The organism is Streptomyces sp. NBC_00273 (genome assembly GCF_036178145.1).
In the GTDB taxonomy this organism is placed as follows: Bacteria; Actinomycetota; Actinomycetes; order Streptomycetales; family Streptomycetaceae; genus Streptomyces.
The window spans coordinates 6426736-6484406 of record NZ_CP108067.1; the positions used below are offsets into that span (position 1 = coordinate 6426736).

The window sequence follows — 57671 nt, forward strand, 5'->3', positions numbered from 1 at the left end:
CCGGCGGGCCGACGGCGGGTGTGCGTCGTAGAGCGTGGTCATCTCGTACGGCAGACCCTGCGGCAGCTTCTGCCGGATGTCGTCGGCGACCGGGGCGATGCCCACGATGTGCACCCGGTGGCCGCGGTCGGTGAACTGCCGGGCCATCTGGTGCGACCAGGTGGTCACGCCGCCGATCTCGTCGACGTTGTTGGAGACGATGAAGATGTCACGGCCGCCCGGGGTGGCGGTCTGCTGGCTCACTTGCCGCTCCTGGTGAAGAACTTCTCTACGATCTGGCGGGCTGCGTCCCCGCGGTCGTACTCGCCGAACTCGGCGAGGAAACGCTGCCGGGCCTGGGCGTACTTGACGTCGGCCTCCTCGAAGGCGGCGAGCGCCTGGAGGAGCTCGTCCGCCGTGGCCACCACCGGGCCCGGGGCCTTCTCCTTCAGGTCGAAGTACGTGCCGCGGATGTCCGTCGCGTACTTCTCGTAGTCGTACGCGAAGAACAGCATCGGCCGGTCCAGGACCGCGTAGTCGAACATCACGGACGAGTAGTCGGTGATCAGACCGTCGGCGAGGGCCAGCAGCGGGGTGATGTCGTGGTGCCGGGACACGTCGATGACGCGGCCCGCGACGGACGGCGGCAGCGAGACGCTGTTGAGGTAGTGGGTCCGCACCAGCAGCGTGAAGCGGTCGCCGAGCCGGTCCGCGAACTCCTCCACGTCGAAGGGGAAGGTGAAGCCCTCCACCGCGCCGTCCGCGCCCGCCCGGAAGGTCGGCGCGTACAGCAGCACCTTCTTGTCCGGGTCGATGCCGAGCTCGCCCGCGAGGGGCCCGCGCACCCGCTCACCGCTGTGCGATTCGGTCCGGTGCGCCTCGACGAGGGCGTCGTTGCGCGGGTAGCCCGTGCGCAGCAGCACCTCGTCACGCAGCCGGAAGCCCTTGGCGAGGGTGCGGGTGTCGTGCTCGGAGCGGATCAGGAAGTGGTCGAAGCGGTCGACGGCCGCCTGGAAACGGGCCTGGCCGGCCCGGCCCTGCGCCTTGGTCCGCGGCTCGTGGAAGCCCATCCGCTTGAGCGCCGAGCCGTGCCAGGTCTGGATGTACGTGGTCCCCGGGCGCTTGGCCAGCGCCAGCGGGAAGCCCTGGTTGTCGACCCAGTATTCGGCCTGGGCGAGGGCGCGCAGGTACGGCCAGCTCCAGCGCTTGACCAAGGTGGCCTCCTTGGGGAAGCCGGTGGGCTTGGCGCCCGCGTACGACCAGATCGCCTCGAACGGCGCGCCCTGGCGGACCAGCTCCTCGTAGATCGCCTTGGGGCTGTCGCTGTACTGCTTGCCCATGTGGCTCTCGAAGACGACCGTGCCCTTCTTGATCGGCAGCTTCGAGAAGACCTCGTGGTAGACCTTCACCTTCTGCTCGCCGGAGCCCATGTTGCGGCGGGCCCGCAGTGCCTTGCGCAGGCCCCGCTTGACCACGTTGGCCGCCTTGCCCTGTATGGCGTTGTTGATCAGCGACTGGGTGCGGACGGCGGCGGCGCCCTCGGCGCTCAGCACGTAGCTGAGGTTGCCCTTCTTGGTCATCTGGGGCCCGAAGCGGTCGGAGACCAGCCGGGTCAGCCGCGGGCGCACGCGCAGCCGGGCCGCCGACTCGAGGTCGACCCCGCCGATCGCGACCCGGGTGGTGATCCGATCGCCGCCCGCGGTCAGCTTGAGGCGGACGTCCCAGACGGCGTCGATGATGCCGAGCGGGCGGACCGTGCTCGCGACGTCGGCGGTGCCGGTCCACTCGATCGTGTCACCGGCGTGGCGGACGGTTTCCACCGGGAAGCTGAAGGAGCGCACGCCGATCTGGCGGCGGGCCCGGAACTCCAGCGTGGCCTTCAGCGCCGCGTCGGCCGGGATCCGGCCCAGCGGGTTCACGACGGAGCCGGACATGGTGACCGTGCCGCGGCCGTCGTCCTCGTAGGAGGTGAGCCGGTTGCCCAGCGTGAGGGAGGTGAGCGGCGTGGTGTGGAAGGCCTGCTCGGTGACGTCCAGTATCCGGCGGGCCTCGGCGCCGTCGGGACCGTCGATGTGCTGCGCACACCAGTAGACGCGCCCGTCGCGCTCGGCGAGGGGGGAGGTGAGCCGGCCCTTGTTGGTCATGGCGTCGGCGGCCGGGAGCAGGTTGTCCCAGTCCTCCTTGCCCAGCAGGTAGGCGCAGATCGCCTGGAGGTAGGTGACGTTCTCGTACGCCGCCGGGTCGATCCCCTCCAGGTAGCCGTTGGCGAGGCGGGCGAACTCCTGGCGGTACTCGTCGCTCAGCAGCGGCAGGTCGCGCAGGTGCAGCACGAGGTCGTGCTTGAGGAACTTGGCGTCCTTCGCGGACTTGATGTCCGTGTGGCCCTTCTCGGCCAGCAGGCGGTCGACGCGGCGGTGGATCTCCATCCGGTGGACGAAGTTCGCGATCTCGTGGCGCCGGTTGCTGATCGAAAGGGCCGCGGCCTTCTCGACCACGTTCCAGAAGTAGACGTGGTTCGGGATCAGCGTGATGCGGCGGGCGGCCACGTAGGCCTGCGCGGAGAACAGCAGGTCCTCGTAGTGGATGCCGACCGGGAACTCCAGGCCCTGCTCCAGCAGGAACGCGCGCCGGTAGCACTTGTTCGTGGAGAGGGTGTCGTAGACCAGTAGGTCGGGGTACTCGGTGATCGATTCCAGGGTGCGGGTGCGCGAGTAGATCCAGGGGTACCACTCGGTGGTCTTGCCCCACCGGTTGTCGAGGTGCACGCGTACGCACATGCCCGCGACCAGGTCGGATCCGGTCCGCTCGGCGGCGTCCAGCATGTTCCGACAGGCGTTGCGCTCCAGCACGTCGTCGCTGTCGAGGAACATCACGTACGTTCCGGTGGCCTGCTGGATGCCGTGGTTGCGCGGCGCACCGCAGCCGCCGCTGTTCTCCGGCAGCTGGAAGGCGCGCACTCTCCCTGGATGCGCAGATTCCAGTTCCTGGGCGACCGCGTACGAGCGGTCCTTGCTGCAGTCGTCGACGATCACGACTTCGACGCTGTGCAGGGTCTGGTCCAGAACCGACTGGACTGCTGTCGGCAGACGCTCTGCGTCGTTGTAGACGATGACGACCACGGAGACGTCGGGCACGTGCACCTCGATCCCTTCGTTTCGTTACGTTCAGCTGATTCCGCTTATCTCGTCCACGCTACCGTGTGCCGCCCTCGACTCCCGCAGCCCGACTCCCGCCCGACCCTCGCCGTGCATACTTCTAAGGAAGAGGTGAGAGGCGGGTCCGGCCGCCGACAATCACCCGTTCGGATCCAGCAGGAAGTGTTCATGACGAAGCTGTCCGTAGTTGTCCCCTGCTTCAACGAAGAAGCCGTCATCGACAGCTTCGATGTGGAGATCCGGAGGGTCCTGGACGCCCTCCCCGTCGACTACGAGGTCTGTTACGTCGACGACGGAAGCCGCGACGGCACCCTCGACAAGCTCCGGAAGATCGCCGCCGAACACGGCGAGGAGACCCGCTACGTCTCCTTCAGCCGGAACTTCGGCAAGGAGGCCGGCATGCTCGCGGGCCTGCGCGAGGCCACGGGCGACGCCGTAGTGATCATGGATGCTGACCTCCAGCACCCGCCGGAGCTCATCGCGACCATGCTGGAGCACTACCGGCAGGGGCACGACCAGATCATCGCCCGCCGCACGCGCGAGGGCGACAAGAAGCTCCGCTCCGCCCTCAGCAGCCTCTACTACCGGGGCGTCAACCGCTGGGTCGACGTGGAGCTCACCGACGGCGTCGGCGACTTCCGCATGCTCTCGCGCCCGGCCGTGGACGCCCTGCTGTCGCTGCCGGAGTACAACCGCTTCTCCAAGGGGCTGTTCTCCTGGATCGGCTTCGACACCGTCCACTTCGACTACCGCAACGCGCAGCGCGAGGCCGGCGAGACGAAGTGGAAGTTCGGCGCCCTGCTGAACTACGGCATGGACGGCCTGATCTCCTTCAACAACAGGCCGCTGCGGATCGGGATCTGGTTCGGCGTGTCGCTGGTCGCCCTGACCGGCCTGTACGCCCTGTGGATCACGATCATGGCGATCACCAACGGCGTCGAGTCCCCGGGGTACGTCACCCTCGTGGCGATCATCACGGGCCTGGGCGGCGTACAGTTGATCATGCTGGGCCTGATCGGTGAGTACATCGGCCGCATCTACTACGAGGCCAAGCGCAGGCCGCACTTCCTGGTGAAGGAATCGCACGGAGCACAGCCGCTCCCGCGGACCGATGACCGGCCGGCGGCCCCGGTCGCAGAGCCTACGATCGTGGAGCGCAGCGCCCGATGAGCCGCAAGGACCAGCTCGGCCAGGTGTTCAGATTCGCCCTCGTGGGCGGCGTGAACACCGGCACCTTCTTCGTCATCTACCTGCTCCTGCACCCGTGGATGCCGTACTTCGCCGCCTACTCCCTCGCCTTCGTCCTGGCGATGGTCGGCTCGTTCTTCATGAACACCTACTTCACCTACCGGACCCGGCCGACCTGGAAGAAGTTCTTCCTCTTCCCGCTGACGAACATCACCAACTTCGTCATCCAGTCCGTCGGCCTCTACGCGCTGGTGACCTGGGCCGGGATGGACACCCGGATCGCCCCGCTGGTCGCGGCGGTCGTCGCCATCCCGTTCACCTTCCTGCTCTCCCGCAAGATCCTCGTCCCGGGTGCCGCCCGGGCCGAGGAGGCCCCTGTCGTGGAGGCGGGGTCCTCGTCCAGGGTCTGAAACCCCCGAGCAGCCCCGCGCGCCCACCCCGTAGATTGAGACGGCAGGCATCTCGGCGACGTGCGTTTCGCCGACAGGCATTTCGGCAAGGGGCAAGGGGACAGACGTGTCAGCGGCTAGGCAAGGTGTCGTGGACGCCCGCAGGATCGTGGTCAAGGTCGGCTCCTCCTCCCTGACCACCGCGGCCGGCGGACTCGACGCAGACCGGGTGGACGCGCTCGTCGACGTCCTCGCCAAGGCCCGCAGCGGAGGCGAGAAGGAGATCGTCCTCGTCTCCAGCGGAGCCATCGCCGCCGGGCTCTCCCCGCTCGGCCTGCGGCGCCGGCCCAAGGACCTGGCCCGGCAGCAGGCCGCCGCGAGCGTCGGCCAGGGCCTGCTCGTCGCCCGCTACACCGCTTCCTTCGCCCGGTACGGCGTCCGCGTCGGCCAGGTGCTCCTCACCACCGACGACACCAGCCGCCGGGCCCACTACCGCAACGCCTACCGCACCCTCGACCAGCTGCTCGCCATGGGCGCCCTCCCCGTCGTCAACGAGAACGACACCGTCGCCACGGACGAGATCCGCTTCGGCGACAACGACCGGCTGGCGGCCCTCGTCGCCCACCTCGTCCGCGCCGACCTCCTCGTCCTCCTCTCGGACGTGGACGGCCTCTACGACGGCGACCCCTCCCAGCCCGGCACCACCCGCATCGAAGAGGTCCACGGGCCCGAGGACATCGCGCACGTCTCCATCGGCAGCGCCGGCAAGGCGGGCGTGGGCACCGGCGGCATGGTCACCAAGGTCGAGGCGGCCCGGATCGCGGCCGCCGCCGGGATCCCGGTGGTGCTGACCTCCGCGAGCCAGGCCGCCGACGCCCTCGCCGGACGGGGAACCGGCACGCTGTTCCACGCCACCGGGCGCCGCTCGGCGGACCGGCTGCTCTGGCTCCAGCACGCGTCGACCCCGCAGGGGCACCTGGTCCTGGACGACGGCGCCGTCCGCGCGGTCACCGAGCGCGGGAGCTCGCTACTGCCCGCCGGGATCGCGGCGGTCGAAGGCGACTTCGTCGCCGGGGACCCGGTGGAACTGCGCTCCGCGGACGGCCGCGCCGTGGCACGGGGCCTGGTCAACTTCGACGCCAAGGAACTCCCGCAGCTCCTCGGCCGCTCCACTCGCGAGCTCGCGCGGGAACTCGGACCCGCGTACGAGCGGGAGGTCGTCCACCGGGACGATCTGGTCCTGCTGGAGGGCTGAGGTTCGGTAAAAGCGGAGCGCGGCGGCCCGTGGACTGGTCAACTGTGAGGGGCGGGCGGACCCGCGTGGCGGAGACAGGAGGCGACTGGTGAGACGAGCGCTGACCAGCGTCGGCACGGGGGACGGTGACGGCGGCGGTGGCGGGGAGGAGCAGGATCACGCATCGCGCCTGTGGCACGTGACCCTGAGCGTCTCCGGCAAGCCGGCCCCGCTGTCCGAGGTCCGGCGCGGGCTGGAGCAACTGGCCCACGACCATCCCTTCCTGCTGACCAGCCGGTACGCCGAGGACCACGCGGAGATCCGCTACTGGGAAGAGGCCCGGGACCTCCACGACGCGGCGGCCGTCGCCCTGCGGCTGTGGGGCGAGCACCGCTCCTCGGCGCAGCTCCCGCCCTGGGAGATCGTCGGCCTGGAGGTCATCGACCGCGCCACCTACCACCAGCGCGTGGCGGAGGGCTACGGCCCGCCCCCGGCCCACCCGGTGGGTGTGCACCCGTACTAGCCCCGGTCCGGGACCATTCCAGCCGGTCCGCGGCCACCCAGCCCCTGGGACCATCCAGCCGGTCCGGGACCGTTCAGCCCCTCCGGCGTTTGAGGAGCGGGGTCCGGGGCGGAGCCCCGGGTCTTTCAGCCCGTCCGGCGATCGAGGACCGGGTCCGGGCGGAGCCCGGCTGAAGGCCCCGGACGGAGTCTGGGGGACGGCGAAGGGGCGGGGCGGGGACAAGGCCCCGCGGACGGCCGGCGCCCGCCGTCTCGGGGGGTGGAACCCCGGCGGCGGGGTACCGCCGGGGGATTACCCTGGGCGGCATGACCTCGCTCGATGCCGCCACCGCCAGCGCCACCTCGCCCGTCCTCGCCACCGCGCAGCGGTCCCGTACCGCCGCCGCGGCGATCGCCCCACTCCCGCGGTCCGCCAAGGACACCGCCCTGCTGGCGATCGCGGACGCGCTGGAGGCCCGTACGGCCGAGATCATCGCCGCCAACGCCGTGGACACGGACAAGGCCCGCGCCGCCGGCACCAGCGAGACCGTCATCGACCGCCTCACCCTGACCCGGGAGCGGGTCGCCGCCATCGCCTCCGACGTCCGCGACGTCGCCGCCCTCCCCGACCCCGTCGGCGAGGTCGTCCGCGGCAACACCCTCCCCAACGGCATCGACCTCCGGCAGATCCGCGTCCCGCTCGGCGTCGTCGGCATCATCTACGAGGCCCGCCCCAACGTCACCGTCGACGCCGCCGCCCTCTGTCTCAAGTCCGGCAACGCGGTCCTGCTGCGCGGCAGTTCCTCCGCCTACTCCTCCAACACCGCCCTCGTCGCCATCCTGCGGGACGCCGTCGTGAGCGTCGGCCTGCCCGCCGACGCGATCCAGCTCGTCCCCGGCGAGTCCCGAGACTCCGTCCGCGAGCTGATGCGCGCCCGCGGCCTCGTCGACGTGCTCATCCCGCGCGGCGGCGCCTCCCTCATCAAGACCGTGGTCGAGGAATCCACCGTCCCGGTCATCGAGACCGGTACCGGCAACTGCCACGTCTACGTCGACGCGCAGGCCGACCTGGACATGGCGGTGGACATCCTCATCAACTCCAAGGCCCAGCGGCCCTCCGTCTGCAACTCCGCCGAGACCCTCCTCGTCCACCGCGACATCGCCGACGCCTTCCTGCCGCGCGCCCTCGACGCGCTCGCCGACGCCGGCGTCACCGTGCACGGCGACGCCCGGGTCCTCGCCGCCGCCGAGGGCGGCAAGGTCACCGCCCTGCCCGCCACGGACGAGGACTGGGCCGCCGAGTACCTGTCCTACGACATCGCCGCCGCGGTCGTGGACTCCCTCGACGACGCCGTCACCCACATCCGCCGCTGGACCTCCGGTCACACCGAGGCGATCGTCACCACCTCGCAGGCCGCCGCGCGCCGCTTCACCCAGCTGGTCGACTCGACCACGGTCGCCGTGAATGCATCCACTCGGTTCACGGACGGTGGCCAGTTCGGCTTCGGTGCGGAGATCGGCATTTCCACCCAGAAGCTGCACGCCAGGGGCCCGATGGGCCTTCCCGAGCTGACCTCCACCAAGTACATCGTCACCGGCGACGGTCACGTTCGGTAGTGACGCCTCGAGCACGGTGTGGCCGGAATTCGGCGCACACCCTGCCCAAGGCGGCCCCCCAGGTCTAGGCTGTTGCTGTGCCGGACGACGTGGGGGGCAAGCCGTTCCCGGACGACGGGGAGCCCGACGACGACCGCGGAGGCGCGGATTTCGACTTCGCCTCCGTGGTGTTCGACGAGGACTTCGTCCGGAACGCCGAGATCCAAGAACCGAGCGCCGCCGAGCGCCAACGGGCGGCCGATCGAGCGCGCGCGGAGGCCGAGGCCGCCCGTGCCGTGGCCGGCGGCTGGACGGTCGACGACGACTACGACAGCTACGGATACGGCCACCCCGACGGGTACGACGACGACCACGGCTGGGACCACGACCGCGGCTACGGGTACCCGGACGGCCCGTACGGTGCCTACGGCGGCAGTCTGCGCCCCTACCGCGGCCGCGCACCGTGGCTGCGCCCCGTCGCCTGGGTGCTCGCCTTCGTGATGGGCCTCGGCATGGTCGCGCTCGCCTTCAGCGCCGTGTACCGCAGTGCCGCGGGCGAGGCGGACCCCGCTCCGGCTCCCGCCAGCACCCCCAGGGGTGAAGTCACCGGCGTAGGCGCGTTTACGTACCCCTCCGTTCGCCAACCCTGAAGGTACGACCCCACTCGCATACGCCGGAGCCGGGGGCTTCTCTGAAGCGGGGACAGCGGGGAGAAGCGATGGCCGTGCCAGGAGATCCACCCAACAGCACCCCCGAGGGCATGGGCGGGGGCGACGACGACTTCCGGCCGGACGACTTCCGGCAGGACGAGTACCGGTCGGTGGTGTTCGACGAGGACTTCGTGCGGGCCGCCCGGCTCCAGGAGTACTCCGCGCAGGAACGCATGGGCGAACACGCCCGTGCCGTGCGCAGCCGATCCATCTGGTCCGGCGGCGGCTCCACGTCGTCCCGGACCAGCGCCCCCGGCCGGGGCGCACGGCAGGGCATGCTGCTCGTGCTGCTCATCGCCACGGCCTTCGCCTTCGCCGTCTACATGGGGCTGCGCAACCCCTACGTACCTCCGCCCGGGGGACCCGCACAGGCGCTCAGCAGCACCGTGGTCCCGCTCGCGCCGACCACCCACGTGCCCGGCGGGCGCCCCACCGAGCTGTACGCGAAGAGCCCCGCCGCCGACTACCGGGTCGGAGCGGCCGGCATCACCCTGCCCGCCGTGCGCCGCACGCACCACTTCACCGACGCCCAGGTCGTCGCCGCGCTGTCCATCGCCAAGGACTACCTGGTGCAGTCCTCGTTGGACCCCGACATCCTCGCCGGAGCGGCCACCCGCCCGGTGCGCGTCCTGCTCGACCCCGACCAGTTGGCGCAGTTCGACCGCAGCATGACTTCGCCCTCCGGCGACGGCCGCCACGCGGCCACCGGCTGGCTGGTCCGCTTCGACCAGGACACCGCCGTCGTGGCCGACTCCCGGGTACGGGTGAGCGGCACGCTCGCCTTCGAGGAGGTGGCCCCCGACACGCTGGAGGTCACCACCGACCACACCTTCGTCTACGCCGTACGGCCCGCCACCGGATCCCCGGCCGCGGCCGACGGCGCCTCGCTCTTCACCGTCCGGCGCGAGTTGCGGCTGCGCTTCGACCGGGAGGACCTGACGACCCGCCGGCTGGAGCTGGCCTCGGCCTATGTGATGGCCGGGCCGCAGGACTGCTCCGCCGACCCGGCCGGAGCCTTTCGCCCGCTCCTGGCCGGAGCCGGCCCGACCACGGTGGGCCCGGCCGCGAGCGACCCGTACGCCAGCGGCCAACCGCGGCGCACGGCCGGGCTGTGCGGCGTCCTGGCCTCGCCCACGACCCCGGCCGTGAGCCCGCCCGCGACACCGCCCCCGCCCCCGCAGGCCGCTCCCGTCAGCCCTGCTCCGTAGGTCCTGCCTTGTCCTGCGCAGCAGTGCCGGCTCCGGCTCCGGAGCCCGTGAACTTGTCGCGGAGCTTGCCGCCCACGTCGGCCGCGCCGCCCGCGATGTCACCGACCAGCTTGAACAGCGGGTCCTTGCTGGTGCGCACCGCATCGGCGTAGTGCGCGGCGGACTGGCGGAAGGAGTCGGTCACCGAGGTGTCCTTGTCCTCGTCCCGCCGCGGGTAGTGGCCGTCCATGATCCGCTGGTGGTCGCGGCTCTCGGCCCACTTCTTCAGCTCGGCCGCCCGCACCGTGGTGAAGGGGTGCGTCCGGGGCAGCAGGTTCAGGATCTTCAGCACGGAGTCGCGCAGATCGCCGCTCGACTCGTACTCCTCGGCCTGGGCCAGGAAGGCGTCCACGTTCATCTCGTGGAGGTGGTTGCCGCCCGCGATCTTCATCAGGCCCCGCATCGAGGCCTGCACGTCCTGTCCCACCAGCAGCCCGGCCCGGTCGGCCGAGAGCTCCGACTTGCGGAACCACTCCCGCAGCGCGGTCACGATCGTCATGATCGCCACATTGCCCAGCGGGATCCACGCGATCTTCAGCGCCAGGTTGGTCAGGAACAGCAGGATCGTGCGGTAGACGGCGTGCCCCGACAGCGCGTGGCCCACCTCGTGGCCCACCACCGCACGCATCTCCTCCTCGTCGAGCAGTTCGACGAGGCCCGTGGTCACCACGATGATCGGCTCGTCCAGCCCGATGCACATGGCGTTGGGGTTCGGGTCCTGCTGCACGTACATCTGCGGGACCTTCTCCAGGTCCAGGATGTAGCAGGCGTCGCGCAGCATCCCGTGCAGGTGCGGGAACTGCGTCTCGCCCACGCGCACCGACTCCGACAGGAACAGCAGCCGCAGGCTCCGCTCCGGAAGCAGCCCGCTCAGCGCCTTGAACACCGTGTCGAAGCCGCTCAGTTTGCGCAGTGCCACCAGCGCCGAGCGGTCCGCCGGATGCTCGTACGCCCGCGACGAGATGCCGGGGAACCGCCTGCGATCCCGCGCCGGCACCTTCTCGAACCCTGTTTCCGTCATTGCGCCCTCCCCTGTATGGACCTGTTCGTCCCTGCGTCTATCCTCTCCAACGCCTGAGTCGGCGTGAGCGTGCCCCAGGCCCCCGCATACGATGTGAGCGAAGTCTCCGCCCGCTCCCCGACTCGATAGGTATCTGCCTGATGAGCCTCTCCACCACCGCCCACAACCTGGTCGTCCTCGCCTCGGAGGGGGCCGAGCAGCACGGCGGCAACCACGACAGCCTGAACCCGTACCTGACCGGCGGCGGTGCCTTCCTGATCCTGATGCTGATGCTCTGGGTCACCACGCGCCTGAACCGCGACCGCTGAACCGGCCGAACCGGCTGAACCCGCCGAGAACGACGCGTCCCCCGGGCCAGTAGGCTCTGCGCTCATGGGAGAGCAGGAGATGCCTACCGGTCCGGTCAAGCGCCGGCTCGGCGTGATGGGCGGGACATTCGACCCGATCCATCACGGACACCTGGTGGCCGCCAGCGAGGTGGCCGCCCTTTTCCACCTCGACGAGGTGATGTTCGTGCCGACCGGCGAGCCGTGGCAGAAGTCGCAGCGGGCCGTTTCGCCGGCCGAGGACCGCTACCTGATGACGGTCATCGCCACGGCCTCGAACCCGCAGTTCTCGGTGAGCCGCATCGACATCGACCGCGGCGGGCCGACGTACACCATCGACACCCTGCGGGACCTGAAGGCGCAGAACGACGACGCCGACCTGTTCTTCATCACCGGTGCCGACGCGCTCGCGCAGATCCTGACCTGGCGCAACGCCGAAGAGCTCTTCTCGCTCTCCCACTTCATCGGAGTCACCCGGCCGGGTCACGTGCTCACCGACGACGGGCTCCCCAAGGGCGGCGTTTCCCTGGTGGAGGTGCCCGCGCTCGCGATCTCGTCCACCGACTGCCGTGCGAGGGTGGCCCAGGGGGATCCTGTCTGGTATTTGGTGCCGGACGGCGTCGTGCGCTACATCGACAAGCGTGAGCTGTACCGGGGAGCCTGAGCTTCCGGAGAGAGGGGCCCCGCGGTGAACGACCGACAGGATCCGTACGACCCGTATGCCGCCCAGGAGCAGCAGCTCGTCGGCTACGACGCGTACGGGCGGCCGGTGTACGGCCAGGGGCCCGCGCAGCCCGCCCAGCCCGCTCCGCAGCAGTACGGGCAGCAGTACGAGCAGCAGCAGTACGGCTACGACTACCAGGGCTACGGCCAGCAGCAGCCGCAACAGCAGCAGTACTACCCGCAGCAGCCGGCCGCCCAGGAGTACGGGCAGCAGGAGTACACCCAGGCGCCCGCCTACGGGTACGACACGCAGCAGACCCAGCAGTGGATCCCGCAGCAGACCGCCCCGGAGCCCCCGGCCCCCGCCGAGCGGCCGGCCGCCCAGGTCCCCGAGCCGCGCCGGCCGGACGCCGAAGAGGGCGGTGCGCGGGGCGACGACCGCGAGCGCGACGGCGACCGCGAGCGCGACGGCGAGCCCCGGGCGGACCGGGACTACCGCACCGAGATGTTCGCCTTCATCGACCAGCCGGACGAGGACTCCGAGGACGTCATCGACTGGCTCAAGTTCACCGAGAGCCGCACCGAACGCCGCGAGGAGGCCCGCCGCCGCGGCCGCAACCGGGTGGTGGCGCTGATCGTCGTCCTCGCCCTGTTCGTCGTCGGCGGACTCGGCTACCTCTGGTACGCGGGCAAGCTGCCCCTCCTCGACGGCCCCGGCGAGAAGAAGACCGGCGCGAGTGCCGACGCCGGCGCGCAGAAGCGGGACATCATCGTCGTCCACCTGCACAACACCAAGAAGGGCGGCACCTCCTCGGCGCTGCTCGTCGACAACGTCACCACCAAGAAGGGCGCCACCGTCCTGCTCCCGAACACCCTGGCCGTCACCGGCCAGGACGGGACGGCCACGGGGCTCGGCAAGTCGGTCGAGGAAGGCGGTCTCGGCACCCGCGAGGCCCTCGACTCCGTGCTGGGCACCCGCATCGGCGGCACCTGGCGCCTGGACACCCCCTTCCTGGAGAGCCTGGTCGACCTGGTCGGCGGCATCGAGGTCGACACCGACACCGCGGTCCCGGCCGACGACGCGGCCAAGACCCCGGCCGTGGCCCAGGGCCAGAAGCAGAGCCTGAGCGGCTCGATGGCCGTCGCGTACGCCACGTTCCGCGGGCAGGGCGAACCGGAGGCCAAGCAGCTGGAACGCGTGGGCAAGGTGCTCCAGGCGGTGCTGCGCAAGATCCCGAGCGACCCGAAGGCGGCGGCCGTGACCGTCGAGAGCATCGGTCAGATCCTCGACCCGGCCCTGAACGCGCAGACCCTCGGTGCCCTGCTGTCCCGGCTCGGCGCGCACGCCAAGGTGGGCGCGTGGCGCACCGACGTCCTCGCGGTGAAGGCGGACGGCACGCTCACGGACGACGCGAACAAGTCGGTCGTCAAGGAGGTGCTGGGCGGCTCCGGCGCCGCGGCGCAGCCCGGTGCGGCCCCGCGCGTCGGCCTCAAGGACGCCAGCGGCGACGAGAAGACGCAGGTCGCGGCGAAGGCGGCGCTGGTGAACGGCGGCTACACCTTCGTCGACGGCGGCAAGGCCGACAAGACGGCGGCCACCTCGCAGATCACCTACCAGGACGATGCGCAGCGGGACCGCGCGATCGAGGTCGCCAAGACGCTGGGACTGCCCGAGACGGCCGTGAAGAAGGCCGAGAACGCGGTGAACGCGGAGGTCGTGGTGATCCTGGGCAAGGACTACAAGGCGTTCTGACCAGGCTCCGGAGCGGCCCCGAGGGAGGCTTTCGCCCGCGCGCGACGCTGCGCGCGGGCGGTGTCGGCGGTACATGAGACCCTTGTAAGGATCTGCCCGCCAACCCGAAAGCATGGCCAGTGACCGCCACGGACCGCTCCATCGAGCTCATCACCGCCGCCGCCCAGGCCGCGGCCGACCGGCTCGCGCACGACATCATCGCGTACGACGTCAGCGACGTGCTGTCGATCACCGACGCCTTCCTGCTCGCCTCGGCGCCCAACGACCGCCAGGTCAAGTCGATCGTCGACGAGATCGAGGAGCGCCTGCTCAAGGAGCTCGGCGCCAAGCCGGTGCGCCGCGAGGGGGACCGCGACGCCCGCTGGATCCTGCTCGACTACGTCGACATCGTCGTCCACGTCCAGCACAGCGAGGAGCGTGTCTTCTACGCGCTGGAGCGCCTGTGGAAGGACTGCCCCGAGATCGAGCTCCCCGAGGACGCCAAGCTCACCATCGGCAAGGCCGAGGAGCACGCCAAGCTGCGCGAGGCGGCGGGCGACGACGAACTGGACGGTGATCTGTTCTGAGCGCGACCACCTCGGGCAAGTCCGGCAGGAAGATCGTCCTCTGGCGGCACGGCCAGACCTCGTGGAACCTGGAGCGCCGCTTCCAGGGCTCCACGGACATCGAGCTGACCGAGGCGGGTGTGGCGCAGGCGCGCCGCTCCGCGCGGTTGCTCGCCTCGCTGAAGCCGGATGCCATCGTGGCCTCCGACCTGCAGCGCGCCTCCGCCACGGCTGCCGAGCTGGCCGCCCTCACGGGGCTGACGGTGTCGCACGACGCGGCGCTGCGCGAGACGTACGCCGGCGAGTGGCAGGGCCTCACGCACGACGAGATCCTCGAGAAGTACGGCGAGCAGTACGCGGCGTGGAAGCGCGGCGAACCGGTCCGCCGCGGCGGCGGCGAGCTGGAGACCGAGGTCGCCGACCGTGCCGCGCCGGTGGTGCTGGAACACGTCGGACGGCTGCCGCGGTCCGGCACCCTCGTCGTGGTCAGCCACGGCGGCACTATCCGTACGACGATCGGGCGCCTGCTGGGCCTGAACGCGTACGACTGGGAGGGCCTCGGCGGGCTCTCCAACTGCTGCTGGTCCGTCCTCGGCGAGGGCGCGCGCGGCTGGCGCCTGCTGGAGCACAACGCCGGCACGCTGCCGGAACCGGTGCTCGGCGACGACGACTGAGCTGCCCTCTGCCGCTCCCCGGCGGGGCTGCCACCCGGATTTCACTTTCCGGCTGGTCACAGGCTAGAGTTCTTCTTGTTCGCAGCGCAGAACACCGGAGACGGGGGAGCGCGGCGGAGAGCGGGGCTATAGCTCAGTTGGTAGAGCGCCTGCATGGCATGCAGGAGGTCAGGAGTTCAATTCTCCTTAGCTCCACAATCAGGATCCCGTCCCCAACAGGGGGCGGGATCCTTGCTTTTGTACCCTTTCGCGTTTGCTGACCTGGCCCGCACCGGCATGGCAGAATCGTGACCGCCGGAGGGGGAGACGACGGCCCGATGCGGGAGGGAGTCGCTGACGGATGGGTGCACACCGGCGCCGGTGCGACTGGTGCAACAACGGCACGCCGATCGTGCGGGACATGGACCCGGTCAACCCCGATTACCAGTACTGGTGCGAGGAATGCGCTCGGGCGCTGATCATAAAAGGCGACCCGATCGAGACGTACCGCGAGCTGGAAGGGGAGCCGATCTACGGGCGGCTGCTCGACGAGCACTGCACGCTCAAGCGGTTCTATCAGTTCGCGAGAGCGTGACAAGTTGACTCAAATCGGACATGGCTTCTGGTCGGTGGAAACCGATTTTTGGACCAGGGCCATGACCGTGTAATGTTTGGGACGTCGCCAAGGGGAACCGGCAAGGGAAACCGAAGCGGCAAGCACAACAAGGGGCTATAGCTCAGTTGGTAGAGCGCCTGCATGGCATGCAGGAGGTCAGGAGTTCAATTCTCCTTAGCTCCACAGTGAAGAAGCGGGCCACCCGGATCGGGTGGCCCGCTTCTCGTTGTGCCCCCCCGTGTCCCGATGTCCGCGTGTCGGGGTGTCCGCCTGTCCTCGTGTCCTCGGGTTCCCGTGCGTCGTGTCGACGGGTGGAACGGCCGAGCGTCGGAAGGGGCCGCTGCGGTACCCTGACGCCATGCGTGCCGTACGCCTTCTGCTTACCGAGCCGCGCTGATCAGTACCGACCCTTCGAGATGGTCGGACCCGGCGCGGCGTCCCCTCCTGTGCGAGGGGTTTTTTCGTTTGGGCAGGCAGAGACGGCAGAGACGATCGATGGAGCTTCAGAAATCATGAGCGAGACGAACACCCCGGCCCCCGAGGCGGCCGAGGCGCACCGCTACACGGCTGCCATGGCCGCCGACATCGAGGCACGCTGGCAGGACGTCTGGGACGCGCAGGGCACGTACGAGGCCCCGAACCCGACCGGTGACCTGGCCGGGGACCCCGCAGTGGTCGCACGGCCCAAGAAGTTCATCATGGACATGTTCCCGTACCCCTCCGGTGCCGGCCTGCACGTCGGACACCCGCTCGGGTACATCGCCACCGACGTCTTCGCCCGCCACCAGCGGATGACCGGCCACAACGTCCTGCACACCCTGGGCTTCGACGCCTTCGGCCTGCCGGCGGAGCAGTACGCCGTGCAGACCGGCACGCACCCGCGCGTCTCGACCGAGGCCAACATCGAGAACATGAAGGTCCAGCTGCGCCGGCTGGGCCTGGGCCACGACAAGCGCCGGTCGTTCGCCACGATCGACCCGGACTACTACAAGTGGACCCAGTGGATCTTCCTGCAGATCTACAACTCCTGGTACGACGCCGACGCGAAGAAGGCCCGGCCGATCACCGAGCTGGTCGCCGCCTTCGAGGACGGCTCCCGTGAGGTCCCCGGCGGCCGCGCCTGGGCCGCTCTGACCGCGGCCGAGCGGGCCGACGTGCTGAACGAGTACCGGCTGGCGTACTCCTCGGACGCGCCGGTGAACTGGTGCCCCGGGCTGGGCACCGTACTGGCCAACGAGGAGGTCACCGCCGACGGCCGGTCCGAGCGCGGCAACTTCCCCGTCTTCAAGTCCCGGCTGAGCCAGTGGAACATGCGGATCACCGCCTACGCCGACCGGCTGATCGACGACCTGGACGCGCTGGACTGGCCCGAGGCCATCAAGCTGCAGCAGCGGAACTGGATCGGCCGCAGCGAGGGCGCGCGCGTCGACTTCGCGCTGGGCGACGAGGCCATCACCGTCTTCACCACCCGTCCGGACACCCTGTTCGGCGCCACCTACATGGTGCTGGCGCCCGAGCACCCGCTGGTGGAGGAGTTCATCCCGGCCGCCTGGCCCGAGGGCACCCACGAGGTGTGGACCGGCGGGCACGCCACGCCGGCGGAGGCCGTCAGCGCCTACCGCAAGCAGGCCGCCGCGAAGTCGGACGTCGAGCGGCAGGCCGAGGCCAAGGACAAGACCGGTGTCTTCACCGGCGAGTACGCGATCAACCCGGTCAGCGGCGACAAGGTCCCGGTCTTCATCGCCGACTACGTGCTGATGGGCTACGGCACCGGCGCGATCATGGCCGTCCCGGCGCACGACAGCCGCGACTTCGAGTTCGCGCGCGCCTTCGAGCTGCCGATGCGCTGCGTCGTGGAGCCGTCGGACGGGCGCGGCACCGACCCGGCCGCGTGGGACGACGCCTTCGTCTCCTACGACGCGAAGCTGGTCAACTCGACGGGCGAGGGCATCGCCCTGGACGGCCTGGACGTCGCCCGGGCGAAGGCCGCGATCACCGACTGGCTGACCGAGCGCGGCATCGGCGAGGGTACGGTCAACTTCCGGCTGCGCGACTGGCTGTTCAGCCGTCAGCGCTACTGGGGCGAGCCCTTCCCGATCGTCTACGACGAGGACGGCGTCGCGCACCCGCTGCCCGAGTCGATGCTGCCCCTGGAGCTGCCGGAGGTCGAGGACTACTCCCCGCGCACCTTCGAGCCGGACGACGCCACGTCCAAGCCGGAGACCCCGCTGTCGCGCAACGGCGAGTGGGTGAACGTGGAGCTGGACCTGGGCGACGGCCGTGGCCTGCGCTCCTTCCGCCGCGAGACCAACACCATGCCCAACTGGGCCGGTTCCTGCTGGTACGAGCTGCGCTACCTGGACCCGAACAACGCCTCGGCCCTGGTGGACCCGGAGATCGAGCAGTACTGGATGGGCCCGCGCGAGGGCGCACCGCACGGCGGCGTCGACCTGTACGTGGGCGGCGCCGAGCACGCGGTGCTGCACCTGCTGTACGCCCGCTTCTGGTCGAAGGTGCTGTTCGACCTGGGTCACGTCTCCTCGGCGGAGCCGTTCCACAAGCTCTTCAACCAGGGCATGATCCAGGCGTACGCGTACACCGACGCGCGCGGCGTCTACGTGCCCGCGGCCGAGGTCGAGGAGCGCGACGGCGGCTACTTCTACCAGGGCCAGCCGGTCAAGCGTGAGCACGGCAAGATGGGCAAGTCCCTGAAGAACGCCGTCACGCCGGACGAGATCTGCGAGGAGTACGGCGCGGACACGCTGCGCCTGTACGAGATGGCGATGGGCCCGCTGGACGTCTCCCGTCCGTGGGACACCCGGGCCGTGGTGGGCCAGTACCGGCTGCTGCAGCGCCTGTGGCGCAACATCGTGGACGAGGAGACCGGCGCGGTCACCGTCGTGGACGGTGAGCCGGACGAGGCGACCCTGCGCGCGCTGCACAAGGCGATCGACGGGGCCGGCTCGGACCTGACCGGGCTGCGCTTCAACACCGCCATCGCGAAGATCACCGAGCTGAACAACGCCCTGACGAAGGCGGGCCGCCCGCTGGAGCGCTCGGTCGCCGAGGCCCTGGTGCTGCTGGTCGCCCCGCTGGCCCCGCACATCGCGGAGGAGCTGTGGCACCGCCTGGGCCACAGCGAGTCGGTGGTCCACCAGGACTTCCCGGTGGCGGACCCGGCGTACGTCGTGGACGAGAGCGTGACGTGCGTGGTGCAGGTCAAGGGCAAGGTCAAGGCGCGGCTGGAGGTGTCGCCGACGATCTCCGACGCGGAGCTGGAGCAGCTGGCCGTGACCGATGAGGGCGTCGTGGCGGCGCTGGGCGGCGCGGAGATCCGCAAGGTGATCGTGCGCGCGCCGAAGCTGGTGAACATCGTCATCTGAGGGCGCAACCCCGCATAGGGGGGATCCCGTACGGGCAGGTTGGGGGTTCGATTGGAACCCCTGGCCTGCCCGTGGCGTTTACCGTGGAGGGGACGGAAAAGAGCCGTCGGGTACTGGGGAAGGGATGCTCATGGAGGCCGCGTTGATCATCTTCGCGCTGATGGTGCTTTTCACCTTCCTGGGGTTGGGCGTGTACGCGACCGTCAAGGTGGTGCAGGCGACCAAGCGCGGTGTGGACCGGACCATCACGCAGGCGCGACGGACCGTGGAGGACACCACCCTGCGCGCCAAGAGCTTCGGCCAGGTCGGGGTCACGGGGGCGCTGGCGCAGCTGCGCCTCGACCTGCGGACCTCGATGCGCGCCACGGAGCAGGCGCTGCAGGACGGGGTCCGCGTGGACGCCTCGCTGCACGAGTCGATCGCGCTGTTCGAGCGGCTGAGCGCGCACGGGCGCGAACTCGACGACGAGCTGAAGCGGCTCGAGCAGGACCCGGACCGCGGGCGGATCGCGGAGCGCCTGCCGGACCTGCGGGAGCGGACGGCCAAGATCAAGCAGGCCGCGGACTCGCTGCGGTGGGCCGCGCGGGACCGGGCCCAGCGCTTCGCGCAGGACGACCTGTCCACGCTGTCGGCACAGATCGAGGTCGAGTCCGACGCGCTGCGAGACTGGTCGCGGGAGCCGGTGGACGACCTCGCGGCGGCGGCCGCGGCGTGGGACGCGGCGCAGGCGAACGGGGCCGCGCCGGGTCAGGCGCAGGCTCCGGGGAGCGCTCCGGGGCAGCCTGCGGCGGCGGCGAGCCCGGCTTGGGGCGCGGATCAACCGCAGGCCCTGAATCCGGCCGCTCCGACGCCCCAGTACCCCTGGCAGAAGGCGCGCCGACCGGAGAGCACCACCTGAGGCGGGGCGTGCGGAGGCTCGTACCGTAGGCTCTCGCCGCGCCCAGGGGGTGCCGTGTCGGTCAAGGCCGGGCTCGCGGCGTCCGGCACGTACGCCCGTTACGTCCGGCACGCCCGCCCGCTGCGTTCTCGTCGGGCGCCGACGCTCCGCGTCGACCCCCTCCTCGGCCTTGCGGTGCACGGCACCGGACGCCGCGGGCCTGACCGATGCCACGGTGACGACAGGACCCAGCCGCCCCCGCCGACGGTCGCGTCGTGGGGCCAGGCTGCCGTCACGCCCCGGCGGGCGGTAACCTCCGGCTCATGTCCCGCCATGTCGCCATCGTCACCGATTCCACGGCCTACCTGCCCCGACCGGCCATGGCGCGGCACGGAATCACCGCCGTCCCGCTCACCGTGGTGCTCGGCGGCGAGGCACTTGAGGAAGGCACCGAGATCTCGGCGCGCAGCCTGGCCCTGGCCCTGCAGAAGCGCCGCTCGGTCACCACCTCGCGCCCGAGCCCGGAGGAGTTCGTCCGGGCCTACCGGGCGGCCGCGGACGCCGGGGCGACCGGCATCGTCAGCCTGCACCTGTCCGCCGAGCTGTCCGGCACCTACGACGCTGCCGTGCTCGCCGCGAAGACCGCACCCGTGCCGGTGCGGGTCGTGGACACCGGCATGATCGCGATGGCCCTCGGTTTCTGCGCGCTCGCGGCCGCCGAGGTCGCCGAGGCGGGCGGATCCGTCGACGAGGCCGTGGCGGCCGCCGAGAAGCGCGCGGCGGACATGGCCGCGTACTTCTACGTCGACACCCTCGACTACCTCCGCCGCGGCGGCCGGATCGGGGCCGCGCAGGCCCTCCTCGGCTCCGCCCTGGCGGTGAAGCCCCTGCTGACGCTGGACGGCGGTCGGATCGAGATGCTGGAGAAGGTCCGTACGTCGGCCAAGGCCATCGCGCGTCTGGAAGAGCTGGCCGTCGAGCGCGCCGGGTCCGCCGACGTCGACGTGGCGGTGCACCACCTGGCGGCTCCGGAGCGGGCGGAGAAGCTCGCCGAGAGGCTCCGCGAACGCATCCCCGGGCTGGTCGAGCTGCACGTCAGCGAGGTCGGCGCGGTGATCGGGGCGCACACCGGCCCGGGGCTGTTGGCGGCGGTCGTCTCGCCCCGCTGATCACCGGAACGGGTGGCTCGGTCATCCACAACGGAGCATTTTTCCACCGGAATTGAGTGATCCGAACCGGAGGCGGGATCGGCCTCTACGGTCGTGGCATGACTCTTCGAACGCGTGCTTCGCATCCGTCGGGCGCCACCAGTGGCCCGGGCCGCCCCCGTCTCTCCGACGGCCGACTTTCCGACGGCCGGCTCTCCGGCAGTCGCTTGCGGCACCGGCGTACGGCGCGTCGTGGCCGGCGGGTTCCTCATCCGGAGCCGGGCGCGGTGCGCCGACGGGCCGAGGCCTTGCTGGGCGGCAGCAGCCCGCCGCATGCCCCGCCCCCGCCCCCGCCCCCGCCCCCGTCGCTCCGGGCGCTCCAGGCGCCGTCCGGGGCCCCGGACGGAGTGGATGTCCAGGCACCGCCCGATGGGGCGTCCGGGCTGCCCTCAGGGGCTGCGTGGAGGCTGGCCGTGCGGGAGCGGCTGCCGCTGTGGCTACAGGACCGCTGCGAGATGCGGCCGCGTGCGGTGGCTGCGGTCGGAGTGGTGCTGCTCGCCGCGGTCGGCTTCGCCGGGCAGCAGTACTGGTCGGCCAGGCCGCGGGCGGTGACCGTGCCCGCGGTGGTCGCCCCGGGGGCCGTACCGGCGGCGGCCACGGCACCGGCCGGGGCCCCGGCCGCGGGAGCGGGGGCCGGTGGAGCCGGTGGGACCGGTGGGACCGCGCGGATCGTCGTCGACGTCAGCGGCAAGGTCCGGGATCCCGGGGTGCGACGGCTGCCCGCCGGTTCGCGGGTGGAAGACGCGTTGGCCGCCGCCGGGGGAGTGCGTCCCGGCACCGACACGACCGGGCTGAACCGGGCCCGCGTGCTGGTCGACGGAGAACAGGTGGTCGTCGGCGCACCGGCGCAGCCGCCGCCGCCCGCCGGGGCGGGCGGCGGTGCCGGCTCGGGTCCTGGCGCCGTCCCCGGATCCGGCCTCGGGCCCGGGCCGCTGAGCCTGGGCTCGGCCACGGTCGCCCAGCTCGACGGCCTGCCGGGGGTGGGGCCGGTGCTGGCGCAGCACATCGTCGACTTCCGTACCGCCCGCGGCGGCTTCCGCTCCGTGGAGGAGCTCCGCCAGGTCGACGGCATCGGTGAGCGCCGCTTCGCCGACCTGCGCACGCTGGTGCGGCCGTGAACCGCCCGGCGGGGCCGGTCCCGCCGGACCTCCGCCTCGCGGTGCCCGCCGTGGCCGCCTGGGCGGCGGCTGCCGTCGCCCTGGACATGCCCGTCCACCAGACCGCCCTCGGGGTGGGCCTGGCGATGGTCTGCGCGGGCCTGCTGATGCTGGGCGCGTGCCGGCGTCCGGGTCGGCTGTGGCGGCTCGCGCCGGTCGCTGCGGCGGCCCTGCTGTGCGGGGCCGCCGGCGCGGGGGTGGCAGGGCTCCAGCGGGCCGAAGCACGGGCCGGGCCGGTGACCGGTCTGGCACGGGAGCACGCCCGCGTTCACGCGGAGCTCACCGTCGGCTCCGACCCGAGAGCCGCCCGGAGCGCGAGCGGTCCGCCGGTGATGGTGCTGGACGCGGTGGTGACCCGGGTGACCGGCCCCGACGGGGCGAGCACCCGGGTCGAAACCCCGGTGAGGGTGCTGGCCGGGCATCCGGGATGGGCCCGGCTGCAGCCTTCCACCCGGGTGGGGGTGGTCGCCCGGCTGGACCCCGCGCAGGGCGGGGAGCGGGCCGTGGCGCTGCTCCGCCCGGCGCGTGACACCCCGCCCGGGGTGACCGGCGGCCCGGACACCGTCCAGCGGATCGCGGGGCGGCTGCGGGCCGGGCTGCGCGAGGCCACCGACGGGCTCGCACCGGACGCCAGAGCCCTGCTGCCGGGGCTGGTCGTCGGGGACACGTCCAGGGTTCCGCCCGATCTGCACGAGGCCTTCCGGGCCACCGACCTGCTGCACCTGCTGGCCGTCTCCGGTTCCAACCTGACCGTGGTGCTGTTCCTGCTCATCGGGCCCCCGGCCCGGGCGCAGCGGGCCGAACGGCGCGGGCTGGCGCCCCGACTCGGCCTCTCGCTGCGGGTCACCGCCCTGTGCGGGGCGGCCCTGACACTGGCCTTCGTGGTGGTGTGCCGGCCGGAACCGAGCGTGCTGCGGGCCGCCGCCTGCGGGGCGGTCACCCTGCTGGCCATCGCCACCGGACGGCGCAGGTCATTGATCCCGGCCCTGGGCGCGGCCGTGCTGCTGCTCGTGCTCTACGACCCGTGGCTGGCCCGCAGTCACGGCTTCCTGCTCTCCGTGCTGGCCACCGGGGCACTGCTCACCCTCGCTCCTCGGTGGAGCGAAGCCCTGCGGCGCCGTGGGGCGGGGCCACGGCTCGCCGAGGCGCTGGGGGCCGCAGCGGCCGCGCAGGCCGTGTGCGCGCCCGTGGTGGCCGTACTGGCCGCCCGGGTCAGCCTGGTGGCGGTGCCGTGCAACCTGCTGGCCGAGCTGGCAGCCGGTCCCGCGACGGTTGTCGGCTTCGGCGCGCTCGCGGTGGCTCCGGTGTGGATGCCCGCCGCGGAGCTGCTCGCCCGTGGTGCGGGGGTGCCGGCGGGGTGGATCGCGGGCGTCGCCCGGGCCGGGGCCCGGTTTCCGGGCGCGGAGCTGGCGTGGCCGGGCGGGCTCACCGGCGGCGTTCTGCTGGCCGCCGCCACTGTGGCCGTCGCCGTGGTCGTCGGTGCCCGGTTCCGCGGGCGCGGGTTGCTCTGCTCCGCCCTGGCGGCACTGCTGCTCCTGGCCGTACTGCGGCCGCCGCAGCTCACCCGTTCGCTCTCGGGCTGGCCGCCGCCCGACTGGAGCTACGTCCAGTGCGCCGTGGGGCAGGGGGACGCCGCTGCGCTCTCCATCGGCCCGGGAGAGGCCCTGGTGGTGGACGCCGGCCCGGAGCCCGGACCGGTGGACGAGTGTCTGCGCGCCCTGGGCGTGCACCGCGTCCCGCTGCTCCTGCTGACGCACTTTCACGCCGACCACGTAGGAGGTCTGTCGGGGGTGCTGCGGGGCCGGTCCGTGGGTGTGATCCAGGCCACCGCACTCGAAGATCCGCCGGGGCAGGCCGAGTTCGTCCGGCGGACCGCGGCGGCTGCCGGTGTGCCGATCGTCGAGGCGGTGCAGGGCGAGCGGCGCCGGGCCGGGGCGTTCGAGTGGCAGGTGCTCTGGCCGCCACCGGCCGGACCCCCGCCCGAGGGGCCCAACGACGCGAGCGTCACCCTGCTGGTGCGCGGCGCGGGGCTGACCCTGCTCCTGCTCGGCGACCTCGAACCTCCCGCCCAGCAAGCCCTCTTGAGAGCCCATCCGGACCTCGGTCCGGTGGACGTCCTCAAGGTCGCCCATCACGGTTCCGCGCACCAGGACCCGGAGCTGTACGCCCGGATCCGGCCACGGCTTGCGCTCGTTCCCGTCGGCGTGGCCAACCGCTACGGACACCCCGCGCCGAGTACGCTCGCCCGGCTGCGGGAGTTGGGGGCGACCGTGCTGCGCACCGACACAGACGGCTCGATCGCAGTCGCCGGAAGCGGAGTTCGGCTACGTTCATTTCCGGCCAATCGGCGGCGGAATCGGCGCGGCCATACCGGGCGCGACCACTCTGTTTGCCCACAACCCGACAGCATGATCGAATGCGTCTTCGCCAGAACGGTCCAAGTCCACACAGCACGGGGGTGCATCAGTCATGTTCGGTCGCCGACGGGGGATGGAGACGGCCGGAAGTTCCAGCCCGCCCACATCCGCGACACTGACGCTGCCGCCGACGGCGCGTCTGCTCAGCTGCCGGGTTCTCGACACGGTCCACCGGCCGGTCCGGCAGGCCGCGTTCGAGGTGACCGACCCGATCGGCCGCCGCATCGTCAGCGGCGAGACCGACCCGTACGGTGGCTTTGCCGTGGCCGTACCGGAGGGGGAGTACCGCCTCTCCGTGACCGCGGAGGGGTACGCGGCCTTCCACGGGGTGACGATCGTGGGGGACCCGGGGCAGCCCGGCACCGCGGAGATCATCCTCGACACGGTGGAGCCGCCGCTGCTGCCGCAGCCCGGCCACTGGGAGCTCGACCCGACGCACTCGTCCATCGGTTTCACGGCCCGCCACATCGGCCTGGCCCGGATCCGCGGTCGGTTCAGCACGTTCGCGGGGGCGGTGCGGATAGCCGAGCGCATGGAGGACTCCTCCATGCACGTGATCATCGATGCGGCGAGCATCGACACCGGGTTGCGGCTGCGCGACGACCACCTGAGGTCGGGGGACTTCCTGGACGCGGTCCGCCATCCCACGGTGGAGTTCTACAGCGAGCGTTTCATCCACCGCAGCGGCGGCCGGTGGACCGTCGCCGGCGCGCTGACCCTGCACGGGGTCAGCCGGTCCGTGACCCTGGACACCGAGTACCTCGGTCTGGGCACCGGCATGGAGGGCGAGCTCCGGGCGGCCTGCCGGGCCACCACCGAGCTGCACCGCGAGGACTTCACCCTGAACTGGCAGTCGATCCTGGCGCACGGGATCGCGGCCATCGGTTCGAGCGTGGAAGTGACGCTGGACGTCCAGGCCGTGCGCAAGGCCTGACGCGCAGTCCTCTACGGGGCTTCCAGCCAGCCCTCGTACTCGGCGGCGAGGTCGTCCAGCGAGGTGGTGTCGAGGCGTTCCCGCGGGTCCTCGACGATCACCAGCCACTGGGCGTCCTCGGCGTCGTCCTCGCCGGCCAGCGCGTCGCGGACCAACTGCGGCTCCTCCGGGAGGCCGAAGCGGTCGACGGCCTCCTGGGCCACCTCCTCGGCGGCGTCGCGGTCGGGCAGGACGAGTACATGTCGCACATTCACGCGACCATTCTCGGGCACGCGGGGCGGGGGGCTGTCAGTGCGGCGTGGGATGCTGGAGCCGATGGCCACCAGGAAGAACTCCACCGACGATCCGCTTGCCCCGCTCACCCTCGCGGTGGGGCAGGAGGAGCTGCTGCTCGACCGTGCCGTGCGCGAGGTGGTGACGGCCGCCCGCGCCGCCGACGCCGACACGGACGTCCGCGACCTCGCCTCCGATCAGCTCCAGCCCGGCACGCTCGCCGAGCTGACGAGCCCCTCGCTCTTCTCCGAGCGCAAGGTGCTGGTCGTGCGCAACGCGCAGGACCTGTCCGCCGACTCGGTCAAGGAGGTCAAGGCCTACCTCGCCGCGCCCTACGAGGAGATCATCCTGGTCCTCCTCCACGCGGGCGGGGTCAAGGGCAAGGGCCTGCTGGACGCCGCGCGCAAGGCGGGCGCGCGCGAGATCGCCTGCCCGAAGATGACGAAGGCCGCGGACCGGCTGTCCTTCGTGCGGGGCGAATTCCGCACGCTCGGCCGGTCGGCGACCCCGGAAGCCTGCCAGAACCTGGTGGACGCGATCGGCAGCGACCTGCGGGAGCTGGCGAGCGCCGCCGCGCAGCTGTGCGCCGACGTCGAGGGCACCATCGACGAGGCCGTCGTCGCCCGCTACTACACCGGCCGGGCCGAGGCCTCTAGCTTCACGGTCGCCGACCGGGCGGTCGAAGGGCGCGCGGCCGAGGCGCTCGAAGCCCTGCGCTGGTCCCTGTCCACCGGGGTGGCGCCGGTCCTGATCACCAGCGCCCTGGCCCAGGCGGTCCGCGCGATCGGCAAGCTCGCCTCCGCCCCGCGCGGAGCCCGCCCCGGCGACCTCGCCCGGGACCTGGGCATGCCCCCGTGGAAGATCGACCGGGTCCGCCAGCAGATGCGCGGCTGGTCGGCGGACGGGGTCTCGGACGCCCTGCGCGCCGTGGCCGCCGCCGACGCCGGGGTCAAGGGCGGCGGCGACGACCCCGAGTACGCCCTGGAGAAGGCCGTCGTCGCGGTGGCCCGCGCGGCCCGTCCCCAGCGCCGTTAGCCCGGACCCCGCATGTATGACGATGCCGACTACTGGGAGCGCTGGATCGCGAGGCTGCTGGGCGTCCTCGCCGCCGATGCCACGGATCAACTGGCCTGGGCCGGTGAGCACGGGGTGAAGAGCGTCCCTGTCACCGACGACGCCGACTTCGTCCTCCACCTGGCCGAGGGGATGGCGGAGCGGGGGACCCTCGCCCCCGAGGCCCTGCAGGACCTCCGGGCCATCGGCCGGATCCTCGGCGAGGCCGACGTCCGCGGCCGCGCCGGCCTGTGGGCCCGGTCGCTGACCGCCGAGCCCGCCTGGAGCGAGGTGCGCACCCTGGCCCGCCGGATCCTCGTCGCCCGCGAGGGCGACTGGCGCAGGCCCCTGCCGCACCGCGTACCGCCCCAGCACATCTACGACTGAGCCCGCCCGGGGTGAGGCCCCCCGGGCAGCACGAAGGCCCCGGCAACCGCCCTGGGGAAGGGCGGAGGCCGGGGCCTTCGGGTTACTTCTGGATTGCTCCGCACCCGCGTGGCGAACGCTTCGTGTGCGGAGCGGGGTGCCGGTCAGGAGCGGGAGAGAGGGCCCGCTGGGTCCCTTCCGGCGATCACATCAGGGAGCTCAGCCCTGCAGGGAGGCAACCTTGGTGGCCAGCGCCGACTTCTTGTTGGCGGCGGCGTTCTTGTGGATGACACCCTTCGAGACAGCCTTGTCGAGCGCACGCGCGGCAGCGCGAGAAGCCACGGTGGCCTTCTCGACGTCACCGGCGACGACGGCCTCGCGGGCCTTGCGGATCGCGGTCTTGAGCGAGGACTTGACGGCCTTGTTGCGCAGGCGCGCCTTCTCGTTCGTCTTGTTCCGCTTGATCTGGGACTTGATGTTCGCCACGAAAGAGCCTTTTCAGGTTCAGAGTTTGATCTTCGGATTGTGCCTCGACAGCTGAGAGGGCATACGAGACACAGCTGCCCAGGCTACCAGGCACGCTGCGGGCGGCCCAAACCGAGCGCACTGCCCCGTCCATGGGACCATGGGAGTCTGCGTAGAGATCCGACATCGCGCCGCCGACAGCGACGGGAGCCGGACCCTCGCTCCGACCGACGCTCCGCAAACGCTTCCGACTGCGACCGAGAATCAGGACACTGCGTGCCCGCGATCCCCAGCCACGTGCCCGAGCCGAGCCGTACCGACTCGGCGCTGATCCGCAACTTCTGCATCATCGCGCACATCGACCACGGCAAGTCGACCCTTGCCGACCGGATGCTCCAGATCACCGGTGTGGTCGACCAGCGGCAGATGCGCGCCCAGTACCTCGACCGCATGGACATCGAGCGTGAGCGCGGCATCACGATCAAGTCCCAGGCGGTCCGGCTGCCCTGGGCTCCCACCACGGGCGAGGGTCAGGGCAACACCCACATCCTCAACATGATCGACACCCCCGGGCACGTCGACTTCACCTACGAGGTCTCCCGTTCCCTCGCCGCGTGCGAGGGCACCGTCCTCCTCGTGGACGCCGCCCAGGGCATCGAGGCGCAGACCCTCGCCAACCTGTACCTGGCGATGGAGAACGACCTCGCGATCGTCCCCGTCCTGAACAAGATCGACCTGCCGGCCGCCCAGCCGGAGAAGTTCGCCGAGGAGCTGGCGAACCTGATCGGCTGCCAGCCCGAGGACGTGCTGCGCGTCTCGGCGAAGACCGGTCTCGGCGTCGAGGCGCTGCTCGACAAGGTCGTCGCCACGGTTCCGGCCCCGGTCGGCGTCAAGGACGCCCCGGCCCGCGCCATGATCTTCGACTCCGTCTACGACTCGTACCGTGGCGTCGTCACGTACGTCCGTGTGGTCGACGGGCAGCTGAACAAGCGCGAGCGCATCCGCATGATGTCCACCGGCGCCACCCACGAGCTGCTGGAGATCGGCGTCTCCTCCCCGGAGATGACCCCGTCCGACGGCATCGGCGTCGGCGAGGTGGGCTACATCATCACCGGCGTGAAGGACGTCCGTCAGTCCAAGGTCGGTGACACCATCACCAGCCTGCACAACGGCGCCACCGAGGCCCTCGGCGGCTACAAGGACCCGCGGCCGATGGTCTTCTCCGGCCTCTACCCGCTCGACGGCTCGGACTACCCGGACCTGCGCGAGGCGCTGGACAAGCTCCAGCTCAACGACGCCGCGCTCGTCTACGAGCCGGAGACCTCGGCGGCGCTCGGCTTCGGCTTCCGCGTCGGCTTCCTCGGCCTGCTCCACCTGGACGTGGTCCGTGAGCGCCTCGAGCGCGAGTTCGGCCTCGACCTGATCGCCACCGCGCCCAACGTGGTCTACCGGGTGGTCATGGAGGACGGCAAGGAAGTCACCGTCACCAACCCGAGCGAGTTCCCCGAGGGCAAGATCTCGGACGTGTTCGAGCCGGTCGTCAGGGCCACCGTGCTCGCGCCCACCGAGTTCATCGGCGCGATCATGGAGCTGTGCCAGCAGCGCCGCGGCACGCTCCTCGGCATGGACTACCTCTCCGAGGACCGGGTCGAGATCCGCTACACCCTCCCCCTCGCGGAGATCGTCTTCGACTTCTTCGACCAGCTGAAGTCCAAGACGCGCGGTTACGCCTCCCTGGACTACGAACCCACGGGCGAGCAGTCCGGCAGCCTGGTCAAGGTCGACATCCTGCTGCACGGCGACAAGGTCGACGCCTTCTCCGCCGTCACGCACAAGGACGCCGCCTACGCCTACGGCGTGCGCCTCGTGGCCAAGCTGCGCGAGCTCATCCCGCGGCAGGCCTTCGAGGTGCCGATCCAGGCCGCGATCGGCTCCCGCGTCATCGCCCGCGAGACCATCCGCGCCATCCGCAAGGACGTCCTCGCCAAGTGCTACGGCGGTGACATCTCCCGTAAGCGGAAGCTGCTGGAGAAGCAGAAGGAAGGCAAGAAGCGGATGAAGATGGTCGGCTCCGTGGAGGTCCCGCAGGAGGCCTTCATCGCCGTCCTCTCCAGTGACGAGTCCGGCGGCAAGAAGAAGTAGCAGCCCCGCCGTCACCCGACGCAGACAGGCCCCCGCACTCAGGTGCGGGGGCCTGTTTCGTTATGAAGCGGCCGCTCGCGGGCCCTTACGCACGCGCCGGTCGCGCTCTAGTCTGATCACTGCTCGACGGTTACTCGCCAGTTTAAAAAGCCACCGGCTGCATACCCGCCAGTCCCCAGCGCTCCCCAGCGCCCCACGCCCACGCACTACCGCGTGGATCGGTCCGGAGGATGTCGTGAGCGACACACAGACCTATCTCGAGAACCGCCCGCCCACCGTGGCGGTGCTCTTCCTTGAGCGCGTCGCAGCGACGCCGAACGACGAGGCCTACCGGTACCCGGTACCGGCGGCCGGCGGCCAGGGCGGCGCCGACGACTGGAAATCACTCAGCTGGGGCCAGGCGGCCGAGCGGGTGTTCGCCATCGCCGCCGGGCTGATCTCCCTCGGCCTGGAAACGGAGGAGCGCGTCGCGCTCGCCTCCAACACCCGGGTCGACTGGATCCTCTCCGACCTCGGCGTGATGTGCGCGGGCGGTGCGGTCACCACGATCTACCCCAGCACCAACGCGGACGAGTCGGCGTTCATCCTCTCGGACTCCGAGAGCCGGGTGCTCATCGCCGAGGACGCCAAGCAGCTGGCGAAGGCGCGCGAGCGCCGCGCCGAGCTGCCGCGGCTCGCCCACGTCGTCGTCCTGGACGCCGACGACGCGATCGCCGCCGAGGGCGACCCCGAGGGCTGGGTCCTCTCCCTCGCCGAGCTGGAGGCGCGCGGCAAGGAGTACCTCGCCAAGCACCCCGAGGCGGTCAACGAGCGGGTCGCGGCCATCACCTCCGACCAGCTCGCCACCCTCATCTACACCTCCGGCACCACCGGCCGCCCCAAGGGCGTCCGGCTGCCGCACGACAACTGGTCGTACATGGCCAAGGCCATGGTCGCCACCGGTCTGATCGGCAAGGAGGACGTCCAGTACCTGTGGCTGCCGCTGGCCCACGTCTTCGGCAAGGTGCTGACCTCCGGCCAGATCGAGGCCGGGCACGTGACCGCCGTCGACGGCCGGATCGACAAGATCATCGAGAACCTGCCGGTCGTGCAGCCGACGTACATGGCCGCCGTCCCGCGCATCTTCGAGAAGGTCTACAACGGCGTGGCCGCCAAGGCCCGCGCCGCCGGCGGAGCCAAGTACAAGATCTTCCAGTGGTCGGTCGGCGTCGCCCGCGAGTACGCGAAGGTCACGCAGGACAACTTCCGCCGCACCGGCCAGGCGACCGCCCCCTTCGGCCTCACCACCAAGCACAAGATCGCCGACGCGCTCGTCTACTCCAAGCTCCGCGAGGCCTTCGGCGGGAAGCTGCGCGCCGCCGTCTCCGGCGCCTCCGCCCTGGCCCCCGAGATCGGCTTCTTCTTCTCCGGCGCGGGCGTCCACATCCTGGAGGGCTACGGCCTGACCGAGTCCAGCGCGGCCTCCTTCGTCAACCCGGGCGAGGCCTACCGCACCGGCACGGTCGGCAAGCCGCTCCCCGGCACCGAGGTCCGCATCGCCGACGACGGCGAGGTCCTGCTGCGCGGCCCCGGCATCATGCAGGGCTACCACCGGCAGCCCGACAAGACCGCCGAGGTCCTGGAGTCCGACGGCTGGCTGCACACGGGCGACATCGGCGAGCTGTCGGCCGACGGCTACCTGCGCATCACCGACCGCAAGAAGGACCTGATCAAGACCTCGGGCGGCAAGTACGTCGCCCCGGCGGAGATCGAGGGCCAGTTCAAGGCGATCTGCCCGTACGTGTCGACGATCGTCGTGCACGGCGCCGACCGGAACTTCTGCTCGGCGCTGATCGCCCTCGACGAGCCGTCGATCCTGACCTGGGCGGCCGAGAACGGGCTGGAGGGCAAGACGTACGGACAGGTCCTGGCGGCGCCGGAGACCAACCGCCTGATCGAGACGTACGTACAGACCCTGAACGAGGGCCTGCAGCGCTGGCAGACGATCAAGAAGTTCCGGCTGCTGCCGCGCGACCTCGACGTCGAGCACGGCGACCTCACGCCCAGCCTGAAGCTGAAGCGGCCGGTGGTCGAGCGTGAGTTCAAGCACCTGATCGAGGAGATGTACGAGGGGTCCCGCGAGGCGTAGCGCCTGCCGCGGGCCCGGCGGGGCGGGGCGGCGGACCGCCCCGCGGACCCCGCCGTTCCCGGGCGGCCCCGGGGTGTCGGCCGCGAGCCGGCTCCCGGGGCTCCGCCCCGGACCCCGCGCCTCAAACGCCGGCGGGGTCGGACGGGACGCCGGCGGGGTCGGACGTGACGACGGCGGGGCCGTTCCCGTGCGGGATGATGGGTGCATGCCTTCCGCACTCCCCGACGGTGAACCCATGCCCGAAGACGGCGCGCTGCCGTCGCACGCCCTGGCGGGCGCGGGGGAGCGGCCGCTCGGGTTCTACCTGCACGTCCCGTACTGCGCCACGCGCTGCGGGTACTGCGACTTCAACACCTACACGGCCACCGAGCTGCGGGGCACCGGCGGTGTGCTCGCCTCCCGGGAGAACTACGCCGACACCCTGATCGACGAGGTCCGCCTCGCGCGGAAGGTGCTCGGGGACGACCCGAGGGCCGTACGGACGGTGTTCGTGGGCGGCGGCACGCCCACGTTGCTGCCCGCCGGGGACCTCGTACGGATGCTCGCGGCCATCCGGGACGAATTCGGCCTGGCCGAGGACGCCGAGATCACCACCGAGGCCAACCCGGAGTCGGTGAACCCGCAGTACCTGGCCGAGCTGCGCGCCGGGGGCTTCAACCGGGTCTCCTTCGGCATGCAGAGCGCCAAGCAGCACGTCCTGAAGGTGCTCGACCGCACCCACACGCCGGGGCGCCCCGAGGCGTGCGTCGCGGAGGCGCGGGCGGCGGGCTTCGAGCACGTCAACCTCGACCTGATCTACGGCACGCCCGGGGAGTCGGACGAGGACTGGCGGGCGACCCTCTCGGCGGCGCTGGGCGCCGGGCCGGACCACATCAGCGCCTACGCGCTGATCGTCGAGGAGGGCACGCAGCTGGCGCGGCGCATCCGCCGCGGCGAGGTTCCGATGACGGACGACGACGTGCACGCCGACCGGTACCTGATCGCGGACTCGGTCATGGCCGAGGCCGGGTACTCCTGGTACGAGGTCTCGAACTGGGCCACCTCGGAGGCCGGGCGCTGCCTGCACAACGAGCTGTACTGGCGCGGCGCCGACTGGTGGGGCGCGGGGCCGGGCGCGCACTCGCACGTGGGCGGGGTGCGGTGGTGGAACGTGAAGCACCCGGGCGCGTACGCCGCGGCCCTGGCCGAGGGCCGTTCCCCCGGCGCGGGGTGCGAGCTCCTCTCCGAGGAGGACCGGCGGGTGGAGCGGATCCTGCTGGAGCTCCGGCTGGTGGACGGCGTCCCGCTGACCCTGCTGGCCCCGGCCGGGCTCGCGGCCTCCCGCAAGGCCCTGGCGGACGGGCTGCTGGACGCCGCGCCGTACGAGGCCGGGCGGGCCGTGCTGACCCTGCGGGGGCGGTTGCTGGCCGACGCGGTGGTCCGGGACCTGGTGGACTGACCAGCCTGCGGCGCCGTTGCCGGGGGCGCTGCCCCCGGACCCCCGCGCCTCAAGCGCCGGCGGGGCTGGGTGGGTGCGCCTCAAGCGCCGGCGGGGCTGAAAGTGCGCCTCAAACGCCGGCGGGGCTCGGAGGGCTGCGGCGGGGCCTGTCAGGGGTCGGCCGGGCTGGGGTGGGCTACGGGGCCGTGACGTGGTCGATGAGGTGCTCCACCGAGCCCAGGAGCGTCGGCTCCAGGTCCTTGTAGGACGTCACCCGGGACAGGATGTGCTGCCAGGCAGCGCCCGTGTTCTCCGGCCAGCCCAGGGCCCGGCAGATGCCCGTCTTCCAGTCCTGGCCGGGCGGGACCACCGGCCACGCGGGAATGCCCAGCGCGGACGGCTTCACGGCCTGCCAGACGTCCACGTACGGGTGACCCACGATCAGGACGTCCGGCGAGCTCACCGACGCCGCGATGCGGGACTCCTTCGAACCCGGCACGAGGTGGTCGACCAGGACGCCGAGGCGGGCGTCCGCGGCCGGGGCGAAGTCGGCGACGACGGCCGGGAGGTCGTCGATGCCCTCCAGGTACTCCACCACGACGCCCTCGATCCGCAGGTCGTCACCCCAGACCCGCTCCACCAGCTCCGCGTCGTGCCGGCCCTCGACGTAGATCCGGCCCGCCCGCGCCACCCGCGCCCGCGCCCCGGGCACGGCCAGCGAGCCCGAGGCCGTCAGGCGCGGCCCCGCGGGCCCGCGCGCGGGCCGGACCAGGGTGACCACCTCGCCGTCCAGCAGGAACCCGCGCGGCTCCATCGGGAAGACCCGCCGCTTGCCGAAGCGGTCCTCCAGGGTCACCGTGCCCGCCTCGCAGGCCACCACCGCGCCGCAGAAGTCCGTACCGGCGACCTCGACCACGAGGTCCCGGTCGGCCGCCACCTCGGGCACGGCCTTGGGTCGCTTCCACTGCGGGGTCAGGTCGGGGGAGTACTCGCGCATCCGGCCGACAGTAGGAGAGCCGCGCGCGTCACGCCTCCGACACGCCGAAACGGGCCGCCAGTGTGGCGCGTTGCGCACGGACGAACTCCGCCCCGACCACCGCTCCGTGACCCGGTACGTACAGTGCGTCGTCCCCGCCCAGTGACAGCAGCCGGTCCAGGGCGGCGGGCCACTGCCCGGGGGTGGCGTCCGGGCCCGCCATGGGCTCGCCCGACTCCTCGACCAGGTCCCCGCAGAAGACCACCTCGCGCTCGCCCGGTACGAAGACGGCCAGGTCGTGCCCGCTGTGCCCGGGCCCCACATTGGCCAGCAGCACCTGTACGCCACCCAGTTCCAGCGTCCACTCGCCCGACACCGAATGCCGGGGCAGCACCAGCAGGTCCACCGCCTCCGCCGCCTCGGCCTCCGCCAGCCCCTGCCGGACCGCGTCCTCGCGCAGCTCCTCGCGTTCCGCCGCCAGCAGCGAGTCCAGCCCGACCGCCCCGAACACTTCGGCCCCGGTGAAGGCGGCCGCGCCCAGGACGTGATCGAAATGACCGTGCGTGAATGCGATATGGGTCACGTGCCGGCCCGTCAGCCGCTCCGCCTCGGCCCGTACCTGCGCGCCCTCGCGCACACACGAACCGGGGTCGATCAGAAGGACCGAATCCTCGCCCACCACCAGCCCCACGGTGCAGTCCCACACCGGCAGCCGCCGCCGGCCGGCCCGTCCGGTCAGCCGTTCCCAGCCCGACCCTTCCCAATGCACGTCCATGCCGCGACGCTACCCTGGCGGGCCTCCCTTGCCAGGGGCTTACCGCCCGGCCGTACACTGAGCGGGGGCTCTCTGGCACTCGAACGATCAGAGTGCCAACGAACACGGCAGAAGACGGCAACGGACCACAGCTGGAGGTGTGCGCGATGCTCAGCGAACGCAGACTCGAAGTGCTGCGCGCCATCGTCCAGGACTACGTCGGGACGGAGGAGCCGGTCGGCTCCAAGGCGCTCACGGAGCGGCACCGGCTCGGCGTCTCGCCCGCCACCGTGCGCAACGACATGGCCGTGCTGGAGGACGAGGGCTACATCGCCCAACCCCACACCAGCGCCGGCCGGATCCCCACCGACAAGGGCTACCGGCTCTTCGTCGACAAGCTGGCGGGGGTCAAGCCGCTGTCGTCGCCCGAGCGCCGGGCCATCCAGAACTTCCTCGACGGCGCCGTCGACCTCGACGACGTGGTCGGCCGCACGGTGCGGCTGCTCGCGCAGCTCACCCGGCAGGTCGCCGTCGTCCAGTACCCGAGCCTGACCCGGTCGACCGTCCGGCACGTGGAGCTGCTCTCGCTCGCTCCCGCGCGCCTGATGCTCGTACTGATCACGGACACCGGGCGGGTCGAGCAGCGGCTCGTCGACTGCCCGAGCCCCTTCGGGGAGACCTCGCTGGCGGACCTGCGGGCCCGGCTCAACAGCCGGGTCGTCGGGCGCCGCTTCACCGATGTACCCCCGCTCGTCCAGGACCTCCCCGAATCCTTCGAGGCCGAGGACCGCGGCACGGTTTCCACGGTGCTCGCGACACTCCTCGAAACCCTGGTCGAGGAAGCCGAAGAGCGGCTGATGATCGGCGGTACCGCCAATCTCACCCGCTTCGGACACGATTTTCCCCTGACGATCAGGCCGGTGCTCGAAGCACTCGAGGAGCAGGTCGTGCTCCTCAAGCTGCTGGGCGAGGCCAACGAGTCGGGAATGGCCGTACGGATCGGGCACGAGAACGCCTACGAGGGACTGAACTCCACGTCGGTCGTCTCGGTCGGTTACGGTTCGGGCGGCGAAGCAGTCGCCAAACTCGGCGTGGTCGGACCGACCCGCATGGACTACCCCGGAACGATGGGAGCGGTACGCGCAGTGGCACGTTACGTCGGACAGATCCTGGCGGAGTCGTAAGTGGCCACGGACTACTACGCCGTTCTCGGCGTGCGCCGCGACGCATCGCAGGACGAGATCAAGAAGGCCTTCCGGCGCCTCGCGCGTGAACTCCACCCGGACGTGAATCCGGACCCGAAGACGCAGGAGCGCTTCAAGGAGATCAACGCGGCCTACGAGGTGCTGTCGGACCCGCAGAAGAAGCAGGTCTACGACCTCGGCGGCGACCCGCTGTCCTCCTCGGGCGGTGGCGGCGGAGCGGGCGGCTTCGGAGCGGGTGGCTTCGGCAACTTCTCCGACATCATGGACGCCTTCTTCGGCCAGGCCTCGCAGCGCGGCCCGCGCTCGCGGACCCGGCGCGGCCAGGACGCGATGATCCGCCTGGACCTGGAACTGGACGAGGCGGCCTTCGGGACGACCAAGGACATCCAGGTCGACACGGCCGTCGTCTGCAACACCTGCTCCGGTGAGGGCGCCGCTCCCGGCACCTCGGCGCAGACGTGTGACATGTGCCGCGGCCGCGGTGAGGTCTCGCAGGTCACCCGGTCCTTCCTGGGCCAGGTCATGACCTCGCGCCCCTGCCCGCAGTGCCAGGGCTTCGGCACCGTGGTCCCGACCCCGTGCCACGAGTGCGCGGGCGACGGCCGGGTCCGCTCCCGCCGCAGCCTCACGGTCAAGATCCCGGCCGGCGTCGAGAACGGCACCCGGATCCAGCTCGCGGGCGAGGGCGAGGTCGGCCCCGGCGGCGGCCCCGCCGGCGACCTGTACGTGGAGATCCACGAGCTGGCGCACCCGACCTTCCAGCGGCGCGGGGACGACCTGCACTGCACGGTCACCATTCCGATGACGGCGGCCGCACTGGGCACCAAGTGCCCGCTGGAGACGCTGGACGGACTGGAGGAGATCGACATCCGGCCCGGCACCGGGTCCGGCCAGGCGATCCCGCTGCACGGGCGCGGCGTCACCCACCTGCGCGGTGGCGGACGCGGCGACCTGATCGTGCACGTCGAGGTCACCACCCCGGGCAAGCTGGACGCCCAGCAGGAGGACCTGCTCCGCCAGCTGGCGAAGCTGCGCGGCGAGGAGCGGCCGATGGGTCAGTTCGCGCCGGGTCAGCAGGGTCTGTTCAGCCGCCTGAAGGACGCTTTCAACGGTCGCTGACCGACCGCGATCCACCGTCACGAGCCCGGCCTGGGGATTCCCCGGCCGGGCTCGTCGCATCGGCCCGGCGTCGGCCGGAGGCCGGTCGGGAAGCGGACTATGCCAGGCGAATGCCATGATTCGGCCCCATGCGCCGGACGTGGCACGATGCAGTCCATGTCCTCGGCACCGAACGGTCTCTCCCCGTACCCGATCGTGCAGGCTCCCATGGCGGGCGGCGCCTCCTGCCCCGCGCTCGCCGCCGCCGTGTGCGAGGCGGGTGGACTGGGCTTCCTGGCCGGCGGCTACAAGACCGCCGACGGGATGTACCAGGAGATCAAGCAGGTGCGCGCGCTGACCCGGCGCCGTTTCGGCGTCAACCTCTTCATGCCGCAGACCGGTTACGTCGATCCGGCCGCCGTGGAGGCCTACCGCGGGCAGCTGGCCGGCGAGGCCAGCTGGTACGAGATCTCGCTCGCGGACGAGGACATCATCGGCACCAGCGACGACGGCTACGACGCCAAGCTCGCCATCCTCCTCGAAGACCCGGTCCCGGTGGTCTCGTTCACCTTCGGCTGTCCCGCCTTCGCGGCCCTGGCGGCCCTGCGCAAGGCCGGTACGTACACCGTCGTCACGGTGACCTCCGCCGAGGAGGCCCGCAGCGCCCAGCGCGCCGGTGCGGACGCGGTCTGCGTCCAGGGCGCCGAGGCCGGCGGTCACCAGGGCACCCACCGGGACGACCCGCAGATCGACGGCACGGCGACCGTGGGCCTCCTCGCGCTGGTGGCCCAGGTGCGGGAGGCCGTGGCGCTCCCGATCATCGCGGCGGGCGGGGTCATGCGGGGCGCGCAGATCGCGGCCCTGCTGGCGGCGGGCGCGGAGTCGGCGCAGCTCGGGACGGCCTTCCTGGCCTGCCCGGAATCGGGGGCGCACCCGGTCCACAAGAAGGCGCTGACGGACCCGCTGTTCGTCCGCACCGAGCTGACCCGGGCCTTCTCCGGACGGCCGGCGCGGGGGCTGGTGAACCGCTTCATGCGCGAGCACGGGCCGTACGCCCCGGCCGCGTACCCGCAGGTCCACCACCTGACCTCGGGGCTGCGCAAGGCCGCCGCCGCGGCCGGGGACCCGCAGGGCATGGCCCTGTGGGCGGGCCAGGGGCACCGGTTGGCGCGACCGCTGCCGGCGGGGGAGCTGGTGGAGGTGCTGGCGGCCGAACTGGCCCAGGCGCAGAGCACGTTGAAGGCAATGCAGATGAGGAGTGCGTCATGACCGCCCCGGTGTTCGTGGTGGAAGAGGTCCCCGCGGGGCCGGAGTTCGTCCTGGACGGCCCGGAGGGCCGGCACGCGGTGTCCGTGAAACGGCTGAACCCGGGCGAGGACGTGGTCCTCACGGACGGGCGCGGCCACTGGGCGGAGGGCGTGGTCAAGGCCGTCGAGGGCAAGGACCGGCTGGTCGTCACGGACCTGCACACCATCGCTGAGGAGCCGGAGCCGGAGGTCCGGATCACTGTGGTCCAGGCGCTTCCCAAGGGGGACCGGGGCGAGCTGGCCGTCGAGACGATGACCGAGACCGGCGTGGACGCGATCGTGCCCTGGCAGGCCTCGCGCTGCATCACGCAGTGGCGCGGCGACCGCGGGGCCAAGTCCCTGGCCAAGTGGCGGGCCACGGCCCGGGAGGCGGGCAAGCAGTCCCGCCGGGTGCGCTTTCCGGAGGTGGCCGAGGCCATGTCCACCAAGCAGGTGGCGGCGCTGCTGGCCGGCGCCGACCTGGCGATGGTGCTCCACGAGGACCGCGACACCCCGTCCGGGGCGCTGGCCACGGCGGAGCTGCCGAAGGCCGGTTCCGTCGTGCTGGTGGTCGGCCCGGAGGGCGGTGTCTCCCCGGAGGAGCTGGCCGTCTTCGCCGCCGCGGGGGCCCACCCCTACCGCCTGGGCCGTTCCGTCCTGCGGACCTCCACGGCCGGGACGGCGGCCACGGCGGTGCTGCTGGCCCGCACGGGCCGCTGGTCCTGAGGCGACCGCGCCCGCGGCAGGCGTCCGGCTGGATACGATGCCCGGACTGATCACCGTCACGGGAGGCGAAGCAATGGCCGGGGAACCGCAGGCCGACTGCCTGTTCTGCAAGATCGTCGCGGGGCAGATCCCCGCGACCGTGGTACGGGAGACCGAGACCACGGTCGCCTTCCGGGACATCAACCCGCAGGCGCCCACGCACGTGCTCGTCATCCCCAAGGTGCACTACGCGGACGCGGCCTCCCTCGTGGAGGCCGAGCCGGGCGTCGCCGCCGACATACTGCGCGAGGCCGGCCAGGTCGCCCTCGACGAGAAGATCGTCGAACACGGCTACCGGGTCGTGTTCAACACCGGCTCCGGCGCCGGGCAGACCGTCTTCCACGCCCACGCGCACGTCCTCGGCGGCCGCGGCCTCCAGTGGCCCCCCGGATAGCACGTGTCCGTACGAGAGTTCGTGGTGCTGGGCACGGCCAGCCAGGTGCCCACCCGCCACCGCAACCACAACGGCTACCTGCTGCGCTGGGACGGCGAGGGCATCCTCTTCGACCCGGGCGAGGGCACCCAGCGCCAGATGCTGCGCGCCGGGGTGGCCGCGCACGACATCAACCGGATCTGCATCACCCACTTCCACGGTGACCACAGCCTCGGCCTCGCCGGGGTGATCCAGCGGATCAACCTCGACCAGGTCCCGCACCCCGTCACCGCGCACTACCCGGCCTCGGGGCAGAAGTTCTTCGACCGGCTGCGGTACGCCACGGCCTACCGGGAGACCGTCCCGCTCCGCGAGGAGCCGGTGGCGGCGGACGGCGTGCTCGCGCAGGGGTCCTCGTACGTCCTGGAGGCCCGGCTGCTCTCGCACCCGGTCGAGTCCTTCGGTTACCGGATCACCGAGCCCGACGGGCGCCGCATGGTGCCCGAGCTGCTCGCACGGCACGGGATCAAGGGGCCGGACGTGGGCCGGATCCAGCGCGAGGGCCGGCTCGGCGAGGTCACCCTGGACGAGGTCAGCGAGCCCCGGCCCGGACAGCGGTTCGCGTTCGTCATGGACACCCGGCTCTGCCCGGGCGTGGACGCGCTGGCCGAGGGCTGCGACATGCTGGTGATCGAGTCGACCTTCCTCGACGAGGACGAACGGCTGGCCACCGACCACGGGCACCTGACCGCCGGCCAGGCGGCGCGGGTGGCGCGGGACGCGGGCGTGCGGCACCTGGTGCTGACGCACTTCTCGCAGCGCTACACCGACCCGGCCGAGTTCGAGCGCCAGGCCCGCGCGGCCGGCTTCGAGGGCGAGCTCACGGTGGCCGCGGACCTGGTGCGGGTGCCCCTGCCCAAGCGGGGCTGACGGCGCGGTCCCGGCAGGGCCCGTCCCGGTCCCGGCCCACCGGGACCGGGCCGGGGCCGTGTTCGCCGAGCGGTCCGAGTGGTTCGAGTGACGAAGAGTCCTCCGAGGGTGATCTGCGCCACACTGGGTTTGGTCCCGCCCGGGGTGGGCAGGGCTGGCAGCTTTCCACTGGAAAACGTCATGCAGAAACGGGCCTTCGAGGAACAACGGGGAGATCGCCGTGACCGGTCGGGACTACGAAATCCGCGCAGCAGCAGTGGACCCGCTCGGTCCGCTGCGTGACCCCCAGGAACCCGGCTGTGACGTCTTCCTGACCGGAACGGTCTTCCTCGACATCATCTTCACGGGCCTCGACTCGGCCCCCGTGCGCGGTACGGAGTCCTGGGCGCGCGGCATGGGATCCAGCCCCGGCGGCGTCGCCAACATGGCCACCGCCCTGGCCCGGCTCGGCCTGCGCACCTCGCTGGCCGCCGCCTTCGGGGACGACCACTACGGCGAGTACTGCTGGGACGCCCTCGAACAGGGCGAGGGCATCGACCTGTCCATGTCGCACACCATCCCCGGCTGGCACAGCCCCGTCACCGTCTCGATGGCCTACGAGGGCGAGCGCACGATGGTCTCGCACGGCCACGAGGCCCCTCCGCCGGCCGGCCCCGGGCCCTTCCCGCAGTGCCCGCCACGGGCCCGCGCTGCCGTGGCCGCGCTGGGACCCGGCCGCGGCGAGGAGTGGATCGGCGAGGCCGCCCGGCGCGGCTCGCGGATCTTCGCGGACGTGGGATGGGACGAGAGCGGCCGGTGGGACCTGGGAGCCCTGGCCGACCTGGAGCACTGCGAGGCCTTCCTGCCGAACGCGGGCGAGGCGATGCGCTACACCCGGACCGACTGTCCGAGAGCCGCGGCCCGGGCGCTGGCGGAGAGGGTGCCGATCGCCGTGGTGACGATGGGCGCGGAGGGCTCGTACGCGGTGGACGGGCGCACCGGGGAGACCGCGCACGTCCCCGGGATCACGGTGGACGAGCTGGACCCGACGGGGGCGGGCGACGTCTACGTGGCCGGCTTCGTGACCGGCACCCTGGCGGGCTGGCCGCTCGCGGACCGACTGGCCTTCGCCGGGCTGACTGCGGCCCTGTCGGTGCAGGAGTTCGGCGGCTCCCTGTCGGCCCCCGGCTGGTCGGAGGTGGCCCACTGGTGGCGGGACGCCCCGCAGGAGCTGCGCGGCCGCTACGGCTTCCTGGACGACCTGGTCCCGCCGGGCGGGACCCCGGCGGCCCGGCGCAGGGCCGTACCGACGATCGGCTTCCGGCACTCGGTCTAGGCCGTCTCTTTCGGATCTTGCCCCACCCGCGACGCCCGGCAGCGCACCTGATCCCCCAGACTCCGTCCGGGGGGACCCCCAAGTTGTCGGAGCGCCCGAGTGCGTCCAGTACCCGGGCGCCCCCTCCGCCTCGCCGTGCTTCCCCTCGGCCCTGGCGGGCCTGGGGAGACCCCGTGGCACCGGACGGCGCGGGCTTGACCGGCGGGATCCGAAAGAGGCGACCCGGCGGCGCGAACGAGCGGTAAAACCCCTCGGGGAAGCCGCGGCGGAGACGTAGGCTTGGTACTCCGGAGGTCGTCGATCGGCGCGGCCCCTCAGCGGGAGGTATGCGCAGGCCACAGTGCCGGCCCATGACTCAGACACCGACAGCCCACATCCCCGCGCCGGGGCAGGCGCGAGCCCACTTCACCGTTCCGGCCACGCACCCGATGGTGACCGTGCTCGGCTCGGGTGACGCCCTGTTGCGCGTGATCGAGAAGGCCTTCCCGAAGGCCGACATCCATGTTCGGGGCAATCAGGTCAGCGCGATCGGTGCAGCGGCGGAAGTCGCCCTGATCCAGCGACTTTTCGACGAGATGATGCTGGTGCTCCGCACCGGGCAGTCGATGACGGAGGACGCAGTGGAACGCTCGATCGCCATGCTCAAGGCGAGCGGCAACGGCAACGGCGACGGGCCTGCCGAGACGCCCGCGGAGGTGCTCACCCAGAACATCCTCTCCAGCCGCGGCCGCACCATCCGACCCAAGACCCTCAACCAGAAGCGGTACGTCGACGCGATCGACAAGAACACGATCGTCTTCGGCATCGGCCCCGCCGGTACCGGCAAGACCTACCTCGCCATGGCCAAGGCCGTCCAGGCCCTGCAGTCCAAGCAGGTCAGCCGGATCATCCTGACCCGGCCCGCCGTCGAGGCGGGGGAGCGGCTCGGTTTCCTGCCGGGCACGCTCTTCGACAAGATCGACCCGTACCTGCGACCGCTCTACGACGCGCTGCACGACATGATCGACCCCGACTCGATCCCGCGGCTGATGGCGGCGGGCACGATCGAGGTGGCCCCCCTGGCGTACATGCGCGGACGCACGCTCAATGATGCGTTCGTCGTCCTCGACGAGGCGCAGAACACGACCGCCGAGCAGATGAAGATGTTCCTGACCCGGCTCGGGTTCGACTCGAAGATCGTCGTCACCGGTGACGTCACCCAGATCGACCTGCCGGGTGGCGCCAAGAGCGGTCTGCGCCAGGTCCAGGAGATCCTCGAAGGGCTCCCGGACATCCACTTCTCGCGGCTCACGTCCGAGGATGTCGTCCGGCACAAGCTGGTCGGCCGTATCGTCGACGCGTACGAGAAGTACGACGACGGCCAGCAGGCCTCGAACGGCCACCAGCGGAAGTAGAACTCAGCGCACCATGTCGATCGACGTCAACAACGAGTCCGGAACCGAGGTCGACGAGCAGGCGATCCTCGACATCGCCCGCTACGCGCTCACCCGGATGCGGATCCACCCGCTCTCCGAGCTCTCCGTCATCGTCATCGACGAGGACGCCATGGAGCAGCTCCACATCCAGTGGATGGATCTGCCCGGTCCGACCGACGTCATGTCCTTCCCGATGGACGAGCTCCGTCCGCCGACCAAGGACGACGAGGAGCCCCCGCAGGGGCTCCTCGGCGACATCGTGCTCTGCCCCGAGGTCGCCAAGAGGCAGGGCGAGGAAGCCCCGACGCAGCACTCCATGGACGAGGAGCTCCAGCTCCTGACCGTCCACGGAGTGCTGCACCTGCTCGGCTACGACCACGAGGAGCCGGACGAGAAGGCCGAGATGTTCGGCCTCCAGGCGGCCATCGTCGACGGCTGGCGCGGTGAGCGCGGCATCACCGGTCCGTCCCCGGCTCCGACCGTCTCGTGAACGCCCCCCAGCTGATCACCGGGGCGGTGCTGCTGGTGGTGGTGGCCTGGTTCGCGGCCTGCGCCGAGTCCGGCATCGCCCGCATCTCCAGCTTCCGGGCCGAGCAGGCCGTGCGGGAGGGCCGGCGCGGGAGCGAGAAGCTGGCCCAGGTCGCCGGCGACCCCACCCGCTACCTCAACGTGGCCCTGCTCGTCCGGGTCACGTGCGAGATGGCGGCCGGGGTGCTCGTCACCTACGTCTGCCTCGACGAGTTCGGCGAGAACTGGACCGCGCTGCTCGTGGCCATCGCCGTCATGGTGCTCGTCTCCTTCGTCGCCGTGGGCGTCTCCCCGCGCACGATCGGCCGCCAGCACCCGCTGAACACGGCGACCGCGGCCGCGTACGTCCTCGTACCGCTGGCCCGGATCATGGGGCCGATCCCGCAGCTGCTGATCCTCATCGGAAACGCGCTCACGCCCGGGAAGGGCTTCCGCAAGGGGCCCTTCGCCTCCGAGGCCGAGCTGCGCGCGATGGTGGACCTCGCGGAGAAGGAATCGCTGATCGAAGACGACGAGCGCCGCATGGTGCACCAGGTCTTCGAGCTCGGCGACACGCTGGTGCGCGAGGTGATGGTGCCGCGCACCGACCTCGTCTGCATCGAGCGGTACAAGACGGTCCGTCAGGCGACCACGCTCGCGCTGCGGTCCGGCTTCTCCCGCATCCCGGTGACCGGGGAGAACGAGGACGACATAGTCGGGATCGTCTACCTGAAGGACCTCGTCCGCAAGACGCACATCAGCCGGGAGGCCGAGGCCGACCTGGTCTCGACCGCGATGCGGGCGGCCGTCTTCGTACCGGACACCAAGAACGCGGGCGATCTGCTGCGCGAGATGCAGCAGGTGCGCAACCACGTGGCCGTCGTCATCGACGAGTACGGCGGCACGGCCGGCATCGTCACCATCGAGGACATCCTCGAAGAGATCGTCGGAGAGATCACCGACGAGTACGACCGGGAGCTCCCGCCGGTCGAGGACCTCGGCGAGGACCGCTACCGGGTCACCGCGCGGCTGGACATCACCGACCTCGGTGAGCTGTTCAAGGTCGAGGCCTTCGACGACGAGGACGTGGAGACGGTCGGCGGACTGCTGGCGAAGGCGCTGGGGCGGGTGCCGATCGCGGGTGCCTCCTCGGTGGTGGAACTGCCCGACGGGCGTCCGTTGCGGCTGACCGCCGAATCCCCGGCGGGTCGACGGAACAAGATCGTGACGGTCCTGGTGGAACCGGTGGCCGCGGCGGAGGCCGCGGGGGAGGAGGGGGAATGACCCCGGAGCAACTGCGCGCGTTCTGCCTGGGCTTCAACGCGGCGGTGGAGGAGTTCCCCTTCACCCCGGAGACCTCGGTGTTCAAGGTGCTGGGCAAGGTGTTCGCGCTGTCGGCGCTGGACGCGGACCCGCTCAAGGTCAACCTCAAGTGCGACCCGGAGCTGGCGGTGCGGCTGCGCGAGGAGCACGAGGCGATCGTGCCGGGCTACCACATGAACAAGCGGCACTGGAACACGGTGACCGTGGGCGGACCGGGCGGCCTGCCCGAGCGGCTGGTGCGGGAGCTGGTGGAGGACTCGTACGACCTGGTGGTCGCGGGTCTGCCGAAGGCGGAGCGGCTGCGGCTGGACCGGCCGTAGCGGTGCCCCCGCCCCGGAGGCGGGGTGGTCGTGCGGGGGCGCGGGGCGGCTCCCTATGCTTTCGCCCATGACCGACAGCACCGGGATCGACCCCGAGGACAGCAAGATCATCACGCTGGCGCGCAGCGCCCGGGCCCGCAACGGGGTGCCCGAGGGGGCGGCGGTGCGGGACGAGACGGGCCGCACGTACGTCGCCGGGACGGTGGAGCTCGACTCCCTGAAGCTGAGCGCGCTGCAGACCGCGGTCGCGATGGCGGTGGCGAGCGGTGCGCGGTCCTTGGAGGCCGCGGCCGTCGTCAGCACGGCCGACGCCCCGGCCGAGGCCGATCGCGCGGCCGTCCGTGACCTCGGTGGTCCGGACACCCCGGTCCTGCTGGCGGCCCCGGACGGCAGCCTGAAGTCCAGCACCCCGGCCGGCCCCTAGGTCCTGTCGTCAAAGTGGCGTCGCGGGCCCGACGGGACTTTGACGACAGGGCCTAGCCTCCCGGCGGGGTGGCCGACGAACCCTCCGCGCCAGGGCGCTCCCGGCCGCGCCGGCGGCGCCACACGCCCGTTCAGCTCCGGCCGGGGCCACCATTCAGCCTCCGCCACGCCAGCCTCGCCGGCGTTTGAGTAGGGGGAGGGTCCGGGCGGAGCCCGGTGCCCGGCGGAGCCGGGTTTCCCGGGGCGCCGCCCCAGACCCCGCGCCTCAAACGCCGGCGGGGCTGAAATCGGCTCGGGCGAGTTACTGGGCCGGGAGCGGGCGGGCCGTCGGGGGCTTGCGGCGGAGGGTCATCGCCATCAGGGCGGCCATCGCGCACAGCGCGCCCGAGGCGTACCAGACGGTGTCGTACGAGCCGGTGAGGTCGCGGGTCAGGCCGCCCAGGAAGGCCACCGCCGCCGCGCCGATCTGGTGCGAGGCCAGGACCCAGCCGAAGACGATCGCCCCGTCGTCCCCGTAGTGCTCGCGGCACAGGGCGATCGTGGGCGGGACGGTCGCGACCCAGTCCAGGCCGTAGAAGACGATGAAGAAGAGCAGCGGCGGCTGCACCGACGGTGCCAGCAGCATCGGCAGGAAGAGCAGCGAGATCCCGCGCAGGGCGTAGTAGACGGCCAGCAGGCGCCGCGAGTCGAAGCGGTCCGTGAACCACCCCGAGGCCACCGTGCCGATCACGTCGAACACGCCGATCACCGCCAGCAGCCCCGCCGCAGCCGTCACCGGCATGCCGTGGTCGTGGGCGGCGGGCACGAAGTGGGTTTTGACCAGGCCGTTGGTCGAGGCCCCGCAGATCGCGAAGGTGCCCGCCAGTAGCCAGAACGGGCCGGTGCGGGCCGCGTCGAAGAGCACCCGCAGCGCGCGCCGGGCAGCGCCCGGGACCGGGGCCGGCTTCTGCGCGTACGTGCCGCCGTACGGCGCGAGTCCCACGTCCGCCGGGTGGTCGCGCATCAGCAGCCACACGAAGGGGACGACGGCCAGGGCGGCCAGGGAGACCGTCACCGTCGCCGGGCGCCAGCCGTGGTGCTCGACCAGCCAGGCCAGCAGAGGCAGGAAGACCAGCTGGCCGGAGGCCCCGGCCGCGGTCAGGATGCCCGTGACCAGCCCGCGCCGGGCGGTGAACCAGCGGTTCGTCACCGTCGCCGCGAAGGCCAGGGCCATGGAGCCGCTGCCCAGCCCCACGAGGACGCCCCAGAACAGCACGAGCTGCCAGGCCGCGGTCATCCACACCGTGGCCAGCGAGCCCGAGGCGATGACGAGCAGGGCCAGGGCCACGACCCGGCGGATGCCGAAACGGTCCATCAGGGCCGCGGCGAAGGGGGCGGTGAGCCCGTACAGCGCGAGGTTGACGGAGACGGCGAGGCCGATGGTCCCGCGCGACCAGTCGAACGAGTGGTAAGAATCTGGGGCACTACTGAGGAGGGCAGCCGGATGGAACTCACCTGGTCGAAGGTCAAGGCGGGCGAGTACATGGCCACCAACAAGAGCGGGCAGACCGCAGCCACGGCGCGCAAGGACGGGCGCGTCTGGCACGTCGAGGTGGCCAACGACAACAGCGTCCGACAGGTGGGCACGTACAAGCTGGCTCGTACGGTCGTGGCCCGAGTGCTGGAAGACCAGCGCTGGGAGCAGATCCGGGCGGAGAACCTGACCGAGGGGGACACCCTCCGTTTCGTTGACGGAGAGGGCACCGTGACCGGCGTCGAGCGAGTCGGCAACAGCCTGTCTCAGCTCCGGGTCTCGTACGCGATGAACGACGGTAAGCGGTACTCGGCGACGTTCTACCCCGGTAGCCGTTTCGAGCGTCTGCGCGAGCCTGAGCCCGTGATCCGGTGCATCGATGAGCAGGGCGCACAAGAGCTCGCCGAGTGGGAGGCAGACGACCCGCGCGAGAAGCAGAACGGCTCGCTCCTGGCGCACAGCCCCGACCCTGCCCACTACGTGCCGCGCCGCCGGACGTGCCGCAAGGGCTACGACAACGCCTTCCGTGGGCCTCGCCGCGCCGTCGATGGCGGGCGCCTGTAGTGCACGTCACGGAGGGGTCGGTTACGGCTGGCCCCTCCTCTCCCCCATCATCGAACACAGATCAAGCAGGAGAGAGACCCGGTGAACGTCACCATCTACGTACGACTCAGCCTCGATCAACGCGGCGACGAGTTGGGTGTTCAGCGACAGGCGGACGAGTGCCGAGCGTTCGCGGAGTCGCGAGGGTGGACGGTGCGGGAGGTCATCGCAGACAACGACATCAGCGCCACCTCGGGCAAGGTGCGACCGGGGTTCGAGCGGCTGTTGGCATCCAAGCCTGAAGCGATCCTCTGTTGGCACACTGACCGGCTCATCCGCAAGACCGAGGATCTTGAACGCGTCATCGACCTGAGCGTGAACGTTCACGCCATCCATGCCGGACACCTTGACCTGTCGACCCCTGCTGGTAGGGCCACGGCCCGCACGGTCACGGCATGGGCGACGTACGAGGGCGAGCAGAAGGCGCTACGACAGAAGGCGAGCAACCTTCAGGCGGCGAAGAACGGCACACCCCACAAGGCAGGCATCCGCCCCTTTGGGTACGCCGACGACTACGTGACCGTGGTCGAGGACGAGGCGGAAGCGATCCGTAAGGGCGCTGCGATGATCCTTCAGGGCGAGACTTTGGCGGCCGTCGCTCGCCACTGGACTGGCCTTGGTCTCCTCGCTCCCCGTTCGTCGTCCGGCAAGGCGAAGAGCGGGGCGGAGGGGTGGGGAGTCGGGGGAGTGAAGAAGGTGCTCATCTCCCCTCGGTACATCGCTCAGGCCACTTACCTGGGCGAAGTGGTGGGCGAGGGTCAGTGGCCCGCGATCCTGGACGAGGCGTCTCACTACGCCCTCGTATCGGCACTGACGAACCCGAAGCGGTTCACGGGCGGCGCCCGTACCGGCTCGGCCCCTCAGACCCTCCTCGCCGGTCTGGCTGCCTGCTCGAAGTGCGGGGAGACCGTACGGGGCGGCATGTACCGAGGAACCCCGGTCTACCGGTGCGGGCAGAAGCATGTGCGGGTACCGCGAGAGCTGGCCGACAAGCGAGCCGGTAACGCCGTCCTCGCTCGGCTCGCCTTCCCCGACTTCCTGCCCTCGGTCCTCGCCGCTCGACAGGAGCAGGGCGACGACTCAGCCCACCTTCACCAGGAAGCGCAGACCCTGCGGGAACGGCTCGATGGATTGGCCGTGGCCTACGCCTCGGGCGCCATCACCCTGTCGCAGATGACGGCCGGTACCGAGGCGATCCGGGCCCGACTGGACGGCATCGACGAGAAGCTGTCTGGCATCCCTGGACTGCCGCCGATCGATCCTGTGAGGGGGATTGCTCACCTGATTCAGGACTGGCCGAACACTCCTCTCCCAGTCCGTCGAGCCTGGGTCAAGTTCGTCACCACGATCACGATGCACCCGAACGGCTTCAGAAAGGCGGCGAAGATGACCGTGGACGACTACATGACCGTGGAGTGGAACCACGTGGCCGACGACGAGGAGTGACCGCCGGCTGAACTCTCCGCACTCATCTACTCGACCCCGCCGGAGCCCTTTCCTGGGCATCTGGCGGGGTCTGTGCGTTCATGTAGCCACACGGCACAGCGCCCGAGTCAGCCACGGGGGAAGCGATCGGCAGAGCCTCTCAACCGGCACGCCTCGGCCCTGTCGCCGTGGGCGCTACTCGGCTCGCCGGACGAGAGCGAACGACGTGCACAGGCGCCGGAATTTTGTGTGTCCCGTCCGGCCGGTGTGGCTCATGCACTCGACGTCGACTGCCGCACCGTCTGTCGAGGGTGTTGCCTGCCACTCGCACCTCAGGCACTCGGCCTCGAACGTGACGTCAGTGTCCGGATGCTGCACGATCCGGTGCGTCACGTATCGCATGACGGAGCGCACCATCACTCGACCCCGTGCTCTTCCTGCAAATGAGTACGGAGCACCACGTTCGCATCGGACACCTTCGAGTAGTCCCCGGCCGATCGGGCGTTGGTTCGAGTCAAGGCAATACCGAGACACTGGCCGCAGCCCGCTACGGGTTTTGGCTCTGGACGTGGAAGCGTCACATGCACAGGCCCCGTCATCGTTGTCTTCGCTCTACTCATCTCCGTACGGCCTCCCCGGCTGCGTATCTACCGAAGGATGATCCATCGGAATGCGCATCGGTTCGCACTTCATGCACGTTGTGGACTGAAGTCATGAACGGCATGCGGCCGACCATCCGGCGAGCCTTGCTCGAAGCTCCTCCCCGAACAACGCGCATTCCTCGTACCCTGCGAATTCCTTCACGTAACCCTGGATGTCTCGGCCATCGCGTAGTACGAGACTTCCCGCCGATGTTTCGATGGTGACCAATGAGGCGTCGTAGATCGTGAAGGTATTCAGTGGGGTTCTGGGGGTTGCCGCCCCTACCGGAATCACCCCGATGTGCACGTTCGGAAGGTAGGAAAGGGAAGACAAGCGGTCCATCTGTTCGGCCAACGCCAACGGAGAAATCACCGGCCAGCGAACCGCCTGCTCGGTCAGAATGAACGCGAATCGTTTCGATGTGTCGTAGAGAACGGCTTGTCTCTCCAGCTTCCCCGCTACTGCTTTGCTCGTATCTGCCGGAGAGTGAGCGAGGCTCGCCCGTACGTACTCCGGAGTGGCCAGTAGGCCGGTAATCATCGAGAGTAGGAAATATCGCATGTGCGTCGACGATGATTCGAGCGCCTTCAATTCCGTTTGCCGGGTCCCGAGCCCCTTACGGCGAAGCTCCCGAAGGTTCCGCCATTCAGTGTTGGCCAGCCTGGCGAGCGCGGACACCTCGGCGACGAGTTCAGGCGGAGCCTCAAGGGCTCTCAGGATCTGCTCGACGTCGACCAGAGATGGCCGCGTCCGGCCGTTCTCAATCCTGCTCACCTTGGATTGAGACATGTTGCAGCGCGCTGCGAGCCGATCCCCGGAGAGACCGGCCCGCTTGCGTAGATGTCGAAGCAGCGAAGCAAGTTCGGGACCAGACTCGCCAAGCTGCTCAGCCTCGAACGTCACCCTTTCACGTACTCCAAGAATGGAACCGATTCGGCGACGGCGATTCGCTGATACTCGACGAAGTCTGCCGGCTCGCCCTCATGTAGTTCACGGCTGATCTGCGTTCCATCGTTCTCGTAGTGCATGAGAACAACTTTCGAGCGATCGAACATCCAGAAGTCCCGAACGTCCGGCAAGGGATTATCTCGCTCGGTTACGTCGAGGATTCGGATGTCTTCCCCGGCGAGTGTGTGCGGGGTGTAGTACCGGGAGAACTCGAATTGCAAGTACTCGGAGAGTGGCCGAGTTACGAGGTGCACTCGCCCCTTGCGCTTCCCCCCACCGCGAAGCCTCTTAAGATCTTCCGTATACGGCGAGGAGTAAGTGGCTGGGTCGATTCGTTTACCCGCGCGGAACGCTTCGAGCTCTGCTGATTCCTGCGGTACGAGGTATTGGGGCAGGGTCTCCAGTCGCCAGGCTTCCGACTGGAATGACCGAAGCGTTGCCCGCCACTCGTCACCATCCAAGAGCACGAATCGCCTCCCGAAGAACGCTCTCGGGAATCTCCACAATCCCCTCTCCGGACGGCGGAGTGAAGGCGTCGGACACGTCGCCCTGAATGACGAACGAGCCGGATGCGGTGCGGTAGACGTTCGGGCAGTCGTCCTCGCCGCATTCGCCGTTGCCATTGCCGGTGAGCCGAGTCAGTTCTTCGCGTGCCATGCGGAACCCCCTTGACTGTCGGCCCTGTTGGGCCGTTCAGCACGACCGTACGGGGGTCACACTGGGCCGTCCATGCACGTTCGTGGGTATGCACGTTGTTGCATGAACTGCCCCGGCGTGGCACGGAGGGCGCCTACGGAACCAGGGGCCGCCCCTCCTGCGCAGCCTTGATGTGCTCCGGCCTGAGCGCGTCCTCACCGTGCCGAGCAGTGAAGGCGCGCACTCGGCCGAGGGGTGAGTCTGGCGGGGGCGGCTCCTCGCTCACCGTGCCGCCGAGGATCATCGCGCCGAACGCTGCGCCTACGTCTTGCCGGTTGCCCATGTCCATGAACGAACAGTAGGCAGAGGAGCTGACAGTCGAGCGATCGGCATCGCGCCTGGCTGTCCTCGTGGGACGGCCCTCCCGTTGGCTCCTCGTACGTGAGGGTCGATGGAGCCGCTGCCACCGCATGACCGGCGTCACGGCGCGCCCCTTGCAATGAACCGTGATCGTTCAAAGTCAGCCCGGTCGCAGTCTCGGCGGATCGCTTCCGAAACGGCCCGCTCGCTCCCACCAGTAAGTGAGGGCAGATCGCTCCGGCTCGACGGCATGACCGACGTCACAGGCGAGACCTCGCAACACTGGACCCTCGGATTCGATCCTTGCCAGTAGAAGGCCAACGCGCCCCGCCTGTTTTGGGACCTGCTCCGCGATGACAGGCCCCACTGATCCACAATGACGCGCCTTGCTCCTGCGCGTCTCCCTGGGTCGAGCTCCGGCCGCTCCACCGGATTCTCCCCACAGGCTTCGCCCTCGTCGTCCGACTGCCACGGGATGACGGGGGCGAAGCCGTCTCTCACAGGCTCCACTCGGGTGGTGCCGAGTGGAGGGCGTGCGCTCTTCCTGCGCGACTCCTTCAGGCAAGAACCCCTCGGGCCGCTCCTCAGGCTCGGGGGGTTCTTCGCTTGGACCAGACACCTGATGACACCGACACCACCACCGCCCCCCAGGGGGCAGGAAGGGGGATACCCCGTGATCGCACACAACGGCCGTCCGCTCGTCTCGTCCCGTGAAGCGGCGAAGATCCTGGGCGTAGCACCCGGCACGTTCCGCAACATGAAGAGTGACGGCAAGCTCGACCGGCTCACCGCCGTCCCGCTCGGAGGGGCCCGCTACTACTACGAGTGCGAGGTTCTGACCCTGGCCGAGGAGCGCGCCGGATGAGCAATCGCGACGACGGAGTCTGCGCCGACAAGCTGACGGCGCCTGGACTACGACGACGCCCTGACTCCTCATCTCGCCATCGACCAACAGTTCATTTCCGACCACCGGGACGAGTGGTCGGAAGCCTGGGATCACCGGTGCAGCCCGGCCCACTGACCACCTGCGAGACGGCGTGGAACGCCTGCTCTCGCACCCTCTACCGCCTCCCCGGTCCCGATGGCCGAGGGGGTTTCTTCATGCCCCGATACGGGCGCCTGAGCCGTTCGCCGGCTCGCTACACAGAAGGAGACACAGCAAGTGGCTACCACCAAGAAGACCGGATCCAAGACCTTCGCCGACGCCATCGCCGAGGCGGACCTGAAGGGAGCAGAGAAGGCGGCTCAGGCTCGCACCGAGCTGGCCGAGCTGCGAGACAACGTGGCCCGCTGGCGGGATGAGCACGCCGAGGCTGCACAGCGCGTCCAGTGGATTCGCGGCAACTTCCATCGCGGTAAGGAGGTGGTCGACTCTGCCTCCTTCGCCGAGGCTCTGGCCAACGAGGAGCGGCTGAAGCTGCTGTCCGGTCACGGCCAGGATCTGGACGCCTGGAGCGGCGAGGACCGGCGCGTCCGGATCGCTGAGAAGAGCCTTCCCCCGGCCGAGAAGAAGCTGGCTGCAGCCATCGCCTCAGCCCTTGGGGGCGCCCTGCCGGGCGCCGAGATCCTGTCCACCTTCGGCAAGCTTGAGGGCAGTCCGGCCGAGTCTGACCTTCCCGTGGCCATCGTTTCGCAGAGCAAGGCGACGTACGACGGCACCCGCGGTGAGGCGCTGGACGGAAAGCGTCCGTTCATGTCCGGCCTGATGATCTCCGGCGAGGTTGAGGTGACCCTGTACCGGAAGCCCGAGCACCGCGAGTTGTTTCCACCGAAGATCGCCAAGCACCTCGCGAAGGAGGGTGTCACCCTCGCGCACACCGACTCCCTGGTGAACGCGGAGACCGTCACACGCTCCGAGGGGGAGTACGAGGTGGACACGCTCCGACTCACCGTCGAGCGCATGGGCAACCCGAGCGCGAGCCCCGAGTTGAAGTCCCGGTACGCGGAATGGATCGCTTCTCGTCAGACCAGCCTGACGGCACCCACACCACAGAGCGCTCGAAGCATCTACGCCGGTAACTGATCGGTCCCTGAGTGTCGCCCCTGGAACAGCCCGTTTCCAGGGGCGGTGCTGAGTGGCTGACCAGCCGCCCGCCCTGAAAGAGAACACCACAGGCCGTACGTCCTTGGCGCGCTGTCCGCCGCCCTCTACGTCGAGATGGCAACCGCCCTGCCGGTCGTCGGCGTACCGCTTACCTCAGACCTGCTCGTCCGTGCCGTGGCTGTTCTCGCTCCGGCGCTGGGAGAGGTCGATACCGGGGCTCAGCCCACCGTGGAGGTTCCGGCCGTCGAGGAGCCCAAGCCCGAGCCCCTGGTGATGACCGCCGAGGAGTTCGTGGAGCGCAACGCCCGCTCCCTGGCCGAGGTGGACGCCCAGCAGGAGTCCGGCCCTCTGCCCGGTGTAGGGCCCGTCAGTGCCCGTTCTGGTGGACCGGCGGCACCGACCCTGAACGCTGGCGGGCTGAACCCAACGAGCCCCCGAGCACCGAGAAGGAGTGCATCACCCTGTCCAAGCGCACGTACATCGAGGCGTCCAAGCTCACCCACGAAGAGCTGTGTTCCCTACCTGTCGGCACCATCGTTCAGCTCTCGCTCGGTCTCGGTCAGCGGCTCCTGATGAGGCACACGGCAGACGGTCGATACTGCCCCGTGAAGGGTTCCGGCCTGAGCGTCGGGGCGCTCACCGAGGTCGCCGAGAACCTGGCTCCATGGTCACGGAAACCGCACGCCGGCCAGCACGAAGCGTGACCGGGGTTGACGGCCGGGCATGTGGTAATTCCTTCCCGTTCTTCGAGGAGCGGGCACCGTAGCTCCCGCCGTTCAGCGGCGGTAGAGCTGGCCACTCCGCGAGAGGCCGCCATCCCGAGGGGCTGGCAGGGGAAGCCGAGGGCGCCCCGAGCGCGGACGGCACGCGCGATCTCCCACCATTACGCCGAGGCGTAGCTACGCGCTGCCCTCGGCCTCCCGAAGGAGGTCGCAACCCCTTGGATGCCAGCATCCCCACGACCCTCAGCCTGGCCGCGCTGGCGGACGCGTACGAGCGCGCCCGTGAGCGGTTCGAGTACTACGCCGAACTCGCCGAGAAAGGGGACCCCGTATCGGTCCTGTCGGCCCGCTACCTCCTGCTCGGGTGGTGTGAAGTCTGGGATTTGCTCAACGAAGTTGGCCTGTATGTCGGCGACGTTGACGTCGTCGAACTCCCCCCTCTGCCCGAGGACGGTGGCGAGTAAGTGGCGATCAACTTCGGCAGTAACCGACCCTGGGGCGCAGTCAGTCAGACCGAGTACCGGCGCATGGCTCGCGATTCGCGACACGATCGCGTGTACCGCCTTCACTTCGCTGCCATCGGGTGGGCGAACCAGATCGGTCACAGCGACTTCAAGGGGGAGCGGCTGGCCGAGATCCTGGTAGACGCGAACGGCGTGATCCCGGACTCTCAGAACGTCTCGAAGGCCATCCGCAAGGCAAAGTCCATGGGGCTGATCGGCCACGACTCCAAGGCCGCCTGCCTGGTGCTCCCCTCGTCCATCTTTCAGAAGGCGAGCGTAGGCGGCCGGACGTGCTCGGCTCACAACGTGAGCGGGCGCGCGGCTGCGTAGAAAGGTGTCCTGTGGGGACACCCTGCGTGGCCTGCCGGGACACCCAATACCCACTCTGAACTGGGGTTTCGTTGGCGCCCTCTTACTCTATTTTCAAGGGAACGCCCAACCCCTTCACTTGCTGGCTGGGCCGCCTCGCGGCGGCCGTCAAGCCGTATACGCAGCGGCAAGGTGATCAGTAGCTCTGCCCCGGTGGGCCCCTCCGGGTCCTCTGTCTCATGCTCGCTTGCTCTCTGGGCGCCTTCGGCGCCACAAGCCGAAGACGTCATACCCGCTTGCTCTCTGGGCCGCGTACGCGGCCACTCCCCGAAGCCCCTCGCGGCAAGCCACTTGCTCGCTGTCGCTCGTCCGCTGAGGACTGCCCGCCGCTGGCGCTCCCTCGCAGTACCCGAGCCACCACCACAAGGAGGACAACCACCCAATGAACGACTACTCCCCGATCATCACCGCCGATGGGCGCAAGCTGTGCGGCATCGAGTCGTGCGGCCGTCCGCACCGTGTGCGCGGCCTCTGCCTGGCCCACGGTCAGCGTGTCCGCGTGCACGGCGACCCACAGGCCGACAAGCCGTTGCGCTCCCACTCCTCGCGCCCCTGGAAGGGTGCGGAAGTCTCGTACATCGGAGCCCACAACCGCGTGACTCGCAAGCACGGCAAGGCCGTCGAGTGGAAGTGCTCTTGCGGCTGCGATCGGCAGGCCGCTGACTGGGCGTACCTCGGCACGGACCCGTCGGCGAAGGTCGACGAATCCCGCCGCCTGTACTCCGCTGACCCTGAGCAGTACGCGCCGTTGGCGAAGTCATGCCATCGCAAGTTTGATGCCTGGCAGGCGCAGCGCCGTACCGGCCTCCTCTTGGGTGCCGCCATCATCGAGGCGGTAGCCGCGTGAGTCGACCGGATCAGGCGGAGCTCGACCGCCGATGGAACGAAGGGCTCTGCGCCCGGTGCCTGGAGCCGTTCGAGCCCCGGTCTGTCGAGCACGTCCACTGTTCCCGGCTCTGTCGACAGCGTGGCAAGCGGGAGGCCCAGCGGCCCGAGGCTGACCATGTGGCGCCGGTGCCTCTCTGGAGGGACGCCGAGCGGACTACCGATGATGCTCGGAGGCGGGCGCAGCGTGCGGAAGGGGTCGTCGTCCCCTGAGAGACCCCCGCGGTTTTCGGGGGCGGTGGGTCGGCGCCCGGCTTCAGTCCGAGGCGCGGCACCCGAGCCTCTGGAAGTCGGCCGGCTCGCGGGAGCCGAGGGCAAAGTCCTCAAAACTCGGTACGAGTTGACCCACACTGACAGCACACTGGAGACATGGACGAGCTGTACGTGGTCAGGCATGAGCCGACCTGGCGCGAGGAGCCGGAGCCGGACGACGAGTACGACAACGACACGGACCACAAGACCGTGTACGCCCTCTTTGGCCTGGCCATCTACAAGGCCAACTGTCTCGAACACTCCCTCGTAAACACTCTCGCGCTCACCAAAATCGTCACGGCGAGGGAGCAGGGGGAGCAGCTCATCCGCGACCCCTGGACTCAAGGCTTCAAGGACATGATGGGCAAGCTCATCAAGCGCGTCGAGCCGCACACCAGTGCCTACCCGGAGGTCGTTGACGACCTCACCAGGAGCCTGAAGCGGCGCAACGACCTGGTTCACAACTTCTGGCGCGAGCGCATCCCGGAGATCATCAGCGATGCTGGCCGGACCAGGCTGTGCGCAGACCTGAAGGACGACTGTCGGCTGCTCACGCGGACAGACGAACGCTTCAGCGCGAGGGTCTTGGACCCCATCATGGAGAGTATGGGGATCACGGCCGATGCCGTTGAAGCCCAGTACGCGAAGGAGCGCCGCGAGGCAATGGCGCGCTACGAGACGGA

Annotated in this window: 54 protein-coding genes, 2 tRNA genes and 2 pseudogenes (2 of these 58 only partly in view); 46 read left to right on the forward strand and 12 right to left on the reverse strand. The window is 70.6% G+C overall.

Going from position 1 to position 57671, the window contains the following annotated elements; all coding sequences use genetic code 11:
• Positions 1-243, reverse strand: the start of a protein-coding gene (locus OG386_RS28420; RefSeq protein WP_327385427.1) for a glycosyltransferase. It extends 930 nt beyond the left edge of the window; only the first 243 of its 1173 coding nucleotides appear in the window; it begins with the start codon at positions 241-243; the stop codon falls past the left edge of the window.
• On the reverse strand, positions 240-3119 hold the full coding sequence (locus tag OG386_RS28425) for a bifunctional glycosyltransferase/CDP-glycerol:glycerophosphate glycerophosphotransferase (RefSeq protein WP_328790465.1): 2880 nt from the start codon (positions 3117-3119) through the stop codon (positions 240-242). Before OG386_RS28425 ends, OG386_RS28420 begins: the two co-directional genes overlap by 4 nt.
• Positions 3120-3302: 183 nt before the next feature.
• Between OG386_RS28425 and OG386_RS28430 the strand changes: the two genes are divergently transcribed.
• The 7 genes from OG386_RS28430 to OG386_RS28460 all read left to right on the forward strand — a co-directional run bounded on the left by OG386_RS28430 (position 3303) and on the right by OG386_RS28460 (position 9960).
• Positions 3303-4304 (forward strand): glycosyltransferase family 2 protein, encoded by a 1002-nt coding sequence (locus OG386_RS28430; protein ID WP_328790466.1) that lies wholly within the window; start codon positions 3303-3305, stop codon positions 4302-4304.
• The gene (locus OG386_RS28435; RefSeq protein ID WP_266596542.1) at positions 4301-4732 is read left to right on the forward strand and encodes a GtrA family protein; all 432 of its coding nucleotides are present in this window, start codon (positions 4301-4303) and stop codon (positions 4730-4732) included. Before OG386_RS28430 ends, OG386_RS28435 begins: the two co-directional genes overlap by 4 nt.
• Positions 4733-4838: 106 nt before the next feature.
• Entirely contained in the window at positions 4839-5966 is a 1128-nt protein-coding gene (gene proB / locus OG386_RS28440) for a glutamate 5-kinase (protein ID WP_328790467.1), read from the forward strand.
• 34 nt (positions 5967-6000) lie between these two features.
• Positions 6001-6468, forward strand: coding sequence for a hypothetical protein (locus OG386_RS28445; RefSeq protein WP_376114627.1), 468 nt, complete (start codon positions 6001-6003; stop codon positions 6466-6468).
• Between the two features lie 305 nt (positions 6469-6773).
• Complete coding sequence (locus tag OG386_RS28450; protein ID WP_328790468.1) at positions 6774-8063, forward strand: glutamate-5-semialdehyde dehydrogenase; 1290 nt, start codon at positions 6774-6776, stop codon at positions 8061-8063.
• A gap of 77 nt (positions 8064-8140) precedes the next feature.
• Complete coding sequence (locus OG386_RS28455; protein ID WP_328790469.1) at positions 8141-8692, forward strand: SCO2584 family spore wall biosynthesis protein; 552 nt, start codon at positions 8141-8143, stop codon at positions 8690-8692.
• 68 nt (positions 8693-8760) lie between these two features.
• Positions 8761-9960, forward strand: a complete 1200-nt coding sequence (locus tag OG386_RS28460; RefSeq protein WP_328790470.1) for an SCO2583 family membrane protein — start codon at positions 8761-8763, stop codon at positions 9958-9960.
• Here the strand turns inward: OG386_RS28460 and OG386_RS28465 are convergent.
• Entirely contained in the window at positions 9944-11020 is a 1077-nt protein-coding gene (locus OG386_RS28465) for a M48 family metallopeptidase (protein WP_328790471.1), read from the reverse strand. The genes OG386_RS28460 and OG386_RS28465 overlap by 17 nt on opposite strands.
• A 140-nt stretch (positions 11021-11160) precedes the next feature.
• On the opposite strand from OG386_RS28465, the gene OG386_RS28470 reads away from it, so the two are divergent.
• The 14 genes and pseudogenes from OG386_RS28470 to OG386_RS28535 all read left to right on the forward strand — a co-directional run bounded on the left by OG386_RS28470 (position 11161) and on the right by OG386_RS28535 (position 25552).
• Positions 11161-11328 (forward strand): hypothetical protein, encoded by a 168-nt coding sequence (locus OG386_RS28470; RefSeq protein ID WP_314244820.1) that lies wholly within the window; start codon positions 11161-11163, stop codon positions 11326-11328.
• A gap of 64 nt (positions 11329-11392) precedes the next feature.
• On the forward strand, positions 11393-12010 hold the full coding sequence (gene nadD / locus OG386_RS28475) for a nicotinate-nucleotide adenylyltransferase (protein ID WP_328790472.1): 618 nt from the start codon (positions 11393-11395) through the stop codon (positions 12008-12010).
• A gap of 24 nt (positions 12011-12034) precedes the next feature.
• On the forward strand, positions 12035-13762 hold the full coding sequence (locus tag OG386_RS28480) for an LCP family protein (RefSeq protein ID WP_328790473.1): 1728 nt from the start codon (positions 12035-12037) through the stop codon (positions 13760-13762).
• Between the two features lie 119 nt (positions 13763-13881).
• The gene (gene rsfS, locus OG386_RS28485) at positions 13882-14328 is read left to right on the forward strand and encodes a ribosome silencing factor (RefSeq protein WP_030008628.1); all 447 of its coding nucleotides are present in this window, start codon (positions 13882-13884) and stop codon (positions 14326-14328) included.
• Positions 14325-14981 carry a histidine phosphatase family protein gene (locus OG386_RS28490; RefSeq protein WP_328793388.1) on the forward strand — a complete coding sequence of 219 codons (657 nt, stop codon included), beginning with the start codon at positions 14325-14327 and terminating at the stop codon, positions 14979-14981. The genes rsfS and OG386_RS28490 overlap by 4 nt, the downstream gene beginning before the upstream one ends.
• A gap of 122 nt (positions 14982-15103) precedes the next feature.
• Positions 15104-15176 (forward strand) — tRNA-Ala (locus OG386_RS28495).
• A 145-nt stretch (positions 15177-15321) separates the two neighbouring features.
• Positions 15322-15555 (forward strand): hypothetical protein, encoded by a 234-nt coding sequence (locus OG386_RS28500; RefSeq protein ID WP_008738908.1) that lies wholly within the window; start codon positions 15322-15324, stop codon positions 15553-15555.
• Between the two features lie 131 nt (positions 15556-15686).
• Positions 15687-15759: transfer RNA gene (locus OG386_RS28505), tRNA-Ala, on the forward strand.
• A 329-nt stretch (positions 15760-16088) separates the two neighbouring features.
• Positions 16089-18959 (forward strand): leucine--tRNA ligase, encoded by a 2871-nt coding sequence (gene leuS / locus OG386_RS28510; protein ID WP_328790474.1) that lies wholly within the window; start codon positions 16089-16091, stop codon positions 18957-18959.
• A 130-nt stretch (positions 18960-19089) separates the two neighbouring features.
• Complete coding sequence (locus OG386_RS28515) at positions 19090-19857, forward strand: hypothetical protein (RefSeq protein WP_328790475.1); 768 nt, start codon at positions 19090-19092, stop codon at positions 19855-19857.
• 302 nt (positions 19858-20159) lie between these two features.
• Positions 20160-21005 carry a DegV family protein gene (locus OG386_RS28520; RefSeq protein ID WP_327385440.1) on the forward strand — a complete coding sequence of 282 codons (846 nt, stop codon included), beginning with the start codon at positions 20160-20162 and terminating at the stop codon, positions 21003-21005.
• 452 nt (positions 21006-21457) lie between these two features.
• On the forward strand, positions 21458-22162 hold the full coding sequence (locus OG386_RS28525; RefSeq protein ID WP_328790476.1) for a ComEA family DNA-binding protein: 705 nt from the start codon (positions 21458-21460) through the stop codon (positions 22160-22162).
• A gap of 146 nt (positions 22163-22308) precedes the next feature.
• Positions 22309-24534, forward strand: a pseudogene (locus tag OG386_RS28530) (ComEC/Rec2 family competence protein); the annotation flags it as partial.
• Between the two features lie 136 nt (positions 24535-24670).
• Entirely contained in the window at positions 24671-25552 is an 882-nt protein-coding gene (locus tag OG386_RS28535; protein ID WP_405787197.1) for a YceI family protein, read from the forward strand.
• 11 nt (positions 25553-25563) lie between these two features.
• Here OG386_RS28535 and OG386_RS28540 read toward each other — a convergent pair whose 3' ends face one another.
• Positions 25564-25806, reverse strand: coding sequence for a hypothetical protein (locus tag OG386_RS28540; RefSeq protein ID WP_266596562.1), 243 nt, complete (start codon positions 25804-25806; stop codon positions 25564-25566).
• Positions 25807-25867: 61 nt separating this feature from the next.
• Here OG386_RS28540 and holA point away from each other — a divergent pair, with 61 nt between their 5' ends.
• Together holA and OG386_RS28550 are read left to right on the forward strand one after the other, a co-directional pair.
• The gene (holA, locus tag OG386_RS28545; protein ID WP_328790477.1) at positions 25868-26860 is read left to right on the forward strand and encodes a DNA polymerase III subunit delta; all 993 of its coding nucleotides are present in this window, start codon (positions 25868-25870) and stop codon (positions 26858-26860) included.
• 12 nt (positions 26861-26872) lie between these two features.
• Positions 26873-27265, forward strand: coding sequence for a hypothetical protein (locus OG386_RS28550; protein WP_328790478.1), 393 nt, complete (start codon positions 26873-26875; stop codon positions 27263-27265).
• Between the two features lie 198 nt (positions 27266-27463).
• Here OG386_RS28550 and rpsT read toward each other — a convergent pair whose 3' ends face one another.
• A complete protein-coding gene (gene rpsT, locus OG386_RS28555; protein ID WP_030384651.1) occupies positions 27464-27730 on the reverse strand; it encodes a 30S ribosomal protein S20 in 267 nt (88 codons plus the stop codon).
• A 255-nt stretch (positions 27731-27985) separates the two neighbouring features.
• Here rpsT and lepA point away from each other — a divergent pair, with 255 nt between their 5' ends.
• The 3 genes from lepA (at position 27986) to hemW (ending at position 33417) form a co-directional block, all read left to right on the forward strand.
• Positions 27986-29851: a translation elongation factor 4 gene (gene lepA / locus OG386_RS28560; RefSeq protein WP_030384650.1), complete on the forward strand. Its 1866-nt coding sequence runs from the start codon at positions 27986-27988 to the stop codon at positions 29849-29851.
• Between the two features lie 235 nt (positions 29852-30086).
• A complete protein-coding gene (locus tag OG386_RS28565) occupies positions 30087-31979 on the forward strand; it encodes an AMP-dependent synthetase/ligase (protein WP_328790479.1) in 1893 nt (630 codons plus the stop codon).
• A 205-nt stretch (positions 31980-32184) separates the two neighbouring features.
• Positions 32185-33417: a radical SAM family heme chaperone HemW gene (gene hemW, locus OG386_RS28570; protein WP_328790480.1), complete on the forward strand. Its 1233-nt coding sequence runs from the start codon at positions 32185-32187 to the stop codon at positions 33415-33417.
• Positions 33418-33592: 175 nt separating this feature from the next.
• On the opposite strand, the gene OG386_RS28575 is transcribed toward hemW, so the two are convergent.
• Both OG386_RS28575 and OG386_RS28580 read right to left on the reverse strand, forming a co-directional pair.
• On the reverse strand, positions 33593-34393 hold the full coding sequence (locus OG386_RS28575) for a DUF3097 domain-containing protein (RefSeq protein WP_328790481.1): 801 nt from the start codon (positions 34391-34393) through the stop codon (positions 33593-33595).
• Between the two features lie 28 nt (positions 34394-34421).
• Positions 34422-35147: an MBL fold metallo-hydrolase gene (locus OG386_RS28580; RefSeq protein WP_328790482.1), complete on the reverse strand. Its 726-nt coding sequence runs from the start codon at positions 35145-35147 to the stop codon at positions 34422-34424.
• A gap of 146 nt (positions 35148-35293) precedes the next feature.
• Here OG386_RS28580 and hrcA point away from each other — a divergent pair, with 146 nt between their 5' ends.
• The 12 genes from hrcA to OG386_RS28640 all read left to right on the forward strand — a co-directional run bounded on the left by hrcA (position 35294) and on the right by OG386_RS28640 (position 46087).
• Entirely contained in the window at positions 35294-36310 is a 1017-nt protein-coding gene (gene hrcA, locus OG386_RS28585) for a heat-inducible transcriptional repressor HrcA (protein WP_328790483.1), read from the forward strand.
• A complete protein-coding gene (gene dnaJ, locus OG386_RS28590; RefSeq protein ID WP_030010180.1) occupies positions 36311-37450 on the forward strand; it encodes a molecular chaperone DnaJ in 1140 nt (379 codons plus the stop codon).
• Between the two features lie 156 nt (positions 37451-37606).
• The gene (locus OG386_RS28595; RefSeq protein WP_328790484.1) at positions 37607-38698 is read left to right on the forward strand and encodes a nitronate monooxygenase; all 1092 of its coding nucleotides are present in this window, start codon (positions 37607-37609) and stop codon (positions 38696-38698) included.
• Complete coding sequence (locus OG386_RS28600) at positions 38695-39441, forward strand: 16S rRNA (uracil(1498)-N(3))-methyltransferase (protein ID WP_328790485.1); 747 nt, start codon at positions 38695-38697, stop codon at positions 39439-39441. Before OG386_RS28595 ends, OG386_RS28600 begins: the two co-directional genes overlap by 4 nt.
• 73 nt (positions 39442-39514) lie before the next feature.
• Positions 39515-39874, forward strand: coding sequence for a histidine triad nucleotide-binding protein (locus OG386_RS28605; RefSeq protein WP_189736867.1), 360 nt, complete (start codon positions 39515-39517; stop codon positions 39872-39874).
• Positions 39875-39877: 3 nt separating this feature from the next.
• A complete protein-coding gene (locus tag OG386_RS28610; RefSeq protein WP_266596585.1) occupies positions 39878-40783 on the forward strand; it encodes a ribonuclease Z in 906 nt (301 codons plus the stop codon).
• A gap of 220 nt (positions 40784-41003) precedes the next feature.
• Positions 41004-42098, forward strand: coding sequence for a PfkB family carbohydrate kinase (locus OG386_RS28615; RefSeq protein ID WP_328790486.1), 1095 nt, complete (start codon positions 41004-41006; stop codon positions 42096-42098).
• 350 nt (positions 42099-42448) lie between these two features.
• Positions 42449-43492, forward strand: coding sequence for a PhoH family protein (locus OG386_RS28620; RefSeq protein ID WP_327385455.1), 1044 nt, complete (start codon positions 42449-42451; stop codon positions 43490-43492).
• A gap of 13 nt (positions 43493-43505) precedes the next feature.
• Positions 43506-44003 carry an rRNA maturation RNase YbeY gene (gene ybeY / locus OG386_RS28625; RefSeq protein WP_266596591.1) on the forward strand — a complete coding sequence of 166 codons (498 nt, stop codon included), beginning with the start codon at positions 43506-43508 and terminating at the stop codon, positions 44001-44003.
• A complete protein-coding gene (locus OG386_RS28630; protein WP_266596593.1) occupies positions 44000-45304 on the forward strand; it encodes a hemolysin family protein in 1305 nt (434 codons plus the stop codon). Before ybeY ends, OG386_RS28630 begins: the two co-directional genes overlap by 4 nt.
• Complete coding sequence (locus OG386_RS28635; protein ID WP_266596595.1) at positions 45301-45663, forward strand: MmcQ/YjbR family DNA-binding protein; 363 nt, start codon at positions 45301-45303, stop codon at positions 45661-45663. The genes OG386_RS28630 and OG386_RS28635 overlap by 4 nt, the downstream gene beginning before the upstream one ends.
• 67 nt (positions 45664-45730) lie before the next feature.
• Positions 45731-46087 carry a cytidine deaminase gene (locus OG386_RS28640; RefSeq protein ID WP_327385456.1) on the forward strand — a complete coding sequence of 119 codons (357 nt, stop codon included), beginning with the start codon at positions 45731-45733 and terminating at the stop codon, positions 46085-46087.
• Positions 46088-46387: 300 nt separating this feature from the next.
• On the opposite strand, the pseudogene OG386_RS28645 reads toward OG386_RS28640, so the two are convergent.
• Positions 46388-47536: pseudogene (locus OG386_RS28645) on the reverse strand (MFS transporter); the annotation flags it as partial.
• A gap of 33 nt (positions 47537-47569) precedes the next feature.
• Between OG386_RS28645 and OG386_RS28650 the strand changes: the two are divergent.
• Both OG386_RS28650 and OG386_RS28655 read left to right on the forward strand, forming a co-directional pair.
• On the forward strand, positions 47570-48163 hold the full coding sequence (locus OG386_RS28650) for a hypothetical protein (RefSeq protein ID WP_328793586.1): 594 nt from the start codon (positions 47570-47572) through the stop codon (positions 48161-48163).
• A gap of 81 nt (positions 48164-48244) precedes the next feature.
• Positions 48245-49648, forward strand: a complete 1404-nt coding sequence (locus OG386_RS28655; RefSeq protein WP_328790488.1) for a recombinase family protein — start codon at positions 48245-48247, stop codon at positions 49646-49648.
• A gap of 174 nt (positions 49649-49822) precedes the next feature.
• On the opposite strand, the gene OG386_RS46990 is transcribed toward OG386_RS28655, so the two are convergent.
• The 4 genes from OG386_RS46990 to OG386_RS28670 all read right to left on the reverse strand — a co-directional run bounded on the left by OG386_RS46990 (position 49823) and on the right by OG386_RS28670 (position 51874).
• The gene (locus tag OG386_RS46990) at positions 49823-50044 is read right to left on the reverse strand and encodes a DUF7848 domain-containing protein (protein ID WP_443053216.1); all 222 of its coding nucleotides are present in this window, start codon (positions 50042-50044) and stop codon (positions 49823-49825) included.
• 294 nt (positions 50045-50338) lie between these two features.
• Positions 50339-51172 carry a helix-turn-helix domain-containing protein gene (locus tag OG386_RS28660; protein WP_328790489.1) on the reverse strand — a complete coding sequence of 278 codons (834 nt, stop codon included), beginning with the start codon at positions 51170-51172 and terminating at the stop codon, positions 50339-50341.
• Positions 51169-51684, reverse strand: a complete 516-nt coding sequence (locus tag OG386_RS28665; protein WP_328790490.1) for a DUF6879 family protein — start codon at positions 51682-51684, stop codon at positions 51169-51171. The genes OG386_RS28660 and OG386_RS28665 overlap by 4 nt, the downstream gene beginning before the upstream one ends.
• Entirely contained in the window at positions 51668-51874 is a 207-nt protein-coding gene (locus tag OG386_RS28670) for a hypothetical protein (RefSeq protein WP_328790491.1), read from the reverse strand. Before OG386_RS28670 ends, OG386_RS28665 begins: the two co-directional genes overlap by 17 nt.
• 1012 nt (positions 51875-52886) lie before the next feature.
• On the opposite strand from OG386_RS28670, the gene OG386_RS28675 reads away from it, so the two are divergent.
• The 6 genes from OG386_RS28675 to OG386_RS28700 all read left to right on the forward strand — a co-directional run.
• Entirely contained in the window at positions 52887-53078 is a 192-nt protein-coding gene (locus OG386_RS28675) for a hypothetical protein (protein ID WP_328790492.1), read from the forward strand.
• Between the two features lie 297 nt (positions 53079-53375).
• Positions 53376-54236, forward strand: a complete 861-nt coding sequence (locus OG386_RS28680; RefSeq protein ID WP_328790493.1) for a hypothetical protein — start codon at positions 53376-53378, stop codon at positions 54234-54236.
• 961 nt (positions 54237-55197) lie between these two features.
• On the forward strand, positions 55198-55443 hold the full coding sequence (locus OG386_RS28685) for a hypothetical protein (RefSeq protein WP_328790494.1): 246 nt from the start codon (positions 55198-55200) through the stop codon (positions 55441-55443).
• On the forward strand, positions 55444-55812 hold the full coding sequence (locus OG386_RS28690) for a hypothetical protein (RefSeq protein WP_328790495.1): 369 nt from the start codon (positions 55444-55446) through the stop codon (positions 55810-55812).
• 421 nt (positions 55813-56233) lie between these two features.
• Positions 56234-56698, forward strand: a complete 465-nt coding sequence (locus OG386_RS28695; protein ID WP_328790496.1) for a hypothetical protein — start codon at positions 56234-56236, stop codon at positions 56696-56698.
• 407 nt (positions 56699-57105) lie between these two features.
• Positions 57106-57671 carry the 5' portion of a hypothetical protein gene (locus OG386_RS28700; protein WP_328790497.1) on the forward strand. 31 nt of this gene lie beyond the right edge of the window, so only the first 566 of its 597 coding nucleotides appear in the window; the start codon lies at positions 57106-57108; its stop codon lies off the right edge, out of view.

What these genes read in the sequence shown, in the direction of transcription:
- OG386_RS28430 (WP_328790466.1), top strand. Translation starts at nt 3,303, where the DNA reads ATGACGAAGCTGTCCGTAGTTGTCCCCTGCTTCAACGAAGAAGCCGTC.
- OG386_RS28435 (WP_266596542.1), top strand. Translation starts at nt 4,301, where the DNA reads ATGAGCCGCAAGGACCAGCTCGGCCAGGTGTTCAGATTCGCCCTCGTG.
- OG386_RS28450 (WP_328790468.1), top strand. Translation starts at nt 6,774, where the DNA reads ATGACCTCGCTCGATGCCGCCACCGCCAGCGCCACCTCGCCCGTCCTC.
- OG386_RS28460 (WP_328790470.1), top strand. Translation starts at nt 8,761, where the DNA reads ATGGCCGTGCCAGGAGATCCACCCAACAGCACCCCCGAGGGCATGGGC.
- OG386_RS28465 (WP_328790471.1), bottom strand. Translation starts at nt 11,020, where the DNA reads ATGACGGAAACAGGGTTCGAGAAGGTGCCGGCGCGGGATCGCAGGCGG.
- OG386_RS28470 (WP_314244820.1), top strand. Translation starts at nt 11,161, where the DNA reads ATGAGCCTCTCCACCACCGCCCACAACCTGGTCGTCCTCGCCTCGGAG.
- nadD (WP_328790472.1), top strand. Translation starts at nt 11,393, where the DNA reads ATGGGAGAGCAGGAGATGCCTACCGGTCCGGTCAAGCGCCGGCTCGGC.
- OG386_RS28500 (WP_008738908.1), top strand. Translation starts at nt 15,322, where the DNA reads ATGGGTGCACACCGGCGCCGGTGCGACTGGTGCAACAACGGCACGCCG.
- leuS (WP_328790474.1), top strand. Translation starts at nt 16,089, where the DNA reads ATGAGCGAGACGAACACCCCGGCCCCCGAGGCGGCCGAGGCGCACCGC.
- OG386_RS28515 (WP_328790475.1), top strand. Translation starts at nt 19,090, where the DNA reads ATGGAGGCCGCGTTGATCATCTTCGCGCTGATGGTGCTTTTCACCTTC.
- OG386_RS28520 (WP_327385440.1), top strand. Translation starts at nt 20,160, where the DNA reads ATGTCCCGCCATGTCGCCATCGTCACCGATTCCACGGCCTACCTGCCC.
- OG386_RS28535 (WP_405787197.1), top strand. Translation starts at nt 24,671, where the DNA reads ATGTTCGGTCGCCGACGGGGGATGGAGACGGCCGGAAGTTCCAGCCCG.
- holA (WP_328790477.1), top strand. Translation starts at nt 25,868, where the DNA reads ATGGCCACCAGGAAGAACTCCACCGACGATCCGCTTGCCCCGCTCACC.
- OG386_RS28550 (WP_328790478.1), top strand. Translation starts at nt 26,873, where the DNA reads ATGTATGACGATGCCGACTACTGGGAGCGCTGGATCGCGAGGCTGCTG.
- hemW (WP_328790480.1), top strand. Translation starts at nt 32,185, where the DNA reads ATGCCTTCCGCACTCCCCGACGGTGAACCCATGCCCGAAGACGGCGCG.
- OG386_RS28575 (WP_328790481.1), bottom strand. Translation starts at nt 34,393, where the DNA reads ATGCGCGAGTACTCCCCCGACCTGACCCCGCAGTGGAAGCGACCCAAG.
- OG386_RS28580 (WP_328790482.1), bottom strand. Translation starts at nt 35,147, where the DNA reads ATGGACGTGCATTGGGAAGGGTCGGGCTGGGAACGGCTGACCGGACGG.
- hrcA (WP_328790483.1), top strand. Translation starts at nt 35,294, where the DNA reads ATGCTCAGCGAACGCAGACTCGAAGTGCTGCGCGCCATCGTCCAGGAC.
- OG386_RS28595 (WP_328790484.1), top strand. Translation starts at nt 37,607, where the DNA reads ATGTCCTCGGCACCGAACGGTCTCTCCCCGTACCCGATCGTGCAGGCT.
- OG386_RS28600 (WP_328790485.1), top strand. Translation starts at nt 38,695, where the DNA reads ATGACCGCCCCGGTGTTCGTGGTGGAAGAGGTCCCCGCGGGGCCGGAG.
- OG386_RS28605 (WP_189736867.1), top strand. Translation starts at nt 39,515, where the DNA reads ATGGCCGGGGAACCGCAGGCCGACTGCCTGTTCTGCAAGATCGTCGCG.
- OG386_RS28620 (WP_327385455.1), top strand. Translation starts at nt 42,449, where the DNA reads ATGACTCAGACACCGACAGCCCACATCCCCGCGCCGGGGCAGGCGCGA.
- ybeY (WP_266596591.1), top strand. Translation starts at nt 43,506, where the DNA reads ATGTCGATCGACGTCAACAACGAGTCCGGAACCGAGGTCGACGAGCAG.
- OG386_RS28635 (WP_266596595.1), top strand. Translation starts at nt 45,301, where the DNA reads ATGACCCCGGAGCAACTGCGCGCGTTCTGCCTGGGCTTCAACGCGGCG.
- OG386_RS28640 (WP_327385456.1), top strand. Translation starts at nt 45,731, where the DNA reads ATGACCGACAGCACCGGGATCGACCCCGAGGACAGCAAGATCATCACG.
- OG386_RS28650 (WP_328793586.1), top strand. Translation starts at nt 47,570, where the DNA reads ATGGAACTCACCTGGTCGAAGGTCAAGGCGGGCGAGTACATGGCCACC.
- OG386_RS46990 (WP_443053216.1), bottom strand. Translation starts at nt 50,044, where the DNA reads ATGGTGCGCTCCGTCATGCGATACGTGACGCACCGGATCGTGCAGCAT.
- OG386_RS28670 (WP_328790491.1), bottom strand. Translation starts at nt 51,874, where the DNA reads ATGGCACGCGAAGAACTGACTCGGCTCACCGGCAATGGCAACGGCGAA.
- OG386_RS28695 (WP_328790496.1), top strand. Translation starts at nt 56,234, where the DNA reads ATGAACGACTACTCCCCGATCATCACCGCCGATGGGCGCAAGCTGTGC.